This is a genomic window from Methanoculleus sp. UBA208, from assembly GCF_002498065.1.
Taxonomy (GTDB): Archaea; Halobacteriota; Methanomicrobia; order Methanomicrobiales; family Methanoculleaceae; genus Methanoculleus.
On the sequence record NZ_DAFZ01000058.1, the window covers coordinates 11,652 to 66,340 of the forward strand.

A 54,689-nucleotide genomic window follows, 5' to 3' on the forward strand; every position below is an offset into this window, starting at 1 on the left:
GTCGAGCGCCGGCAGAAGTGGTTCACGTCGAGCCCCGAGTAGAGGCTGGCGTACCCCGCCGTCGGGAGAACGTGGTTCGTCCCCGACGCGTAGTCGCCGCAGGCCACCGCCGCGTAGGGGCCGACGAATATCGACCCGGCGCTCCGGATGCGGTTGATGACGGCAAGCGGGTCGGCCACCTGGATCGAGAGGTGCTCGGGGGCGATTCCGTCGACCGTCGCCGCGGCCTCGTCGAGGTCGGCGGCGACGATGTAGCCGGAGTTTTCAAGGGCTTTTGCGATGATATCCCGGCGCTCTGCGCTCGCTGCCATCCGCTTCACCTCGGCCCCGACCGCATCCGCAATGGCCGCGTCGGTCGTCACCAGGACGCAGGCGGCGTTCGGGTCGTGCTCGGCCTGGGCGAGGATATCGGCCGCGATGAAGGTCGGGTTCGCCGTGCCGTCCGCGAGGATCGCGATCTCGCTCGGCCCCGCCGGGAAGTCGATCTCGGCCTCGTCACGGAGCAGCATCTTCGCCGCGGTGACGTAGACGTTGCCCGGGCCGACGATCTTCTCCACCCGCGGGACCGTCTCCGTCCCGAGCGCCATCGCCGCGATCGCCTGGGCGCCGCCGACCCGGTAGACCTCATCGACCCCGGCGATGTCGAGCGCGACGAGCGTGATCGGGCTCGTCGGCGGCGGGGTGCAGCAGCAGATCTCCGCGACGCCCGCGACCTTTGCCGGGACCGTACACATCAGCGCCGTCGAGGGGTAGGCCGCCCGCCCGCCGGGAACGTAGGCGCCGATACGGGAGAGCGGCGTCGTCCTGACGCCGAGGGTGATCCCGGGCTCCACCTCCTGCAGCCAGAGATCGCGCCCGCGCTGCAGCTCGTGGAACCGGCTGATCCGTGCCTCGGCCTCCACGAGGCTCTCGACCAGCTGCGCATCCACCTCGTCGTAGGCCGCCTCCCGCTCCTCGTCGGAGACGGCGATCTCCTCGAGATCGATGCCGTCGAACTTCATCGTCAGGTCGAGCAGTGCGGCGTCGCCCTCCGCCCGCACCCTTCCGACGATCTCAGAGACCGGTCCCTTCACCCGGTCGATGCCCGACCGCCGTCCGGCGATCCAGGTCTCGATATCCAGCGCCTGCCACATGAGGAAAAGAATCGGCGGGCGGGAGCGTTAAGGTTTCGACCACGCCGGCGACCGGGGCCCGGGAAGGAGCCCATTAACATTCCGCCCAGGATAGCTATATATCCGAGGATGCCCCCCCTAACGCGCTGCTATGAAGGTGAATACGACTCATCCGGCGGCAGGCATCATTGCGATCCTGCTCATTCTCGCCCTCTCCGCGGGATGCACGAGTCCGGCGCCGGGCGGAAACGAGACGCCGACCGGCACGGCGACGACCGCTCCCGCCGGCGGCGCGAACGTCCTGCGGATCGCCACCACGACAAGCCTCGAGAACGCCGGGCTGCTCGCGGAGCTCGAACGGGTCTACGAGAACGAGACCGGGGTTGACCTCCAGTTCATCGCCCAGGGCACGGGGCAGTCCATCGATTCCGCCAGGCGCGGCGATGTGGACATGGTGCTCGTCCACGCCCCGGCGCTTGAGCAGCAGTTCGTCGACGACGGTTATGGTATCAATCCGCGGTGCATCGCCTACAACTACTTCATCATCGTCGGGCCCGCGTCCGATCCGGCGGGGATCGCGAACATGAGCCCGGTGGAAGCCTTCCAGACGCTCTACGCGGCCGGGACGAACGAAACGGCGGGCGTCGCCTTCGTCTCCCGCGGCGACAACTCCGGGACCCATGCCCAGGAGAGGGCGCTCTGGGAGCAGGCCGGCTACAACTACACACAGGAGATCCGGGACTCCGGGGCCTGGTACGTCGAGGCCGGCAAGGGCATGGGCGACACCTTGATCCTTGCAAACGAGCAGCAGGCATACACGCTCTCCGATGAGGGAACTTATCTCTCGTTTGCCGACCGTCTCGATTTGGTGCCGGTCGTCGCCGAGGGCGCGGAACTCCTGAACCGCTACAGCGCGATTGCCGTCAACCCCGAGATGCACCCGGACGTGAACGCAGAGGGTGCCGCTGACTTCATCAACTGGCTCATCTCGGACGAGGCGAAGCAGATGATTGGCGAGTTCGGCACCGAGGAGTTCGGCAAACCGCTCTTTACACCGCTCTACGCACCCGAGTGCACCGAACCCCCGTTCAACTGCACCTGTGCGGAGCCGGTACCCGTGACGGCATAAAGCAGGTATCGAGGAAAGATAGGGGAGATGTGGGTGAGGTGATTGGCGGAGTGGCGGAAGGTGAGGGCGCGTGGTGAACGGGAACCCGATCATCGAGGGGTTCGTCGAGGCCATCGAGCTCATCGTCACCCTCGACCCGCAGGTGGTGGAGATCACCATCCGCTCGCTCTACATCTCCCTCACCGCCACCTTCTTCGCCTCCCTGATCGCCCTCCCAATCGGGGCGCTCATCTACTTCTACGAGTTCAGGGGAAAGCATGCGGTCGTCTCCACGTTGCAGACGCTCTACGCGCTCCCCACGGTCATCGTGGGCCTGATCGTGTTCCTGCTCCTCTCCAACATCGGCCCCTTCGGGTTCCTCCGTCTCCTCTACACGCCCGGCGGCATGGTCGTCGCCCAGACGATCCTCATCATCCCGCTCCTCATGGGGCTGACGGTCTCGGCGCTCTCCGGGATCGACCGGGACAAGCGCTACACGATCACCGCGCTCGGCGCGAACAGGCTCCAGACTGTCGTGACCATCATCGCGGAGGCCCGATTCGCGGTCATGGCCGGCGTCCTCCTGGGCTTCGGGCGGGCGATCGCCGAGGTGGGGACGGTGATGATCGTCGGCGGCAACATCCGGGGCGCCACCCGCGTCCTCACCACCGCTATCGCACTCAACACGTCGATGGCAGACTACTCCCTCTCGATTGCACTCGGGATCATTCTCCTCGGGGTGGCGCTCGGGGTGAATATCGCCCTATCTCTCGTGCAACGGCGGTGATACCATGGCGATCATCGAAGCACACGACATCAGAAAATCCTACGGCAATTTAGAAGTCCTGCACGACGTCGACCTCTCGGTCCGGGAAGGGGAGATCCTTGGGCTTATCGGGCCGAGCGGCTCCGGGAAGAGCACGCTCCTGCGGATCCTCGACCTGATCGAGCCGCCGAGCGGCGGGGAACTCTCGGTCTTCGGCATCGATGCGGTCGAGGAGCGCGGCCGCTGGCTCGACCTCCGCCGCCGGATGGGGATGCTCTTCCAGAGACCGATCGTCTTTAACGCATCCGTTTACGACAACGTCGCGATGGGGCTGCGCTACCGCCGTGCTCGCGGCGCCGATATCGACCGGAAGGTGAAGGAAGCCCTCGAAGCCGTCGGGCTCTCCCGCTACGTCAGGAGCCGGGCGACCGATCTCTCCGGCGGCGAGCAGCAGCGGGTGGCGTTATCAAGGGTGCTCGTGACCGAGCCCGAAATCCTCTTCCTGGACGAGCCGACGGCGAACCTGGACCCGGGCTCGACCGCCACCATCGAGGCGATCGTAACAAGCCTGAACCGCGAGGCCGGTATGACCGTTCTCATAAGCACCCACGACCTCATGCAGGGGCAGCGTCTCGCTCACCGGGTCGGGGTGATGATCGAGGGCACGATCGCCCAGACAGGGCCTTCACGCGAGATATTCCACGAGCCCACAGACCTGAGGATCGCCCGGTTCGTGGGCGTCCAGAACATCATCCCCGGCCGGGTCGTCTCCCGGAGAGAGGGGCTCACCGTGGCGGAGGCGAGAGGCAAACAGATCCTCTCGGCGACTCCCCCGCCGGGCGAGGAGGTCGAGATGGTCATCCGGGGCGAAGACGTCTCCCTGCACCGGCGAGAGCCCGGCTTCGAGGAGGCGGAGAACCTCTTCCCCGCCACGGTTACCGCCATCGAGCCCACGGCCCCGTTCGTGAACGTGACGGTGCACTGCGGGTGCGATCTCGTCGCACTGGTGACCGCGAGGAGGGCGGAGACCCTCGGCCTTCACGACGGCATGCAGGTCTGGGTCTCCATCCAGGCGAAGGCGGTCCACCTGATCCCCCGGAGCGGGGCGGGGTGAAGCGCTGAATCCCTTTCAGGGAGACATAGAAGTACCTGCCATTGACGATTCCCGCTATTTTATAGCCGCCGGGTCGGTTCGGGAGCGTCAGGAAAACCCGTTCATCGTCTTCAGCGAGAGGATCAGGCCGATGAGGGCGGCGGTGGCCGCGTTCGCCGCGACGATGGCAAGATCCGCTTTCACCAACCCGTAGGCGAGCCAGAGCAGGACGCCTGCGAGGAGGACGACGAGCATCGCAAGCGAGAGGTCGGCGGTCGACCGCGTGCGCCACGCCCGGATGACCTGCGGTGCAAACGAGAGCGTGGTGAGCGAGCCGGCGGCAAGACCGAGTGCGGTGACGGTATCCATGAGTCCGTCATCCATGTCCCGCCCGACCACATGAACCCTGGGGTTCCGGGTACCTTCAGGAGCCGGACTGTTGCCTGCTCCCCCACCGTTGCAGCACGTAGGCGAGGAGCATCCCGACGATGAACGCGACGGTGAGGCCGATCGCGAGAGTGAGGACGGCGATGGCTCCCGTGACCAGGTACGAATCCGTCTTCGCGCTGTGTTTCCCGAGCTCGAGCGCCACGAAGACCAGAAGCGCGCCGAAGACCCCGAGCGGGATGAGGGTCAGCACCTCCGGCGGGGCGAAGGCGACGGCGAATATGAGGATGAAGAAGCCGGCGACGATGTTCGCCCCGCCGGTCCTCGCGCCGAACCGGTACATGGCGGCAAGCCCCCCCGCGCCGTGGCACATGGGGAACCCCCCGAGCGGCGTCGAGACCAGGTTCATGGCGCCGATCGTCCGGGAGAGCCGATCGGGGTCCACGCCCTTCTTCGGGAAGAGGTCGTAGGTGAGGAGCGACGTGGCGAGGATGGCGTTTGCGAGGGTGAGCGGCACCTGCGGGAGGACGAGGTCCCAGGTGCCTGCGATGAAGTCCGCCGGTGTAGGGATGACAAGGGCGGGAAGAGGCATCAGGCGGAACGGCGGCATCCCCTGCACGGCGACACCGGCGGCAAGCCCGATGAGGAGGACCAGCAGGGCGGAGACGTCCGGGACCCGGGTCCGTTGCGATGCGATGAAGAAGAGAACGATGATCCCGATGGATATGGCTGCAACGAGGACGTCGGAGACGATGTAGCCGAGCGACGTCTTCAGGAGGAGAAGCGCAAGCCCTGCCTGGACGCCCCGGACGACGCTTTTCGGGATCCGGTCCCCGATCCAGGTCATGCCGCCGACGAGTCCGAGAAGGAGGAAGAGCGCACCGACGATGATCCCGGACGCCACGATCTCGCCGGCACAGAGCCCTTCGGCGATGACGATGGCGCCGATAGCCTTCATCGGCTCGATAGGGATCGGGAGGCGGTAGTAGAGTCCGGTGATGATGAACCAGGCGGCGAAGAAGAGGAAAAAGTGGCTGACGTTCACGTCCGGGCAGACGATGGCAACCCCGAGCAGGATGGGGAAGATGGTGCCGAAGTCGCCGACGGCTCCGGCGATCTCCTCGAGGGTGATCCGGATGCCGCCCTTCGCCGTTCCGGTGCTCTCCGCCATTGTCCAGTTCTCTTTATGTCTCGGTTCCCTTTTGGGGTTTTGGATGGGCGTTCCGGTATGTTCGGGCCCGGGACGTGAAATCCAATTACCATGCCCACTTAAATAACTGAGTTAAATTAAATGATTTAACCTGGTCCGACATGTAAACGTTTATTTTGCCCCCATGAGTGATTATTCTTATGAAAGCGCACCTGCTTCTCATTATTGCACTGCTTGTTGCGGCAACCGCCGCTTTCGCATGCGGATGTACCGGAACCACCGTAGATACGCCAGCGGATTCCGACACGACAAAGCCCGAACTGCTCGTCTACTGCGGCGCGGGCATGCGGGAACCGATGGACGAGATCGCGGCGGCCTTCACGAACGAGACCGGCATCCCGATCAACTACGTCTTCGGGGGTTCGAACACCCTGCTCACTCAGATGAACCTGACGAAGATGGGCGACGTCTACATGCCGGGAGCGACCGCCTACTTCGATTCGGCCCGCAACATGGGGCTGGTCGGGGACGAGTCCCTCGTCGTCTACCACGTCCCGGTCATCGCCGTCCCGAAGGGTAACCCGGCCGGGATCACGTCTCTTGAGGATCTGGCAAAACCCGGTGTCCGGGTGGTTCTCGGCGACAACCCCGCCACCGCCATCGGGAAGCTGACCGATAAACTCCTGGCGAAGAACAAACTGCTCGAGGATGTGGAGAAGAACGTCGTGGCCCGCGGCGGCACGGTGAACGAACTGCTGGTCTACATCTCCATGGGGCAGGCCGACGCCGGCATCATCTGGGAGGACCTCTACGTGCCGGAGAAGATGGACCTCATCGACATCCCGAACACGGAGAACCTGGTGAAGATCGTTCCCATCGGGGTGCTTACGTCTTCTGAGCACAGCATTGAAGCGGAACAGTTCACCGCGTTCGTCACCTCAAACGAAGGGAAGGCGATCTTTACCCGGCACGGTTTCGTCACCTACCCAAGCGACACCTACGCGGACGTCAAACCCTGATAGAACCGGAGAGGGAGAAGTCGTATGGAAGTCACCTGCCGGATCATCGGAACCATTCACTCGCCGTTTACCGATCAGGATACCACGCCAATCCAGAGCATCTTCTCTGAAGCAGAGGGGATGATCGAAGTCTTTCCCGAATACGCCGAAGGATTGCAGGGGGTCGAGGGATTCTCCCACATCATCCTCCTCTACCATTTCCACCGGGCCAACGGGTTCCGCCTGCGCGAGCGCCCGTTCGTCGACGGCAGCAAGGAGCGGGGGATCTTTGCCATACGCCACTTCAACCGCCCGAACCCGATCGGGATCTCCCTCGTCGAAGTCGCCTCCGTCGAGGGCAATATCGTCCGGGTCCGCGGAATCGACGTGCTGGACGGCACCCCGCTTCTCGACATCAAGCCCTACGTCCGCCAGTTCGATCACCGCGACGACGTCAGGAGCGGCTGGGTCGACGCGCGGCATATCGAGGAGGTGAAGGTCCGGAGTTTCTCCCCAAAAGACCTCCGGGAGCATGAGGAGACCTCATGAGTCGGCGTGATACTTCCCGTTTCCGGACGGCGACCGTCTTGGTCGCCCTTCTCATCGCCGCCTTCATCGTGCTGGTCCTCCTCGGGGTGGTCACCCACTCCCCGGCGAGCGTCCTTATCGAGTGCCTTCTCTCCGAGGAGATCCAGTTTGCCGTCAGGCTCTCGATCATCACTTCCGTCGTCTCCACGCTCCTCTGCATCCTGGTCGCCGTGCCGGTGGCCTATGCGCTCGCCCGCTACACGTTCCCGGGCAAATCCCTGATGAACATGGTGATGGACATCCCGATGGCACTCCCGCCGCTCGTGGCGGGCGTGGGGCTCCTGCTCTTCTTCGGTGTATCCCCGATAGGCAAATCGCTTGCTGCTGCGGGGCTCACCTTCGTCTTTACGCCGCTCGGGATCATCATGGCCCAGTTCTTCGTGAACCTGCCCTACATGCTCCGGGTGACCCGTTCGACATTCCAGGGCGTCAACCCCCGCTACGAGTACGTGGCAAAGACGCTCGGGTGCACCGACGCGCAGGCCTTCTGGCGGGTCACGCTCCCGATGTCCTCAAACGGCCTCCTTGCAGGGTCGGTGATCACCTGGTCGAAGGGGATCGGTGAGTTCGGCGCCGCGCTGATGCTTGCCGGCGCAACCCGGATGAAGACCGAGACGCTCCCGCTTTCGCTCTTCCTGAACATGTCCACCGGAAAACTCGAGTATGCTATCGCTGCGGCGACGATCCTCATCATGATCTCGGTCGTCTCGCTCTACGCCTTCGAGCGCTACGGCGGAGCCACGCACGTCTACTAGGAGGTTCAGCCATGCTTGTCATTGACTCCGTTTCTAAAAGCCTCGGGGAGTTTTCGCTCTCGAACGTCTCGCTCTCGGTCGAAGACGGGGAGTACTTCATCGTCCTCGGCCCCACGGGGGCGGGAAAGACGATCCTTCTTGAGACGATTGCCGGGATCTACAGCCCCGATGCGGGCAGGATCCTCTTGAACGGCCGGGACATAACGGACGTCCCCGCACGGGAGAGGAACATCGGCATGGTCTACCAGGACTACATGCTCTTCCCGCACCTGACCGTCGAAGCGAATATCGGTTTCGGGCTGAGATCCCGCCGCGCCGATCCCGCGTTCATCCGCGGGAAGGTCCAGGAGAGCGCGGATCTCTTAAACATCAGCCATCTGCTTCATCGCTACCCGGGAACACTCTCGGGCGGCGAGCAGCAGCGCGCGGCGATTGCCCGGGCGCTGGTGATGGAGCCGGAAGCATTGCTGCTGGACGAACCGCTCTCTGCGCTCGACGTGAAGACCCGCGAGAACCTGCGGGCGGAACTCGCCCGAATCCACGAGGCCACCGGGACGACGATCGTCCACATCACCCACAACTTCGAGGAGGTCTTCGAACTCGCCGACCGGGTGGCAATCATGCACGGCGGCAACGTGGTCCAGGTGGGGACGCCGGAGGAGATCTTCCGGAGGCCGAACTCCGACTTCGTCGCGGGATTTGTCGGGGTGGAGAACCTCCTCCGCGGAACAGGCTCGGTCGACGGAACGGTCGCGGTGGGGAATCTCCGGATACGTGCGGAGAACGGCATACCCGGTCCCGTCTCCGTTGCAATCCGGCCGGAGGAGATCCTGCTGTCGAAGGCGCCTCTGCCAGAGAACGGAAGAAACGTCGTCTTCGGCCGCGTGGATTCTGTGCGGCCGAACGGGGGGCTGGTCCGGGTCTTCGTCGACGCCGGAGTTCTGTTTAAGGTGACGCTGACCCGGCAGGGGTTCGAGGAGGCCGGCTTTGCCCCCGGCGACGCAGTCCACCTCGCCTTCCGGCCTTCGGCGGCCCACGTCTACCCTTCGGGAGAAGAAGAGGACTGAGCGGCGCGGATCTCGAGTGCCCTGAGAACCCCGGCACCCAGGACCTCTTTTGCGCGCTCGCCGTGCCGCTCCGCCATGACCGCGAGGAGACGTTCTGTCCCCGCGGCCGTGGTGGAGATGCCGACCCGCTCAGCCCGGCGGATCAGCCCGTCCCGCTCCATCTCCCCGAACCGGGGGAGGACATAGTAATGCGGGATCCCGAGATGCTCGGCAAGTTTCCGGGTCGTCGGGAACCGCAGCGAGATGCCGTCCGGAGAAAAGCCGACGGTCAGGCACCGGTCCTCTTCGAGGAGGATCCTGACGGCCGCATCGATTATTTCGTCGTGTTCGTGTGTGGACATCCGATCGTAGAAGTACTTGCGCCCGGCGCAAAAAAAGGAGGTCGGTCTGGTTATGCCGCTTCTGCCTTCATCTCGCCGCGTTCTTCTTCGGGCATCTCCTCGAGGTAGATAACCTCCGCTCCGATGTCCTTTGCAATCTGTTCGAGCTCGATCTTCCTGAAGTGAGTTCCCTCGACCTTCAGGTGCTTCGATTCCCCCTGCTCTTCAACGACGGCGACGACGCGGAACCGGGGCTGCTTCACGCCGGTGCCGACTTTCTGGCGTTCACGTACGTAAATTTTCATGTCTGTTTCCATCCCATACCAGTTGGTATACCAGCAGATATACAGCAAAGACACTTAACTTTTTCTATCATACAAGGAGTAGGGATTGTTACTATGGCAGAACGATTTGAGATGGACTCGAAATTGCGGGGCGAAAGCCTGGTCCGGCGGGGCCTGCTCCGCGAGACCAGAAGCGGCAAACAGGTCAGGGTCATGCCGGACCTGAACGTGATCAAGCTCGGCGGCTACGGCGTCATCGACTACGGGCGCGACGTGATCTATCCGCTGATCGAAGAGATCGGGGAACTCTCCAAAAACCACAAGGTGCTGGTCGCCACCGGCGGCGGCGCCCGGGTGCGGCACATCCTCGATGTCGGGATCGACCTCGGCATGCCGACGGGGGTGCTTGCGGAACTGGCAGGCAAGATCAGCGAGCAGAACGCGATCATGCTCTCGCTCCTCTTCTCGAAGTACAACGGTGTGAGGATCCATACCGCCGATTTGCTGAACCTTCCCTCGCTCATATCCCTCGGGATGCTGCCGGTCGTGCAGGGCACCCCGCCCTACGGGCTCTACGAGCACCCACCGAAACTCGGGAGCATCCCGCCGCACCGGACCGATACCGGCGCCTTCCTGATGGCGGAAGTGGTCGGCGCGAAGAACTGCATCCTCGGGAAGAACGTGAACGGCCTTTACACCGAAAACCCGTTCGTAAACCCCGACGCCGAGTTCATTGCCGATATCACGGCCGACGAACTCCTGGAGATGGATATGGAGGATATGGTGCTCGAACCGATGGCAGTCGAGTTGCTCCGGGATGCCTTCCATGTCAAGGAGATCAAGATCGTGAACGCCCACGTCCCCGGGAACATCACAAAAGCCATGAACGGGGAGCGGATCGGCACCATCATCCGGGCCTGACAGCCCCGGAATCAACCACTTTTCATTAACCGCTGAGAAGCCTTCATCTACCCGGGAAGCGGATATAGTACAGCAAACGAGCGATCCCATGACCATCTACCTTGGCATTGACGACACCGACACCCGCGAGTCCCGGGGAACCGGACGGCTCGCCCGCGCGATTGCAGCAGAACTCGCCCTGTCCTACACGGTGACGGGGGTGACCCGCCACCAGCTCTTTGTCCATCCCGCCGTCCCCTACACATCCCATAACAGTTCCGCGGTCATCCATATCCGGGATACCGGGAACGGGATCGCAGGCGAGGTATTCGCGGCGGCGAAGGAACTGATGCTCGCCGACTTCATCGACGGGAGCGACCCCGGGATCTGCGTCGCCGCCGACCGGGAGATCAAGAGCGACCTCTCTCTCTTCGGCTTCTCGGCAAAGACAAGCATCGTGACGCAGGATCAGGCACGAGGGCTCGCCCGGCAGGCGGGGGTCCTTCTCGAGGGGCTCGGCGGCACCGAAGACGGCATTATCGGCGCGCTCGCAGGCGTCGGGCTTGCGGCATCCGGCAACGACGGCCGGTTCATCCAGAAGGGAACGACCCGGGACCTTCGCGGTACCCAGACGGTCGCCGCAATCCTCGCCTCCGGCGTCGACCGGGTCATGACCCGGGACGGGACGGCGGTCGGGGAAGGCACTATCGCGCTCAGGAAATTCCCGAAGCCCGCCTGCGTCGAGGGAAAGGCGGTCCTTTTTGTCGAGGCGGACGGCGATGCCTACCGCGATATCGTGATGGGGTGACCCCGGAGCGGCCTGCCGGCCGCGGTCTCCCGATCATCCATAGAAAATCATTTACCTTTTTTAAAAACAACCAAGTTAACTTTATAAACCTAACTTAGAACCATAACCATTGCATTTAATTGTCCAAACCCCGACACTTGAATTGAGAGTTATGCAAAGAAGAACCCTTTTTGCCGTTGCGGCCGTAATGGTCGCCCTCCTGCTCATCTGCGGGTGTACCGGGACGACATCGGACCCGACTCCCGCAGAGAAACAGCAGCTTCGTATCGCCACGACGACGAGCCTCTATGACACCAAACTCCTCGAACGCCTCACCCCGATCTTCGAGGAGGAGTACAATGCTGAAGTGCTGATCGTCTCCGCCGGAACCGGCAAGGCGATCGAGTACGGGCAGCGGGGCGACGTGGACGTCCTGATGGTACACGACCGTGTGCGTGAAGACGCCTTCCTCGCCGACGGCTACGGTGTCAACCGGCGCGTGTTTGCCTACAACTACTTCGTCATCGTCGGGCCCGAGTCCGACCCGGCAGGAATCAAGGGCATGCAGCCTGAGGCGGCGTTCACCGCCATCCGGGAGAAGGGAATGGCCGGCACGCCGGGCGTGGTCTTTGTCTCGCGCGGCGACAACTCCGGCACGCACTCCAAGGAGAAGGCCATCTGGAAGGGAGCCGGATTCAATTACTCTGCAGACGTGCAGGGCTCCGGCGACTGGTACCAGGAAGCCGGGACGGGTATGGGCGCAACCCTTGAGATGGCAAACGAGAAGCAGGCCTACACCCTCTCCGACATCGGCACCTACCTTGCCTACAAGGGCGACCTCGATCTGGTGACGCTCGTGGACGAGGGCGACATCCTGCTCAACATCTACTGCGCGATGCAGATCAACCCGGCCAAGTACCCCGACATCAACAGCACCGTCGCGAAAGACTGGGTCAACTTCATGATCTCCGACGATGTCCAGAAGGAGATAGCATCCTTCGGTGTCGACCAGTACGGCCGGCCGCTCTTCTACGCCGCCCAGGACGACTGGGAGAAGATCGGCGTCCCCCAGGCTGAAGTGAAGGACCCGATCGCCTGATCGGGCTCGAAATCCCACCCTTTTTGCCTCCGGCGGCGTATAGGTGCAGAGCATGTACGAGATCATCGAGGGATTCGTAGAAGCAATCAGGCTCATCGTCACGCTCGATCCCGACGTGATGGCCATCGCCGCGAGGAGCGTCATCATCTCACTTACCGCAACGGTCCTTGCCACACTGTTTGCCGTACCGCTCGGCGCCGCGATCTACTTCGGCACGTTCCGCGGCAGGAAGGGTCTCATCAACCTGATCCAGACACTCTACGCCTTACCGACCGTCGTCGTCGGGCTGCTCATATTCCTGCTCATTTCCCGTGTCGGGCCGTTCGGATCTCTGCGGCTGCTCTTCACCCCGACCGCCATGGTCATCGCGCAGACGGTGCTCATCCTGCCGATCATGACCGGTCTCACCATCTCTGCGCTCTCCGGAGTCGACCCGGTCCTCAGGGACACCCTCCGCTCACTTGGAGCAACACGCCTCCAGTTTCTCGTAAACATCATGAAAGAAGCGCGGTTTGCGATCCTCGCGGCCGTCGCGATCGGGTTCGGGCGGGCGATATCCGAGGTCGGGGCAGCGATCCTCGTCGGCGGCAACATCATGGCGTCTTCGTTTGCGAGTTCGACACGGGTGCTGACGACCGCGATATCGCTCGAGACGTCGATGGGAAACATCTCCGAGTCCATCGCGCTCGGGATCGTCCTCCTCATAATAGCCCTCGGCGTCAACCTCGCCATAACAACAGTGCAGCACCGGTGACCTCATGATCGAATTTGAAGACGTCTCAAAACGGTTCGATGACAAGGCGGTACTTGCCGGCGTCACGGGACGGGTCGAGCAGGGAGAGATCTTTGCCGTCATCGGGCCGAGCGGGGCCGGGAAGTCGACCCTGCTACGCCTCGTCGACCTCCTCGATACCCCGACGGGAGGGGCGATCCGGATCGACGGCACCGACATCCACGCCGATAAGGGGCAGAGTCTCTCCATCCGACGGATGATGGGGATGGTCTTCCAGAAGCCCGCCGTCTTCAACACGACGGTCGCGGAGAACATCGCAGTCGGGCTCCGGTTCCGGGCTGCGGACGAGAGGGCGATCCGCGAGAAGGTCGAAGATGCCCTCGAGATTGTCGGCCTTGCCGGCTATGGAGAGCGGAGAGCGCGGACGCTCTCGGGCGGTGAGATGCAGCGGGTGGCTCTCGCCCGGGCGATGGTGATCGAGCCGGAAGTCCTTCTGATGGACGAGCCGACCGCGAACCTCGACCCGGTCTCGGTGGAGAAGATCGAGGATCTGGTCATCCGGATCAACCGCGACCTCGGCACGACGATCGTCTTCTCGACCCACGACATGTACCAGGGGCAGCGGCTCGCCCACCGGATAGGGGTGCTGATGGACGGGGCGTTTGCACAGGTGGGGACACCGAGAGAGGTCTTCACCCTCCCGGCAAGCCGGAACGTCGCCCGGTTCGTCGGCATCGAGAACGTCGTCGACGGGGTCGTCGTGGCCGCTGAAGACGGCATGTCTGCCGTCGACATCGGCAGCGCCCGGATCCGGACGAGATCGCCGTTTTCCCGGGGGGAGAGGGTCTCTCTCTGCATCCGGTCGGAGGATATCCGGATTGCCCCGGCGATCAGAGGGAGGAGGGTCTTTGACGGGAACATCCTCCCCGGCACGGTGACGTCCGTCGTCCCGCGCGGCCCGTTCAGCAGGGTGACGGTCGACTGCGGATTCCCTCTCTCGTCCGTCCTCTCCTGGAAGGCGGTGGAAGACCTGGACCTCAGGGAAGGCAGCCAGGTTACCGCCTCGTTTACGGCGGCGTCGGTCCACGTCGTTCGGGCGGGAGAGGACTGATCCTGCCCCTCTTCTCAGGAACTCCGGTCTTTCTCCGCAAGATGCTCCCGTACCTCTGCGAGGTGCCTATCCAGCCGCCGCCGAAACTCCCCGGGATCGAGCGCCTGCGCTTCGTGGCCGGCAAAAACCAGGATCCGGTCGGCCTGTGCGATCAGGATGTCGAGCGACGAGGCGGCGAAGTGCGACGTTCCGTCAGGAACGGAGCTCGAGCACCGTCAGGTGCGAGGGGAGCTGCACGCCCATCTGCCAAGCGCCTCGCGGCGAGTGGCAAGCAGGGCGGAGAGCGGCGTCACCTCAGCGCTCTGGAGGCAGCCCGGCACCAGCAGGTTTGTCGCGGCGCGGTCTTCGTCGAGGATGAGGAGCGGCACTGCGGCCCTGAGCGCGGCCTGGATCTTGTGCGCCATCACGAGCGACCCGCTCCCCCAGCCGTAGGCCGCCCGGGGTTCGCCCGATAGCCCGGGCGGGAGGCTCCTGAAGAAGAGGCTGACGTCCGCGCCGACGAGTCCCTGCTCGTTCGCTTCCGCCCGGGCAATCCCGTTGACGCTGACGAGAAGCTCCCGTCCGTCCCCCGCAACGTGGTCGTCCGCTCCCGCGACGACCGCGTGGAGGAAGGTGCTCTTCCCCTCGGCGTTCGAACCTGCGACCGCGAAGGCCTCCCGCCGCCGGAGACCAAGGCCGGTCACGACCCTGCCGCTCCCCGCAAGCTCCACCTCGACCGGGTCGAGTTCCACGGGACAGCGGAAGGAAACATGGACGCCCTCCTTTGGGCCCGCGATCCGGTGGTGGCACCGGAGCCGGGTGAACCGGCGGCCCGGGATACGGGAGAACCCCCCTGACGACGAGGCGCAGCCCACCGCCGTCGATCAGGTTATCGCGGTCCGGCCGCCAGAGGTCGGTCCCGATGGCGCTCCTCGACGCGATCAGCGTGACCGGCTCGACGTTCGGCAGGCAGTGGGAGGGGTGCTCCGTCCCGGCCCCTGCGATCGGCCCGAGATCCCGTTCGGCGGGGATCGCCGCCTTGATCGCCTCGATGATGACCCCGGCAGCCCCGTCGGCCCCCGGGCCGGACGCTCCCGCCGGCGCCGGAAGCAGGACGGGGAGGCTGAACCGGAGCGCCGTCGTATCGAGCGACCTGACAAGGTAGGTGTTGACCAGGTCCCTCACCCTCTGCCGGTCGATGCGTGCCCGGCCGTCTCCAAGACACAGGATGATCCGGTGAATCTCGCCCTGCCAGGAGCCCTCCGTCGTGCTCATGCGCTCTCATCAGGTAATGGTGCACCGGATCCCAAGGCTCTTTTTACACGGCCTCCTTCCCTGATCTTAAATAGCCGCACGGCCCACCATTTCTACAATGGAACTGACAGTCCTCGCCAGCGGGAGCAAGGGAAACTGCACCTACCTGCGAGGGGGACGGGGTGCGCTGCTCATCGACGCGGGGCTCTCCGCACGTGAGACCCTTCGCCGCCTCAGAGCCGCCGGTGGGGACGCAACGCTCGTCGAGGCGATTCTCGTCACACACGAGCATATCGACCACATCCGGGGCGTCGACGTCCTGGCAAGGAGGCTTGGCGTGCCCGTCTACGCGACCGGCGGCACGCTTGAGGCATACTCCAGGAAATGCGGGACGACGTCCGCAGAGGTCAGGGTGTGCCGCTACGGCGAGCAGTTCGTTGTGGGAGACTTCTCGATCGAGCCCTTCGCCACCTCCCACGACGCCCGGGAGCCCTGCGGGTTCTCTGTCGCCGAAGGCGACCTCCGCGTCGGGTGCTGCACCGACACCGGCACCGTCACCACGACCATCTTCGACCGGCTCGCGTCCTGCGACGCCGTTCTCCTCGAGAGCAACCACTGCCCCGACATGCTCGAGAACGGCCCGTACCCTGCATACTTAAAGAGCCGAATCCGATCGAAACGCGGGCATCTCTCGAACCCGGATGCCGCCCGCTGCCTGCAGAGGCTCGCCGATCACATCCATATGGCCATGCTTGCCCACGTAAGCGAGATCAACAACACGCCGGAGAAGGTGCTCCTCTCCGCGCTCGAAGGACTCGGATTCTACTCCGACCAGGTCGGGGTCACCGTGGCGCCCCAGGACCCCGGGGCGGTGCACCCGGAGTCCTACGGCTTCAGGCTCTGAGCGCTCACGCTCTCCGGATCGTACAGACCACGCCGATCACGACGCCTGCAGCATCGACGATCGGGTCGGCGGAGATGCGGACCGCCTGCTTTGAACCGTCGTTTTTCATGAGTGCCGTCCCTTCCGCACATTCCACGGGCCTGCCCCGCCCGAGCACCTCCCCGGTGAGAAGCTCACGGCCATCGCCCGAAAAGAGAGACCATATCGGTCTTCCGGCCAGTTCTTCTCCGGTGTAGCCGGTCAGGAGCTCGGCCTCCCGGCTGACGATGATGACCGTCCCGGCGGCGTCGGTGGTGATCCTTGCTTCCCCCGGTTCAGCCGCACCAAGGGTGCCCTGCTCGACCAATGAGTCCAGCCACTCCTCCGCGGTTTTTCGTTCGGTCGCCTCGATGCAGTAGAGAAGACGCTCGAGCTGCTGGTTCGCACGTTCGAGTTCGGCGGTTCGCTCGGCAACGAGTTCCTCCAGATGCTCGCGGTGCCGGTGCAGCTCTTCCTCCGCCTTCTTGCGCTCCGTGATCTCCCTGAGGATGACCATCAGGTGCATCTCGTACAGCGGTACGACGCGGGCTTCGTAGTACCGGGTCTCTTCATTCTCCGTGTGGCTGAACTCCAGGGGCGCGGCCGACGCATCCGTCCGGACGGCCTCCTGCAGTGCACCCAGGAGCGCCTCCCCTATCCCGGCGGGGAAGAGATCCTGTATCCGCCGCCCGAGCAGCGTCCGGGGCACAAGCGGCGTCTCCGCGAGCCTCCCCGCCCTGGAGTCGAGGATCGTGCCGTCGGCGTTCAGCCGGATGAAGAGATCGGGAAACGCTTCGATCACCGCGGTCAGTTCGGATGTGGCCTGCCTGAGGTGCTCTTCGGTCAGCACCTGCTCGGTGATGTCCCGGACGGTGAGCAGGACGCGGCCACCCTCGATCGACGCCCGCCGGAGCTCGACATCGCGCACTTTTCCGTCCCGGCAGACCACGCTGGCAACCATGGTATCCCGGTCGCCCCGGAGCAATTCCTGCCCCATATCCAGCACTTTCTCCCGGTATACCGGGTTCGGGTGGGCACGCTCGAACCATAGAGCGAGAGTCGGGACATCCTCCCGGGTATATCCGGTGATCCGGGTGAACGCCGGGTTCAGGTACCGGAATTCGCCCTCGCCATTCACCAGGACGAGTCCGTCCGGCGCTTCGTGGAGGATCGAGGTATAGACATCTTCTCCAAGGTGCGGTGATTCCCGGGCGTCGTCGGCCCCGGGCACCCCCCTCCCGGCATCGTGAGTAGTATTGTTTCCCGTCATGGCAACCGGTCCTCCCCGGTATAATTGTGTATTCGGGCCCGTAAGCGCTGTACGTAGGAGGTTTTACCTGTTGGGATAAATATACTCATCGTTATGCCTTTCCGTTCTATCTTCGGGATTAGTTTTTTTAACGGAGCATCCAGGGAGGTGCCGTGAATCCGGCACCGATCGGGGTTCCGGGCGACCCGTGGAAAAGACGGGGGGTAGTTGCAACATGAAGCCACTTCAGTCCCCCCTGATCTTCAGGATCTGCATGCAGTACTGGTCGATGCTCGTGAAGAGCGCGGACCTCGCCCGTTTCGCCCGCTCTTCGTCACCTTCGACGAAGTCCCGGAGGATGTGCTCCAGTGCGGTGACGTAGTACTCGCGCCCGCGGGAAGCCTTCTTCACCTCCTCAAAGCAGAGGTAACTCTCGTTCTTGTGGTTGCACATGACCTCGAGCACGGTATCGAGCATCAGGAGCAGGTGCCGGGGGAAGCCTTTCAGGATCGCCAGTTTCCTGAAATTCGCGTAGGATTTCGGCTGTCCACCGAGAATCGCAAGTTTCATACCGTAGTACAGCGGCTCGTGGTCGTCGGGATACTGCTGCATCATCTGTTTGACGATGGCAGCGGCGCCGCTCCCGTTGCGCAGCTCCACGCGGGTGTTGAACGCCTCCGTCAGGAAGAACCTGTTGTCCGAGAACCGCTCCGTAGCAAGGGTAAGGAGGTGCTGGCGGCGCTCGGCGTTCCCTTCGTGCTTTGTCCAGGAGATACCGATGCGGTAGAACTCCGGTTCGCTCGGGAACCAGGTGAACGCCAGGTCCAGCATGTACCAGAAGATCGAGTTCAGCATGGTGTCTTTGCGATCGAGGACGCCAAGACGGTTGATCGGGGCGCGGATCCGCGAGAGATTTAGCATCTCCTCGCGGGCATGCAATTCCAGATCGTCGGGACGGAGACCCTGCGCCCTGTTCTTCGCCAGGGACAGGGCGTAGTAGCAGTAGGCAATTGCGGCGGTGATACGGCCGTCGTGGGCCCTGTGAGGCGTAAGGTACTCGATGGCATGATAGTAGTTGCCGGAATCCATCAGTTTGAGGGCCACAATCACATCGAGGGTCACCCGCCCCTTTCTCCGCCGCTTGTTCCCCACGGCATGCCGCAACGTCTTTTCGAGGAATTCCGGTGTAGGGGCCTCGTTCGTGGCGTTAATGAGTGTAAAAGCGGTCGCATCGATGAAATCATCGTAGGTCCTGTCGTCGAGATCGGGGAAGGTCTTGTCGAGCGTGGCGGCAACGTGCCCGAAGAAGACCGGAAGATTCGCCTCTACGAGATCGGTGTTCTTTGCGATGTAATCGTCCATGGTAGCCCGGAGCTGCTCGAGCCTCCTGTTCCGGAGCGCTTCAGGCTGCCACGCATCTTCCATATCTCTACAGGTGGAAATCGAAAGAGATATTTGTTGTTATATGATCCTCGGGTTCAGTCCCGGGCAGAGAGCAATCGCTCCCCTATTCACCACGATCAGGAGAAGAAGCGCGCCGGAAGAGATTCTTTTCGAACAGACGGCCGGATGCCGTACAGGGGCGACACCGGCCTTCGACAGTTTAAATGGCCGATCACATGGATGGAATGCCTTATCAGCCACGGTATTCACAACGCTTATCCCGGCGGACCCCAAAACCTCTCGCACACGGGTGTGATCGCGTGGGTTACATTGAAGAATTAAAAAGGGTGGGACGGGATGCGAATCCCTTCTTTACGCTGATGGGGATAGAAGTCGACGAGTTCGGCGACGGGTGCGCCCGCCTCAGCATGGAGGTCCGGCCGGATATGCTGAACGGCGCCGGGTGGCTCCAGGGAGGGGTCTACGTGGCGCTCGCAGATGAGGCGATTGCGCTTGCGCTTTATACGCTCCTCGGTGAAGACGAGAGGATCGCCACGATCGACGAGCACACCAGTTTTATAAAAGGCGTCAACGCCGGGAGGATCACCGCTACCGGGCGGGTCGTCCGCAAAGGGCGCCGGGTGGCGTTCGCAGACGGAGAGGTCCGGAACGCGGCGGACGACGCGCTTCTTACCCGGACGTCGACATCGTTCGCGGTCATCGAGGGGTAGCGCTGCACCGGGCGCCCCGGCAAAACCCCCATGGTACAGGCAGGGATTTCCCGGGACTGCCGGAACAATACATTCTCAACATCCAAGATCACATACATAAGATAGAGCATCCGGAGCAACCGGAGGGGAACGAGAGTTTGAAGTACATCGTTGTAACCGGCGGCGTCATGAGTGGGCTCGGGAAGGGTATCACCACCGCATCCATCGGCCGCCTCCTAAAAAACCGCGGCTACCAGGTAACGGCGGTAAAGATCGACCCGTACCTGAACATCGATGCCGGTACCATGAACCCCGCCCAGCACGGTGAGGTCTTCGTCCTCTCCGACGGCGGGGAAGTCGACCTCGATCTCGGCAACTACGAACGGTTCTTAAACATCAACCTCAAGTCGATCCACAACATCACGACGGGCAAGGTTTACCGGAACGTCATCGAAAAGGAGCGGCGCGGGGACTTCCTCGGCGCGACCGTCCAGATCATCCCCCACATCACCGACGAGATCAGGCACTGCATCAGCCGTGCGGCAGAGGAGGAGATCAACAGCGGCAAGAGGGCCGAGATCTGCCTGGTGGAGGTCGGCGGCACGGTCGGCGACATCGAGAGCATGCCGTTTTTAGAGGCGGTCCGCCAGATGCACGGCGAACTTGCGCCGCAGGACATGATCCTGGTTCACGTCACCCTGGTTCCGGTCGACACCATGGGCGACCACAAGACCAAACCCACGCAGCACTCGGTCAAGGCGCTCCGGGAGCTCGGGCTGCAGCCCGACATCATCGTGGGCAGGAGCAGCGAGGTGATCAGCCCGCAGACGAAGAAGAAGATCTCCGCCTTCACCGACGTCCCCTTAAAGGCCGTCATCTCTGCAAAGGACGTTCCCGATATCTACCAGATCCCGATGGAACTGGAGAAGGAAGGGCTTGCGGACGTCGTCTGCAGTTACCTGGGCCTCGATAACAGGGAGCCGGACACCGCGTGGTACCGGGTCGTCTCGCAGGAGTACACGAACCGGGCGACGGTCGCCATCGTCAGCAAATACGGGATCGAGGACGTCTACATCTCCATCAAGGAGTCGCTCAAGCACGCAGGAAGGGCGCTCTCCACGGAGGTGAACATACGCTGGCTGGACGCGGAGACGTTCGATCTCCATGACCTCGCCGACGTCGACGGCATCCTGATCCCGGGAGGATTCGGGAAGCGCGGCATCGAGGGCAAGATCCGGGCGATACAGTATGCCCGCGAGAACAAAAAGCCCTACCTCGGCCTCTGCCTCGGCTTCCAGCTCGCGGTGATCGAGTACGCACGGCACGCCCTCGGCATCCCCGACGCCACCAGCGAAGAGATGGGTGAGGGGACGCACGTCATCGCCATCCTCCCCGAGCAGGAAGAGATCTGTGACCTCGGGGGCACGATGCGCCTCGGCGACTGCGACATCGTCCTGAAAGATGGGACGATGGTGGCCGGCCTCTACGGCAGGACCGCAATCGTGGAACGGCACCGCCACCGCTACGAGGTGAACCCGGCGTTCATCGCAGACCTCGAAGACGCCGGACTCGTCTTCTCGGGAACCTGCGGCGGGCGGATGGAGGTCTGCGAGCTCCCGGACCACCCCTTCTACCTCGCGACACAGTTCCACCCCGAGTTCAAATCAAGCCCGACAACCCCCTCCCCGCCCTATATCGGCTTCGTAGAGGCATGCAAAAAGAATAAATCAACTTCAGAGACCAGGTGAGATGAGAGAATGGTAAACGTTCTAAAGTTTATCGACCGGGCAGTCAGAGAGATACGCGATACTGCCGGTCAGGATAAGGTCGTGATGGCGCTCTCCGGCGGCGTGGACTCGTCGGTCTGCGCGGCACTCGCCACCCGCGCCATCGGCAGCCAGCTCGTCCCGATATACGTGGATACCGGCCTCATGCGAAAGGGAGAGACCGATCGCATTCGGTCCCTCTTTGCCGATGCAAACCTCCGCGTCGTGGATGCGGCGGATGAGTTCTTCGAGGCGCTCGCAGGCATCACCGACCCCGAAGAGAAGCGCAAGGCTATCGGCGAGAAGTTCATCAGGATCTTCGAGCGGGAAGCGAAGCGAACCGGAGCGACGATGCTCCTGCAGGGCACCATCTACCCCGACCGCATCGAGAGCGAGGGGGGCATCAAGAGCCACCACAACGTCGGGGGCATGCCCCTCGATATTGAATTCAAAGGCGTCATCGAGCCGCTTGCCGACCTCTACAAGGACGAGGTCCGCGATGTGGCCGGCGGGCTCGGCCTTCCCGTGGAGATCCAGCACCGGATGCCCTTCCCGGGCCCGGGGCTCGCCGTCCGGGTGCTCGGCGAGGTGACGAAGGAGAAGATCGCGATCGTCCGGGAGGCGAACGCCATCGTCGAGGAGTGCCTGGTGGAGGAGTACCAGCCCTGGCAGTGTTTCGCGGCGCTCATCGGCCTCGGGACCGGGGTCAAGGGAGACGTCCGGCTGCACGGCTGGATCGTCGCTGTCCGGGCCGTCGGGTCACGGGACGGGATGACCGCCGACCCCCTGCCCCTGCCCTACGACACCCTTGCCCGGATGGCGACCCGGATCACCGCCGAGATCCCCGGCGTCGCCCGGGTCGTCTACGACGTCACCCCCAAACCACCGGCGACGATCGAGTATGAGTGAGGAAGAAGATGAAACAGGATTCACGGGTGTCGAGCACCCGCGACTACATTATGGCAGAAGATTCACGCGTGCTTGATGCACGCTACTACATGCCCGCGTTCGGCCGGACGATGAAGATCGTCCGCGGCGCTGGGTCGCGTGTCTGGGACGACCGGGGACGGGAATACATCGACTGCGTGGCAGGTATTGCGGTCTGCAGCACCGGCCACTGCCACCCGAAGGTGATAGAGGCAATCTGCGGCCAGGCAAAAGAGTTGATCCACTGCTCGAACCTCTACTACGTCCCGAACCAGGCGGAACTTGCGGAGAAGCTCGTCGCGATCACAGGGCTTAGCAAGGCGTTCTTCTCGAACTCCGGCGCGGAGGCAAACGACGGCGCAATAAAACTCGCCCGCGTCCGGACAGGGAAGAAGAAGTTCGTCGCGTTCGCCCACGGGTTCCACGGCAGGACCTGCGGGTCGCTCGCCGTCACCCACAAGCCCGCGATCCGGGAGCCGTTCGAACCGCTCTCGACCCCCTGCACCTTCGTGGACTACGGCGACCTGGACGGCCTCGCGGAGGCCGTCGATAAGGATACCGCCGGGATCTTCGTCGAACCGATCCAGGGCGAAGCGGGCGTCATAATCCCGCCCGACAATTTCCTCCGGGGAATCCGGGATATCTGCGACGATACCGGCGCACTGATGATCGTCGACGAGGTGCAGACCGGCATGGGCCGGACCGGAAAATGGTTCGCCTTCCAGCACACCGGTGTTGCCCCCGACATCGTCACGATAGCAAAAGGGCTTGCGAGCGGGTTCCCCATCGGCGCGCTCGTCGCCCGCGAAGGGCTCGAGTTCAAGAAGGGCGAGCACGGCAGCACCTTTGCCGGAGGCCCGCTCGCCTGCGCGACGGCACTCGCGACGATCGACGTCATCGAGGAGATCCTTCCCGATGTCGCGCGGAAGGGCGAACGGTTCATGCAAGGGCTTGCCCCCTACAACCCGCGCGGCCGCGGCCTGATGATCGGCATCTCGGTCGGCGACCGGTGCCCGGAGGTGCAGCAGACCTGCGCCGAGAACGGGGTGCTCGTCAACTGCGCCGCCGACGGGAACCTCCGCATGATCCCGCCGCTGGTGATCACGGACGAGGAGATCGACACGGCTCTCGGTGTCATCAATGCGGCGCTTGGTTAGGGCGTGCTTCGCGGGCAGGACGGGATACTCCTACGCGAAGAAAGCCGAGGACATCGTGCGGGAGCCCGGCATCGACCGGGTAGCCCGGCTCGCGAGCAACGAGAACCCCCGACCGCCGTCGCCCGCCGCAATCGAAGCGGCGACGGAGGCCCTCCGGACAGCGAACCGCTACCCGGACGAACGGGCCTCGGTGCTCGTGGAGGCGCTCCGCCGCTACCACGGCGACTACCGGTTCGTCACGGGCGCCGGGATGGACGGCGTCATCGAGACGGTGATCCGGACAGTCGTCGAGCCTGGCGAGGCGGTGGCCGTCTCGGCCCCGACCTTCTCGTTCTACGGGATTGCGGCCGCGGCGCACGGCGCACGGGTCGTGAGCGTACCCCGGAGAGACGACTTCTCGGTCGACCCGGCGGCGTTCATCAGGGCATCCCGGGGGGCAAAACTCACCTTCCTCTGCTCCCCGAACAACCCTACGGGGAACTCCGTCCCGCCGGAGGATGTCGAAGAGATCCTCGAGGGAACGGAAGGGCTGCTCTTCCTCGACAACGCATACGTCGATTTCGCGGATATCGACTACCTGCCGCTGATGCGGCGGCACGAGAACCTGATCATCGGGCGGACGATGTCGAAGATCTTCGCCCTCGCCGGCCTGCGGGTCGGCTACGCCTTTGTCCCGGAGTGGCTGGAGCCGTTCTATCAGAAGGCGGCGACGCCGTTTGCGCTGAACTCGGTCTCTCTTGCGGCGGCCGCGGGAGCGCTTGCCGATACCGGCCGGGTGCGCGAGGCCCGCGACCACGTCCGGCGGTGGCGGCAACGGTTCCTCGAAGAGATCCCGTTTAAGGCGTATCCTTCGGACGCAAACTTTGTTATGATAGACGTCACTCCCTTAACGGGCGACGAGGCGACGGAACGCCTCGCGGCGAAGGGCGTCCTCGTCCGGTCCTGCACCAGCTTCCCGGGTCTCGGGAACACCTACATCAGGGTCAGCATCGGCGAGGACTGGGAAAACGTTCGATTTCTCGAGGCGATCAAAGACTTATGATGACGGGCATCACCGGCACGCCGGGAACAGGGAAGACATCCATCGCGGCCGAACTCGAGCAGCGGGGCTACCCGGTCGTCCGCCTGGCCGATACGGTGCGCCCTTACATTCTCGAAGAGGACTGCTCCCGCCAGACGCTGGTGGTGGACGTCGACCGGTGGGCGGAGGAGTTCGAACCCCTCGACGGGATTGTCGAGGGGCACCTCGCCCACCTCCTCCCCTGCGACCGGGTGGTGGTGCTCCGGTGCCGTCCCGACATCCTGCGAGAGCGCCTTCGTCCGAGGAACTACCCGGAGGGGAAGGTCGCGGAGAACGTCGAGGCGGAGGCGCTCGACGTCATCCTGATCGAGACGCTCGAAGAGCACCCGGACGGACACGTCTTTGAACTGGATACGACCGACCTCTCCGTCGGCGGGTGCGCGGACCGGATCGAGCGATTCATCCGGGGAGAACTCCCCCCGTCCTCGGGGTGCATCGACTGGACCGATTACCTGGAGCCCGGCAGATGACGCTCGACCAGTTCCGACCGCACGTGCAGGGCATCATTCAGCCCGTTGTGGACCTTATCCGGAAGATCGGGATAACCCCGAACGGGCTGACGATCGCATCGTTTCTCGTATCGGCACTCGCGGGCATCGCGTTCTACGCCGGGGGCGTCGTGCTCGGCACCGTCATGGTCGCGTTCAACGCCGTCTTCGACGCGCTCGACGGAGCGCTCGCCAGGGACATGGGGATCGCGGGCATCCGCGGGGATTTCCTGGACCACGTCATCGACCGCTACGCAGACATATTCATCATCACCGGCATATTTGCAGGCGGTGCCGCGCCCTGGCCGATCGGCGTCTTTGCGCTGACCGGGGTCCTGATGTCCTCGTACCTCGGCACCCAGGCCCAGGCTGTCGGGATCGGCAGGTTCTACGGGGGCATTCTCGGCCGGGCGGATCGCCTCGTGCTGATCATCATCGCCGGCGCACTCACGGTGCTGATCCCGGGAGAGATCTACGGCCTGAACTACCTCGGGTGGCTCCTCGTCATACTCGGCGTCTTCGGGCACTACACCGCTTTCCAGCGGTTCGCCCACGTCTGGCGGCAGATCGAGAAGCGCTGATACTCTTTTCGCCATGACCCGGGGGTGCAGTGCATCCCCGCAGGCCTCAGGCTCATCAACCCGCCTTTGCAGCCCGGAAAATGGGGGGGGCCAGTGGCCCTATGGGTTGAGGATGAGGATCCCGTAGTTGAGGTAGGCCGCGAAACTCACCCAGAGGAGGTAGGGGACGAGGAGCACCGCCGCAGGTACCGATACCCGGTAGAACGCGGCTATCGTCATGAGGATCGCAATCCAGAGGAGCACGATCTCGATGAAAGCGAAGTACGGCGCCTGTAATCCGAAGAAGAGGTACGACCAGAGGACGTTCAGGACCAGCTGAACGGCGAAGATCGCCGTGGCAATCTGCACGTTCTTACGCTCCCACCCCTTGCTCCAGACGAGATAGAGCGCAATGCCCATGAGGATGTAGAGCACCGTCCAGACCGGACCGAAGACCCATGACGGTGGATTCAACTCGGGCTTTACGAGACCTGCATACCAGGTAGGGATGGCCGGTGTCGTGAAGATCGACCCGATGAACCCCGCAAGCAGGCAGACCGCGATCGCCGCAAAGAACTGGGTAACCCGCACGTACACAGATGTCACGACGCTAAATAGTGACCTTGCGGCTTAAATCTTTTGATACGGGGGCGAAACGTCAGCCCCTGCCCCGACGTAAAGCCGACGATGCGCCCTGGTCCGGCCCTGAAAGGTAATATTGGACAGGGGGGCCCGGCGGCGTTCAATCGCACTCTTCTTCGTCCGGATACCCGTCGTCTTCGTCGTCCCCGGAAGAAAGGAACTCACGAAGGGTAAACCTGAACGCCGCACCGAGGTCCGGCCGGCCCTCTACCCGGTCTTCCACGCGGATGGTGCCGCCGTAGCGCTCGACGAGGGTGCGGACGATGAAGAGCCCGAGCCCGTCGCCGCATCCCCCGACCCATCCCCGCTCGAACCGGTGGAAGATCGACTCCTTCATGGGGTCGGGTATGCCCGGCCCGGTATCCTCGACGGAGACGAGAACGCTCTCGCCGTCGTAATCCTCCACCCGTATGGCGATCCTGACATCCGGGCCGCCGAACTCGACGGCGTTCCGGATCAGGTTCACAAAGACCTCGGAGAGGAGGTCGTCCGCCAGGACCCGGCGGTGGCTGGCCGAAAACTCAATCGCAACCTCCGGGAAGGCGCCGACCTCCTCCCTGACGGCGAGATCGAGGTCGACCGGCCCGGAATCGGGCGGATCGTGGTGAATGCGACGGATCGTGGTGACGTTGCCCAGGATATCCGCGCTCCTCTGGATGCTGCTCCGGATCTTTCTCGCATACAGCGCGGCCTCGCCCTCCAGCATCTCGGTGAGGAGATCGGCATAGAGGCCCGAGACGTTCTCGGTGTTCCTGATGTCGTGCGTCATGATGTCGAGATACAGGTTTGCCTCCCGGTTCGCCGCCTCCAGTTTCTTGTGCAGCATCCCTTTCAGGATACCCGACCCGATCTCTTTTCCCACCATCTCCAGAAGCGTCATCTCTTCGCGGGAGAAGGATTCTTTCGTCCTGCTGCCGACGTAAACCGCCCCGACAACGACCGATTCGGCGATGAGCGGAATGCAGGCGAGGGCCGAGACCTCGAGCTCCTCGAGTATGTCCGCCTCGATGGAGCTCAGGTCGGGCTGCAGTTCTATGTAGCGCGGCTGGCCGGCGATGAAGACGAAGTTGAACGGCCAGTGGTGGACCTTGATGATGCGGCTCCGGGACATGGCCGAGGAGGGCAGCCCCTTCTGGTGCTTCAGCAGCGCCCGCTTGCGCTCGGCATCGAGCATGTAAACGATGCCGACTTCGAACCCCATCATCTCGAGCGTCTTCTCGAGCGACTCTTCCAGGAGTTCGGCAAGAGAGAGTGAGGCTGCCGAGACGCCGACCACCTGGTTGAGCACCATGAGCTGCTCGTTCCAGATGCGGATCTCCTCTTCGGCACGTTTGCGCTCGGTGATATCCATCACGCCGGCAATCGAGCCCCGGAACTCGCCGGACTCATCGGTGAACGGGGACGCGATCATCAGCGCGGTGATGCGGCCGCCGTCTTTGCGGACGAACTCGCACTCGTACTGCTCGCGGGCGCCGTCACCCCGGCGACTCAGGCGCTCCTGCATCGCGGCGCGGCAGGAAGAGGAGAGGAACGAGTAGAGGGACTTTCCAGTCATCTCTTCCGGGGCGTAGCCGAGCATCTCCGCCATCCGTGGGTTGACAAACGACGTGCAGGCGTCACGGTCGATCACCCATATTCCTTCGCTGAGGCTTTCCACGACGAGCCGGTACTTCTGTTCGCTCTGCTTGAGCGCCTCCTCCGCCCTTTTGCGGTCGGTGATGTCGAGCACCCCGGCAAGGCATCCCGAAAAGGCGCCGGAGGCGTCGACGATCGGCGACGTGACCACGAGCGCGTGGACTCGCCTGCCGCTGCTGTGGCGGAGGCCCAGTTCGAACTCCTGCCTCCGGTCGGTCCGCCAGCAGAACGGGCTTTCCGGGGCCGAAACGGCGGCGCCGGAGGTATCGAAGAACCCGGCGACCGGCGAGCCTACCAGGCGCTCCGCGGGGCAGCCGAGGATCTCCTCCATCGCCAGGTTTGCGAAGGTGATGAGGCCGGCCTCGTCCACAGCGAGGACGCCTTCGTTGAGGTTCTCGACCAGCCTCCGGTACATCGCCTCCGAGTGCCGGAGCGCGACCTCCACCCGCGTCCGCTCGAGCGCGTACCGGATCGCCCGGCAGAGCAGTTCGGCGTCGATCTTCCCCTTGACCAGGTAGTCCTGCGCGCCGTTCTGCATCGCGCGGAGCGCGGCTGGGTCTTCTCCCGCGGCGGTGAGCACGATGATCGGGATGTCGGGCGCCGTCCGGCGCAGGCGGTCGAAGGCCGCCGCTCCCCGGCCGCCCGCGAGGTCGAGGTCGAGGAGCACCACGTCGATTCCGCCTCTCGATACCAGAGCAAGCCCGTCTTCGGGGTGCTCGCAGTGGATCAACTCAACGTCGCGCCCGCACTCGCGAAGCATCTCCCCGAGATTGCCGGGACTCTTCCCGATCAACAACACGCGTAAGGGTTCGCTCATGGTCTCACTCGCATCCAGGGCCCGGTACCCGCCCGTATCGGCTGCAACACAGATTTCGAGTAGCCGTTTTGGAGCCGGTCGCCGCAGGTGCCCGCGATCGCTTTCAATAGAGTACGTACCGCCCTCGCGGAATTTATACCCCTTCTTTTACAGCGCGTCGGGTGGACCGATCCGATGCCGGTTGCCACGCTCCAGGCGAGAATAATCCATGAGAATAGGCGATAACGTGGATAAGCATCCCGGCGGAGAAGATCGGGATCGGTCCGGCGCCGGTTGGGACCGGGTTCGCGGTCCACTGCGGGTGGCGGCACAGGCAGAACCCGGCGCTCTTGATACGATCAGGCCGGAAAAGATAGACCTCCCTTTTTTACGGCGCAAAGCATGCTGCTACAGACCAGGAGTGCGCACCGGATCGGCCGGGAACGCCGGGGGGCCTTTTTGAAACGACCGGTCTCCCCCTCCACCGCTTCTCCTGAAAAGGGCAACATCGCCCCCGGCATCATATGACAGCGAGAACAGACAGGAAGGGTCAAAAAAAGAGTTACTTCCCCTTCCTCGCCCGCAGCCGTGCAATATCCTCGCTGCCGGGGACCTTCACCACGAACGTCCCGTGGCAGGGCTTGGTGTAGGGGAAGATCAGGTGCTCGCCCTCGACGCCGACATAGAGCGGCGGGACGCCGATGATGTGGACGTCGAATATCCTGTAGCCCGGCTCGACCTCATGATACTCCCGGACGTTCTTCCTGATATACTCCCGCGCCTCCTTAAAAGATGCCTGCGAGAGAATGATCTCGGGTTTCATCGCTTCGAGACAGCCCATTGCATCACCTCGTCGAGTTTCCGCTTCAGCGGCATGGGGTTGTGCACGGCTTTGGCCGCGACGACCTCGCAGGGGAACTCTATCTCGCCGGCAAGGTCCCGCGCGTGCTCCCCAAAGAGGAGCGCATACAGCCGTGCCTTCGAGATATAGGCCATCGTCCCGGCATACGCGATCCCGGAATCGTTGTGGATGAAGACGAAGCAGAGGTCGAAGTCCCGCTGCTTCCCCGTGATCTCGTCGATTGCGGCGTCGAGATCGGTCATCTCCTCAAGGTAATACCGGTCCGGGTCGGCCACCTCCATCAGTTTCCGTGCCGCCGCTGTTCCGGCAATCACCGGCCGGATGCCATGCTCCTTCAGGCCGTACACCAGGTAGAGCGCCATGCTCGTCTGGACGGGCACCTGCGGGCATCCGAGCAGGATCAGCGCGGTCTTCTCGTTGTTCTCAGTCATCGTTTTGTCTTCTCCAGTGTTTCAAAAACCTCGGGCACCCTCTCAGGGTGCGTGTAGATGGTGAACCGCTCGCCCCGCGAGAAGCCGACCAGGGTGAGCCCCCCCCGCTCCGCCGTGAGGATACCCCGGTCGGTCGTGGCGGCGCGGGAGACGACGATCGGGATACCCGCGTTCGCCGCCTTCGCCACCATCCCCGCCGGCTGCCTCCCGGTGCACCCGAGGATGCACCTCGACCGGTCGAGCCCCTTCAGGGCCGCATGGCCCACGACCTTGTCGACGGTGTTGTGCCTCCCGACGTCGCAGGCCCGGGTGACGAGTTCGCCGTCGCAGAAGAGGACCGAACAGTGGACGCCGCCGGTCCTCCGCCAGGTATCGGACTCGATCGCCGCCGTGACCGCACGGATGCCGTCCGCCGTGACCGTGATCGACGAGGCGACCGCACCAGGCTCGCCGAGCACGCGGTAACCGCCGGACGACTCCACCTCGAGCCGGATGTCCTTTTTGACCGGGGCGGCGATGTGCACATCCCTCCCCGAGACCTCCACCGAGTCGATCCTGTCCGCCAGCCCCTCGCAGACGATAAAACCGGCCCCGAGATCGTCCAGGCGGTCGGGGCTCGCCACCAGGGTCGTGAGGTACTCGCCGTTCAAAAAGAGCCGGACGTGGTCCTCGACGATGATGTCGTCGTGGACTTCGCGCGCGCCGTCGCCCGTCACCTGGATCCCGGCACGGCAGACAATCTCCATCAGGCCGTCTCCTCCCGGACCCAGTCAAGATACGGAGCGTAGCCCCCGACGATGGGAATGGCGATGATCTCGGGGACTTCGTAACTGTGGAGTTCCCTGATCCGCTCGACGAGCGGATCGAGCAGGCGGTGCTGCGTCTTCGCGACCAGGAGCCGCTCGGGCTCGCTCTCGACCGTGCCCTCCCACCAGAAGCAGGACCGTACATCGGCAACGTTCACGCAGGCAGCGAGGCGCGCATCGACGAGCGCTTTTGCGAGTTCCTCCGCCTCGCCGGCAGGGGCCGTGCAGAAGACCACAACAAACTCCGGGAGAGCCATGGTGATACCTTCGCTCCGTCCATATTTAACCGTTTTCGGGGCAGGAACCGCACCCGGTCCCTCCGCCGCACCGCGAGGATCCCGTTTCCCGGGGCTCGAGGCCCCGGCGGGTCCGGCAGTCGTTGATCGCAGCCCTGATGGCGTCGCGGGCGAGGACCGAGCAGTGCACCTTCGCTTCCGGAAGGCCGCCGAGGGCGTCCACCACGTCGGCGTTCGAGAGTTCCCACGCATCGGACAGCGTCATCCCCCGGATCATCCGGGTGGCCATGGAACTCGAGGCGATCGCCGCTGCGCAACCGAAGGTCCGGAACCGGGCGTCAATGATCCGGTCTTCCTCGACTTTCAGATAGATCTTCATGATATCCCCGCAGGTCGGGCTCCCGACCTCACCGACGCCGTCGGCGTCCGCTATCTCACCCACGTTCTCGGGGTTCGTGAACTCTGCAATAACTTTTTCCGTATACATCAGTCGACCTCCGGTATCCGGGCGCGGACAGGCGTCAGCGGCGATATCTCCCGCAGCCGCCCGATCACGTCCGGGAGGACTTCAAGGACAGAATCGACATCCTCCTCCGTATTGGCGTCGCCGAGCGTCAGCCGGAGCGAACCGTGCGCCTCCTCGTGGGAAAGCCCGGTCGCGAGCAGCACGTGCGAGGGTTCCGACGAACCCGAGGAGCAGGCGCTCCCCGTGGAGGCGCAGATCCCGCGGGCGTCGAGCAGCAGGAGGATCGATTCGCCCTCGACGTAGCGGAAACTGAAGTTCGCGTTGTTCGGGAGGCGCTCCGTCGGGTGGCCGTTCAACCGGGTATCCGGGATCGACCCGAGTACACTCCGGACCAGCCGGTCCCGCATCGCGGCAATCCGGCGGTTGTGCCCCTCGATATCGGCGGTCGCAAGTTCGATCGCCCTCCCGAGCCCGACGATGCCGGGGACGTTCTCGGTCCCGGCCCGCCGTCCCCGTTCCTGTCCGCCGCCGTGGATGAGGTTCTCTATCCGGGTTCCCCGCCGGATATAGAGCGCCCCGACCCCCTTGGGTCCGTAGAACTTGTGCCCGGAGAGCGAAAGGAGATCGATCCCCATTCGCTCCACGTCGATCGGCACCGCCCCGACCGCCTGGACCGCATCGGTATGGAAGAGGGCGCCGTGATCGTGCGCGACCCGGCCGATCTCCGCAACCGACTGGATCGTCCCGATCTCGTTGTTCGCCGTCATCACCGAGACGAGGATCGTCGCATCGGTGATCGCCTCCTCGACGTCGCCCGGGTCCACCCGGCCGAACTCGTCGACAGGGAGGTAGGTGACGGAGAACCCCTGCTTCTCGAGCCACCCGCATGTATGGAGGACGGCATGGTGCTCGATTGCGGAGGTGACGATATGGTCGCCGCGCTCCCGGTTCGCGAGAGCCGCCCCCTTGACCGCCCAGTTGTCGGCCTCGCTGCCGCCGGCGGTAAAGAAGACCTCCTCGGGGTTTGCGCCGATCGCCGCCGCCACCTGTCGGCGCGCCCCATCGACGCCGTTGCGGGACTCGCGGGCAAACCGGTAGAGGGACGAGGGGTTACCGAAATATCGGGAGAAGTACGGGGCCATCGCCGCCATGATCTCGGGTTTCATGAATGTCGTCGCCGCATGGTCCATATATACGGGATGCCGGTCCAGGTCGTTCATGTCCGGTACACCGTTGGGCGCAAGACCGTATCAGCATTATCGGTCCGGGATCGGTCGGGAGCCATTCCACGTGAGTAAGAAATTAAATAGGGTTCCATGCGCAATATCTGATGATGTACTCGAGACGCATGGATAACCTTCCCCCCTACCTTTTTGCACGCATCGACGAGATGAAAGAGGAGAAACTCCGCCAGGGTGTCGACGTCATCGATCTCGGGGTCGGCGACCCCGACCTCCCCACTCCCCCGCATATCGTGGAGGCTCTCTGCGCCGCGGCCCGCGACGAAAAGAACCACCACTACCCCTCCTACACCGGCATGCTCGCCTACCGTGAGGCGGTGGCAGAGTGGTACCGGGGCCGGTTCGGGGTCGACCTCGAGCCGAAGAAGGAGACGCTCGCGCTCATCGGGTCGAAGGAAGGCATCGCCCACATCGCCGAGGCATTCGTCAACCCCGGCGAGGTCGTCCTCGCTGCCGACCCCGGCTATCCGGTCTACAAGACCTCCACGCTCTTCGCCGAGGGGAAAGTCCACGAACTGCCCATCCGCGCGGAGAACGACTTCCTCCCGGTGCTCGAGGATATCCCCGCCGACGTCGTGAAGCAGGCGAAACTGATCTTCATTAACTACCCGAACAACCCCACCGCGGCAATAGCGCCCCTCTCGTTCTTCGAAGAGGTCGTCGAGTTCGCGCGGGAGCACAACATCGTCGTCGTCCACGACAACGCATACTCCGAGATCACCTTCGACGGCTACCGGGCGCCCTCGTTCCTCGAGGCCGACGGCGCGATGGAGGTCGGGATCGAGATGCACTCGCTCTCGAAGACCTATAATATGACCGGATGGCGGATCGGGATGGCCTGCGGCAACCCGGAGATCGTCGCAGGGCTCGGCCGGGTCAAGACCAACGTCGACTCGGGCGCGTTCAACGCCATCCAGCACGCCGCGATCACCGCGCTCACCGGCCCGCAGGACTGCATCACAGAGGCCTGCTCGATCTATCAGGAACGCCGGGACGTGCTCGTTAAGGGGCTCTCCGAGATCGGGCTTGACGTCAAGGCGCCGAAGGCCACCTTCTATGTCTGGGCGCCGGTCGACGACAGCATGGCGTTTTCCGCACAACTCCTCGATAAAGCCGGGATCGTCGCGACCCCCGGAGTCGGGTTCGGCAGGAACGGCGAGGGGTTCATCCGGTTCGCCATCACCCGGTCGATCGAGCGGATCAACGAGGCGGTAGAGCGGATGCGGGGGATAGACCTGTGATCCTCCCCTCGCACCTCACGGTCGGGGACGGCCGTCTCCGGATCGGCGAGCACGACACGGTGGACCTTGCCGAACGGTTCGGCACCCCGCTCTACGTCACCGACGAGGAGCGGATCCGCGAGAACTTCCGGAGGCTCTCGGGCGCTCTCACCGCCCACTACCCCGGGATCCGCATCCTCTACGCTGCAAAGGCGAACGGCAACCTGGCGATCTTTAAGACGCTCGCATCACAGGGCGCCGGAGCCGACGTCTTCTCCGCCGGAGAGGTCGCGCTCGCCCTCGCCGCCGGGATGCGTCCGGAATCGCTCCTCTTCAACGGGAGCTCAAAGACTCCCGCCGACCTCGCCCTCGCGGTCGAGAAGGGCATCCGGGTCTCGGTGGACTCGCCCGACGAACTCCGGCAGCTCGACCGCGCGGCGGGAGAGGCGGGAACAACCGTCGATATCGCCTTCAGGGTCAACCCGGCGATCGACGCCCCCACCCACCCGAAGATCGCGACGGGGCTTGCCACAAGCAAGTTCGGTATTCCCGCGGGAGAGATCCTCAATGCCTACCGCGAGGCGGTCGCCGCCGAGCATATCAACCCGGTCGGGATCCACTGTCACATCGGTTCGCAGATCCTCGCCGTGGAGCCCTTCGCCCGCGAAGTAGAGGTGCTGATCGATCTCGCCCGCGATCTGCTCGATATCGGCGTTGAGCCCTCGTTCATCGATATCGGGGGCGGCCTCGGCATCCCCTACCGTCGGGAGACCGATCGCGCCCCGACACCGGAGGAGTACGCGGAAGCGGTCATGCCGGTCTTCCTGAAGGGCATCCGTGATCTCGGGATCGAGCCGGAACTCTGGGTCGAGCCGGGCCGGTGGCTCATCGGCGACTCGACGATCCTCCTCACAAGGGTCAACTCGGTCAAGACCGCCCATAAGACCTTCGCGAACGTCGACGCCGGGTTCAATCTCCTCGTCCGGCCGACGATGTACGACTCCTACCACGAGGTCGTGGCGGCGAACAAGGCGGACGCTCCTGCCATGCGCGAGTACTCGGTCACGGGGCCGATATGCGAGACGGGTGACATCCTCGCGAAAGACCGGATGCTCCCCGATCTCGAGGCAGGCGATCTCATCGCGGTGCTGGACGCCGGGGCCTACGGGTTTGCGATGTCGTCGCAGTACAACAGCCGGCCCCGCTGCGCCGAGGTGCTCCTCGCGGGCGAGAAGGCGGCGCTGATGCGCCGGGCCGAGACAATCGACGACCTGACCGCCCCCATGGTGACGGTGCCCTGGCAGGAGTAAGAGCGGAGCCGGAGCCGTGAAGTTCCACTACCTCCTGGTCGACGACCTCCTCCCGAAAGAAGAGTTCGAGCGCCGGGTGGAGGAGAAGGTGGCGGAGTCGGGAGACCTCCTCGACGATCGAACAGCGGCGATGCTGGTCGTCAAAGACCTGGGGCGCTCGCACATCCGGATACGCGACCTTGCGGCCGCCCCGAGCCTCGCGTGCTTCTTTGCGAAGGTGCTCTCCGTCGGGGAGCCCCGGGAGTTCGAGCGGCCCGACGGCACGCCCGGCATCGTCGCGAACGTGACGGTGGGTGACGAGACCGGCAGGGCCCGGCTGACACTCTGGGACGAGAAGGCCGCGGGCGTCTCCGAGATCGAGGCCGGGGACGTGCTCGAGATCCTCGGCCGGCCGAAGGGCAGGGGAAAGGTCCCCGACGTCACCGCCGTCGCCGTCCAGGAGGCGGCATGCGAGATTACCTGCGAAGAGACCGCAGACGCCCCGGTTCCCGGGCCGGCGAGCGACCTCGAGGTCCGGGTGATCTCGGTCGAGAACCCGCGGACGTTCAAGAGGCGCGACGGAACCCCGGGGGAGATGGTCGAAGCGGTGGTCGGCAACGAAAACGGCGTATTCCGGCTTGTCGCCTGGGCTCCGGCCGTCCTCCTCGGGGTGGAACCGGGAGAGAACGTCGTCATCCGCGACGCCGTCGCACGGGATAGCGACCGGGGGATCGAGTACAGCCTCGGCGAAGCCGCATCCATCATGCGATCCGACCGTGAGATCGTCCTCCCTATGAATACCGTTGCCGACGTGGAGGAGGGGGGATCGTATTCGCTCACCGGAACGGTTCTCTCTGTGCAGCCCCCTCACTCGTTTACTACGCGGAACGGGCGGCAGTCCTCGGTCCGGAACCTTGTCGTCGCCGACAGTACCGGAGAGATCCCGGCCGTCATCTGGGGCGAGAAGGCGGACGAGCACCTGGTGCCCGGCGACCGGATCGAGATCTACAACACGACCGCACGGCGGGGCCGGTACGGTGACCTCGAGGTGCACCTCTCGTGGGGGAGCGCTCTCGCCATCCTCGGCGAGGAGGAGAAGGAGGTGGAGGTCGAGGGGACGATCGTCGCCACCCGGCAGGGGACCTCTCTCGATACGGGCGATGCCTGCTACCTCCTCGCCGAGCCGCTGCCCGTCGGATACGTCGTGCGCGCCAGGGGTACGGTGCATAGGGGCGTGATCAGTCTAAGCAGTCTGGAGGCTGTAACACCCGATCAAGAAGGTCTGCACCGCCGCCTGGATCGGATCTCAAGAGACCCCTGATCCCGAACTTCACTTTCACCCCGCACGGCAAGCGACCTTTATGTCTCTCGATATAGACTCTTAGTGTAGCGTAACGGAACACACCATAGAGATCAAGTGAGGAATGAGATGTCAGAGATTGATCTTGAAGATTTACCCGGCGTAGGGGCAACCACTGCCGATAAACTCCGCGAGGCAGGATACGGGACCGTCGAGAGCGTTGCGACGGCCACCACGTCGGATCTCGCCGAGGCGGCGGAGATCGGCGAGGCGACCGCAAAGAAAGTGATTCTCGCCGCCCGGAAGATGGCGGATATCGGAGGCTTCAAGACGGGCCGGGATATCCTCGATAAGAGGAAGGATATCAAGAAACTCAGGACGCTGGTCCCCGAATTCGACGAACTGGTCGGCGGCGGCCTCGAGACGCAGGCAATAACGGAGGTTTACGGTGAGTTCGGGTCCGGGAAAAGCCAGATCGTCCACCAGATGGCCGTCAACGCCCAGCTCCCCGAAGAGCTCGGCGGTCTCGCCGGCGGGGTCATCTACGTCGATACCGAGAACACGTTCCGCCCGGAGCGTATCGAGCAGATGTTGAACGGACTCCCCGAAGAGGCGGACCTCGGCTCTATCGAGGACGTCCTCGAACGGATCCACGTCGCGCGGGCGCACAGCTCCGATCATCAGATGCTGCTCCTCGAGACCGCACGGGAACTCGCAAACGACCTGCGGAACTCCGATTACCCGGTCAGGCTCTTCGTCATCGACTCGTTGACGTCCCTCTTCCGTTCGGAGTACGCGGGACGGGGCACCCTTGCTCCCCGGCAGCAGAAGCTGAACCGGCACATGCACGATCTCCTGAAACTGATCGACGACCACAACGCCGTCGGCCTCGTGACAAACCAGGTGATGTCGAATCCCGGCGTCCTCTTCGGCGACCCCACGAAACCGATCGGCGGCAACATCGTCGGGCACACCGCAACCTTCCGGCTCTACCTCAGAAAGAGCAAGGGAGGTAAAAGGGTCGCCCGCCTGGTAGACAGTCCCAACCTCCCCGAGGGCGAGGCGGCATTCATGGTCGAACAGGCAGGGCTCAAACCGTGCTGAAGGCGCTTGTAACGGACGTCGACGGCACCATCACCGACCGGCGGAGGCGGATCAGCACCGCGGCCGTCGAGGCCGTCCGCACCCTCGTCGACGCCGGCATCGAGGTGGTGCTCGCAAGCGGCAACACCGTCTGCTTCATGGACGGTCTCTGCAAGATGGTCGGGACGGACGGAACGATCATCGGCGAGAACGGCGGAGTCTACCGGAGGGGGTTTTCAGGCACCCTCCGCATCCCCGGCGACCAGGAGGTCTGCCTGGAGGCCTTCGAGGAGCTCAACGACTATTTTGCCAAAAAAGGCGTCCGGCTCGAACTCTTCGGCGCGCAGTACCGGTTCGCCGACGTGGCCTTCGCCCGGAACATCGACCCGGATGAGGCAAGAGCAGTCATCCGCGACCGCCGCCTCCCCGTCCGGCTGCTGGACACCGGGTTTGCTATCCACCTCCAGCCCCCCGGCGTGAGCAAGGGGACGGCGCTCACGGAACTTGCCAGAGAGATGGGGCTTTCCCCCGCAGAGATGATGGCTATCGGAGACTCCGAAAACGATATCGAGATGCTTGAAGCCGCCGGCGTCGGCGTCGCTGTTGCAAATGCTCCTGCCGCGACCCGCACGGCAGCGGACTGGGTCTCCGAAGGGACGTACGGGGACGGATTTGTAGAAGCGGTAAAAAAGTATTATCCCGATCTCTTCAGCAGGTAGCGATCGACCACGACATAATCTTTTATATCCTTTACCGCCTCGAACGGGACGAGCATCTTGTCTCCATCCGTCCTGTAGCCGTCGGTCTTGAACGTCTCGTCCGGTTTGACGAGCAGATCGGCAACCTGCCCCGTGGTGAGGTCGACTATGATATTCTTGATGGTCCCGATGAGCATCCCATCGTTACTCATCACTTTCTTCCTGGCAAGCGCACGGCAGAACGTTTTGCTCATACAAAACCGTGGGGCGTTTGTACTATTAAAATCTTCTAAAGTCCATAAAATCACAGAAAAATTGCTTTCTAGATTCGCTATCGGGAAGGTAGACTTTTCTTGAAGGGGACTGCATAAAGGACTGCCGACATTGAAAAAACCATCCTTCCGGCCTTCCCGGAACCTCCGGTTCGTATCGGGAGAACAGGTATCTTCAGGCAAAAAAGAGAGATTCCGGGTAAGTTTACTTCACGGTTTCGGCCGCCATCCGGACATCGGTTGCCTTGACCGTCTTCCTGCCTGCGTGACCCGCCAGTTTGATCGCTTCTTTCGCGATCCTTGAGGCGTACTGTTCCATCAATTTTGCGAGTTCTTCATTGGCATCGGAACTCACCCGCTCCGCGCCGGACTTCTTTACGATTCTGCCAACAGGTGCCAGAGGTATATCTGTCATGATCTCATTTCCCCCTTTTCATTGAGTTCTGTGAAATGCACTCACACACAGAACTCGTTTTACAGAAGCACCATAGGTATTCTCATATAAATACTTATCCGTCCCCAGAGGGGTTGAAGCGCCAAATTCAGAACGGGGAGGGTATCAAAGTGAGGGAAAGACCCAAATAATATCGGTCTGGGTAACGATCCCGACGGGCTTACCGTCCTCGACCACAATCAACCTCCCAATCGCCCGTTCCTTGAACCGCCCCACGAGCTCGTAGAGCCGGATCGACGACGGCGCCTCCACCACATCGGCGGTCATGACCTTTGCAACAGGCGTATCCAGCGTCAGGCCCTCGTCCAGTCCGCGGGCAAGATCGCTCAACGTCACGATGCCCGCGAGGGCACCGCCGTCCTGCAGCACCGGCGCCCCGTGGATGTGATGCGTATTGAAGAGGTGGATGGCATCACGGAGGGTTGCCGTGAGCGGCAGGGTCAGGAGCGGGGTGCTCATATAATGCTTGATCGACTGTTTCGGCAGGGATATCATCTCTGAAACGCTGATCAGGAGCGCCTGCAGGTTTTCATCCATACCGAAGACCTCACCGCGGACGAGGAGTTTATTCACCGGCGTGGGCCCGATCGTGACCATATCCCCTACGCGGAAGAGTTTCACGCTCCCGATGATCCTGGCCATCGCCTGACAGAGGTCCGGATGGCAGAGGGTGGTGAAACCGAGCTCCGCCACCCGGACGCCCTTCACCTTCTTCCCGTCGCGGAGGATCGGCACCTCGGACTGGTGCTCGAGGTCTCCGAGATTCAGTTCCTTGTACGCGTTTGCGGTCGGGCTGTAGCCCCCTTTCGGCCCGGGAACGCCGTCGACAAGCCCCAGTGCTTTCAATGCCTGCATCTGGTTGCGGACGGTGCCGGGGTTGCGCTTCAGCACATCCGCGATCTCCTCACCTTTTATAGAGTGAGAAGACTGATGGTATAGAGTAATCAGAGTTATCAGGATGTCCTTCTGAATCGGGGAAAGATCCATAATTATCACTCATAATATGTTGTTTAAATAGATTAGGTTGTGCGTACAGTGGAGTTTGAAACTATCCCGACCGTTCCGACGGCGGACGAGGTGCTCGACCGCAGTCTTCGCAGGGCGGCAGCCAAGAAGAAGCTGAAGACCAACGTCGATAGTGCAAACGAGGAGTTCGTGAGAGCGGTCGCAAAAGCCATCCACGACAAGTTGAAGAGCGTGGTCAGCTCGTTTCCGAGCTTCGAGCGCCTCTCCCCCTTTTACCGGGAGGCGACCGACATCCTGGTCTCGCTCGACCGGCTGAAACGATCCCTCGGCGCCGTCACCTGGGCGGCCGACCAGGTCTGGGTCATCGGCTCCGGTTACGCCCGCAACATGCGATCCGGAGTAGACACACCCTCAAAACGGCGGCAGGCCGTAGCCCGCATAGCCTCCATCGTCCACCAGGTGGAAGACGATCTCGTATACTTAAACGAGGCCCGGAACATCCTGCGGAAACTCCCGCACGTGAACGACGACGACTTCACCGTGGTGGTTGCGGGATTCCCCAACGTCGGGAAATCCTCGTTTATCAGGCTTGTCTCCACGGCGGAACCCGAGATCGCCGCCTACCCGTTCACCACCAAGGGGATCATCGTCGGCCACCGCGAGATCGGCAAGCGCGATCGGATCCAGTTCATCGATACGCCCGGGGTTCTCGAGCGCCCGGCGGACGAGAGGAACCCCATCGAGCGGCAGGCGGTCAGCGCCATCATCAATACGGCAGACGTCGTCCTCTTCGTCCTGGACGCAAGCGAACACTGCGGCTACTCGCTCGACGACCAGACCCGGCTCCTCGAGGAGCTGTGCCGGCTCGTCGACGTGCCGGTGGTGACGGTCGTAAACAAGGCGGATATCCGGGGGATCGAGGGCTACCCGGCGATGTCCACCCTCACCGGCGAAGGGGTGGAGGCGGTGCTAGACCTCCTGCTCGCGTTCAGAAAGGAAGCCACGAAAACGAGCCTGCGAGAGCCGCCCCAACCAGAAAACCAGCAATAGCCCCGCCGTTAAGGGGCGGAAGGCCTGCCTGGGGGTTTCCCTTGTTGACGAAGTAGAGGAGGACGGCGAGGCCGGCAAGCGCTCCCGCCATCGCGCCGAGCGTCGGGGCGGAGAGAACCCAGAAGACGGCGGGCGCGTCCACAAAGGCGTGCGACGATGCCACGAGTATGGAGGGCATGATCAGATCGCCCATACCCATGACGAATGCGCCGCGCTCCTCCCCCTCTGCGATATTGAGCCCCTCCCTCCGGAACGAGTAGTCCATTCTCTTCGGGACCACGACCATGATGGGGGACTTTGTCTCGAGGACGCCTTCGGCGAGCGTGATCATGTGTTTTGTCCGGTAGACCGATATGGCGTCGTAGACCGCGAGCAGCACGAGCAGCACGAGCACCGGCAGGACGGCGAGGGATATCCCGAAGATGGACGCGACACCCGCGGATATCAGCACGCCGAGGGTATCGATGACGTACCATTCCGGGTAGAGGTAGAGGAGCGCAGTCACCGCAACGGCGCCGATGAGCGTCCCGGCCGCGGCGGCGGTGGTGGGCCCGAGCGCGAGGAGGGAGAGCGCCGAGAAGATGTAGACGAACGTCAGGAATATCGAGATGCCGATGAAGACCGAGATGAAGCGCCGCCCTCCCATCCGGATCAGGAGGAGCAGGACCAGCGTGAAGACGAGCAGCATCCCTATAAATATCAGGGGATTTGCCACCGATTCGGGATCTTCGAACGCCACAAGCCCCGCCGCCTGCATGGGGATGACGAGGAGGACGGCAATCAGCTGGACGAACAGGAGCATGAGGGGCATTCCGAGAAGTGGCAGCCAGTCGCGTATCTGCATTACAAAACTCCATTCACTATAGGTAGGTTAATTAATGCATCCTCATCACTTTAAAATATGGAGATTCGCGAACTCATCGGCGACATCGTTCTCACCATCGTGATGGTGGTCTCCACCGTCGTGCTGGTGATGCGGTTCTGGCAGGACCTGATCATAGCGGTTGCTGCGACGTTCATGATGCTCTCCCTCGGGGGACTGCTCATCTCTCTCGGCATGAAGATCGTGAGCCTTGAGAACAGCGTCGTACAGCGGGAGCGCACCATGCGCGTGAACATGGAGGAGATGGGAAGGACGATGAGCGCCAAATACGACAACACGGTCAGCCACATCGAGCAGATCGTCGACGGGCTCTCCCGGCGGATGTACCGGTAAACCGGACCGTCATCTTAATGGCCTCTCCCCCTCTCATGATCTGGTAGCATGGGCGTTGCTATCCGAGATATCCTGGCAGATTGCAAAGAAACGTTGACATGGGACGATCTTTCCGGGATCGCCGCAGTGGATGCCCATAACGCGCTCTACCAGTTTCTCTCCATCATCCGGCAGCCCGACGGCACCCCGCTGATGAACGGTGCAGGAAGGATCACCTCCCACCTCTCCGGCATCCTCTTCCGGACGGCAAACTTCCTCGAGAGAGGCATCAAGCCGGTCTTCGTCTTCGACGGGAAGCCGCCGGAGTTCAAGCAGGAGACGATCGACGAACGGCGGGAGGTTCGCGCCAGGGCCGACGATGCCTGGAAGGCGGCGCTCAGGGAAGGGGATATGGAGGAGGCGTACAAGCAGGCGAGCGCATCCGCCCGTATCGACAGCCACACCATCGAGTCGTCCCGTGAACTCCTCGGCCTGCTCGGCATTCCCTGGATACAGGCACCGAGCGAAGGCGAAGCCCAGGCGGCACACATGGCACGGCGGGGAATGGTCACCTACGCGGTCTCGCAGGACTACGACTCGCTCCTCTTCGGCTCCCCGGTGCTGGTGCGCAACCTCACCGTCAGCGGCCGGCGAAAGACCAGGGGCCGGACGATCACCGTGAACCCCGAGAGGATCGTCCTCTCCTCTCTCCTCGACCGTCTCGGCGTGACAAGAGAGCAGCTCGTCGAGATCGGCATTCTGGTGGGCACGGACTTCAACCCGGGAGTCCGGGGCATCGGCGGCAAGACGGCCTTAAAAGTCGTGCGAAACGGCGATTTTGAGTCCGTGATCGCGGAGAAATCGCCCGAGTTCGACCCCGGACCGATCCGGGACTTCTTCCTCGACCCCCCGGTCACCGACGACTACGCCCTCGAGTGGGGGGCGCCGGACGTCGAAGGGGTCGTGGAGATGCTCTGCGGCCGCTACGACTTCTCCGAAGAGCGGGTCAGGAGCGCTCTTTCCCGGGTCTCGGTGAAAGCGGCGCAGAAGACACTGGATGCCTGGTTCTGAGCTCCGGAACGGCAACTCGCTGCAGGATGGACCGCTAAGGGTCTCCGACAACCTGAAACCCGCTTCTTTTTCCCCGGATACAGGCTCCGCCGGACGACATAACAGATATATGCGAGGACGACCCATTACGCCAATTGACGAACCTCTACCAGGCTTTCAAGGCAAGATGGAGGGTGCAGGGACCGACAGCGAATCAGCCTATCCCCGACCGCCGTTCAAGCGCCACCGCCCGTTATCGACCACCGTTCTCCCGGCTCGTCCGGCCCCTTTCCGCGACCGCGCCACCATCCGCGTTCTCCGTCGCTCAGAGTCGTTCTGCCAGACCCGGCAGGTCCTGCACGGACCGCCGTAAGGACTGCTACCCCGAACATGCTGTCCGCAAGATCGGGCAGCAGGACACTACCAGGTGATCCGACATGAGAGAACTCTACGAAAAGATGATAAACGAGGCCATGGCCGCCCAGCGGGCGGATGTGGATACGGTAAAGGCAAAACGCGGCCAGAAGTTCACAATCGAGGACACGAAGCCCTACGTCGATGCTGTCCGGAAGATGACGGCGATCGGCGACCAGAGCCAGGCGGTCATCGACCTTCACAAGAACTCGGTGATCTCGCACTCCGAGATCCTCCAGAGTCTCGCGACGACCGTCCGCCCCGAGGACGACCCGTTCGTCGAGCACTACCAGACACCCGTTGTGCTCGAGATCCTGAAAAGCCAGGACGAGGCGTTCGCAAAAAGCGTCGATGCCTTCACTGAGGCGGTCGCGGATGCGGAGGCCAGGATCGGGCTTGAGGCGGTGCGGCGCTACGGCGGGTTCTACGGCCCCACCTGCGTCGTCGACTTCGCGCTGATCCCGGGAAGCACGAGCAACGTGGTGAACCGGGTCCTGAAGAAGGCCGACATCCCGGTCGAGCACAAGCGGGCGATCCTCGCCGCCAAATCATGGGGAATGAACACCTCCTACGGGTTCGGGGACACCTTCGCCCACGCCCTCGAGGCAGGAGCCACCCCCGCCGAGGCGACGGCGAAAGAGATCGAGATCATGCAAAAGATCTACCGCGAACCGATCGAGGCCCAGGCGGAGCTGATGGATGCCGCAGGGGTGACATCCTTTGACCCGCGGAAGTACATGAACGAGTACCGGCGGCGGATGGAAGGGACCGTCAAGGCCGCCGTCGACGACGGCGTCCACTACGGCAACATCCTCACGGTCCCCGCCTACAGCGTCGGCGACGTCGCGCACCACATCGCGCAATCGACCTTCAACATGTGCAAGGACGACGTCGTCATGGCGGTGATCGAGGCGGTTACGGAGGTGATGGAGTCGTCGCTACGGAACTCGCTCGACTCCTATAAGAGTTACTGGGACGTCCTCTCCGTCGCGACCGGCGCTTCGGCCGCCGCGACCGAGTACATCCTCGAACTCGACGCGCTCAACGCCCCCATGGTCGTCGACCTGCTCACGAAGAGGTTCCACAACTACGTCCTCGCCTACCCGGCCCGGGGAGCCGCTGCGGAACTCCACAACTGCGACTTCATGGACATGATCTACCGCGGGTGGAGACTCATCGATAAGGCGCGGAAGAACCGGAACGGCGCCGACGAGGGCCTGACCCCCATGGTCGGCAAATACCCGGTCAATCTTGCGCCCATTCACGAGAACGAGGTGTTGATGAACCCGCAGTGGTACGCTTACCCGGCCTGCGCCATAACGGTCCGGTTCTCCGCCCTGATGCGCCTTGCCGACTACCCGTGCCTCCTCACGAGCGAACCGGTGACCGCGACGATGATGACGAACGTCATCGCTCTCGAGAAGGCTACCGCCGCCGCTCCGGTGCGGGCCTGCAAAAACTGTGCTACGACGAGCCTTGTCGACAGCCGGCAGCACTACTGCCAGTGGAAAGAGGCGATCTAAAGGAGAGATCTATCATGAAGTGCTACATCTGCGCCCTTGAGGGGGGAGAGAGCGAAGCGGTGGCGGTCTGCATCGTCTGCGGGATGGGACTCTGCATGGAGCACGCCATCAGGAAGGATGTCGATGTCTGGGAAGGCGGATACCCGCTCCCCAGCAAGCGCGTGAAGGCTCCGCTGCCGAGGATTCTCTGCCCCGAGTGCTATGCTGCCCTGTACGGGAAGTAAGGCACTTAAAATGCCCTTTTTGGGCTACTCATCATCTAAAATATAGTATCCGTATCTGGTGAAACCATGACCGTATCTCTTGGAAAACGATTCATCGCCGAAGCCGTCGGGACATTCATCCTGGTCTTCTTCGGGGCCGGCGCCGCAGCCGTCACGCTGATGCTCGCCGCGGGGACCACCCCGTCGACGCCTTTCAACATCGGAATAGGAGCGCTCGGGGGCCTCGGCGACTGGCTCGCCATAGGGCTCGCCTTCGGCATCGCCATCGCCGGGTCCATCTACGCCCTCGGGAGGATCTCGGGGTGCCACATCAATCCGGCGGTGACGATAGCCCTCTTTGCGACCCGGCGGTTCGCCGGCCGCGATGTTGTCCCGTACATCGTCGCACAGCTGATCGGCGCGGCGGCCGCGAGCCTGCTCTTTGCCTGGGCCGTCGGTTCGGACGCCGTCCTCGTCGGGGGGCTCGGGGCAACGGCACCCTTCCCCGGCATCGGCTACCTGCAGGCCATCGTCATCGAGGCCGTTGGCACGTTCCTTTTAATGCTCGTCATCATGGGCTCCGCCGTCGACGAGCGGGCCACTCCGGGCTTCGCCGGTCTTGCGGTGGGTCTCGCGGTCGCTGGCATCATCACGACGATCGGGAACCTGACCGGCTCATCGCTAAACCCCGCCCGCACGTTCGGGCCGTACCTCGGCGACTGGCTGCTTGGAGGGCAGAACCTCTGGGAGTTCTTCCCCATCTACATCGTCGGCCCCATCGTCGGCGCGGTGCTCGCTGCGTTCCTCTACGACTACCTCGCCGGCGAATGATCCAACCCAACCACTCTTTTCGTAACAACCGCAGCCAAACTAAAAACCTCGCCGCTGTGCGACCGGAAGAAGAGCGGTGAACCGGAGCGGATCCGGTTCGCCGCAAGTTCTCCCCGGACGCCCGTGAAGTTTCACGGGTACCCGGGAACCCTTAGCGTGGAGCAGACAACGGGATTCCGATGCTCCCACCCGGATCGACATCCGGAGATCCGCGTACCCAGCACAGGCGTCATCGGTTGCGTTCCCGTGGCCGGGACGTTCACATATACCCTCGGAGCCTCATTCCCGTCGAGGGTACTTATAGATTTCGGATGGGCGGCGTACCGCACCCCACCGGTGCCTGCCGGGGACCCGCAGGCCGAGCCCTCACTTAAAGCGCTCCGGATCGGTCTCGATATCGATGACGACGGGTTTGTTCATCTTCACCGCCCGGGAAACGGCCTCAGGGAGGTCCTGCGGCCGGGCCACCCGTATCCCGGCGCCGCCGCAGGTCTCTGCATAGGCGGCGAAGTCGGGGTTCACAAGCTCGGTGCCGTACGGCGGATAACCCGCCTCCCGCTGCTCCTCCCGGATCATGGCAAGTTCGTGGTTGTTCAAGACCACGACGACGATGGGAAGATCGTACTTGACGGCCGTGACGAAGTCGGCCATGACCATGGAGAACCCGCCGTCCCCGGTGATGCAGACGACGGTCGCATCAGGATAGGCCAGTTTCACCGCAATCGCCCCGGGGAGGCCGAACCCCATCGTCCCGAGGTAGCCCGACATAGCGAACCGTTGCCGCTTCATCCGGAAGTTCCTCCCGAACCACCACTGGTTCTCTCCGACATCGAGAGAGATGACCGCATCCTCCGGCAGGGTCTCGGAGAGGACCTTCATGACGTAGGGCGGGCGGATGGGGACGGCGTCCGGATCGGCTTCCCGATCGAGTTCGTCGAACCACTCCCGCTTTTGCTCCGCAAGCCACGCCCTGGCCCCCGTATCCTCCCGCGGCCGGACACGCTCCCGGATCCGGGGTATGGCAACGGCACAGTCGCCCCAGACCGCCACGACAAACGGGTGCTTGCCGAGCTGGAGCGGGTCGATATCGATATGGACGGCCTGTTTGTCCCCCGGGATCCCGGTGAAGTCGGAGAAACTCGCCCCGCAGGCGATCACGAGGTCCGACTCCGCGATGAGCGTGCGGGCATGCGGCGTCCCCAGCGGCCCGTGTACCCCGGCAACCCACTCGTTGTCGTCGGGGAGGATGCCCTTCGCGCGGAAGGTGGTGACGATGGGTGCCCGGATCGTCTCTGCAAGATCGAGAACCGCTCCCGCGGCAGCCATGGCCCCGAAGCCCGCGAGGATGACCGGGCGTGCGGCGCCGTCGATCGCCTCGGCCGCCGCCCGGACGGCCTCGTCGGTCGGGGCCACCGTAACCGCGGGAAGACAGGTCTCGCGCTCGCAGAAACTCGGCTCAAGCGGTTCCCTCTGGATATCGTTCGGGAGCGAGAGCTGGGCGACGCCGCGGGCGATGACGGCGTAGCGCAACGCCCGGGTGAGGAGTTTGACCGCCGTCGCCGGGTCGGCGACGGTGTTGTTGAAGACCGCGATGGGACGGAAGAACGCATCCTGATCGATCTCCTGGATGCCGCCGGGGCCGGCATACTGCGCCTTCACCTGCCCGTTCAGCGCAAGCACGCTCGCACGGTCCTCTTTCGCGTCGTAGAGCCCGGTGGCGAGGTTCGTCGCTCCCGGCCCGGCGATGGTCAGGCAGACCGCGATCTTTCCCGTGAACTTGTTGTAGGCGGACGCGGCGAGGGCAGCAGTCTGCTCGTGCCGGACGACGATGTACCGGGCATCCGGGTTTCTTCTGACCGCGTCAACGAGCGGGAGCGACGATGAACCGGGGATACCGAAGTACAGGGTGATCCCCCACGCCGCGAGTTCCGAGACCAGCACATCGGCCACCGTCACGGCGGCTCCTTCAGAGATAGTCTTCTTCATCCGTCTTCACCTCTTCCTCCTCTTCGCTCGCTCGCACAAACGCTTCCTTCCCCACGCTGCATCCGGGACACCGCCAGTCGTCGGGGAGTTCCTCAAACAGCGTCCCCGGCGGAATACTGGCTGCCGGGTCTCCCGCCTCCTCGACGTACTCGTAATCACAGACACTGCACACCCATCGTGCCATACCGTCCACGCTCCGAAGGTGAGTCTCCGGGCCGTAACTCATCTTCACGTATAAAAATGCCTCGCCCCCCCCGGTGATGGCGTCAGAGAGACCCGGGTTCTCCCGTCGCGGGGTGACTGCGCTTCTCGTCGCCAGCGGCGGCTCCACGGCTGTCCCCGTTGTCCTCCGCCACGTTCTTTGCCAGCGCCGAGAGGCCGAGGGTGGTCCCGAGGTTCATCGTGTCGAGCACCGATGCCGGAACGAGGACGAGCGTCGCCTTCTCCTTGAGGCCTTCGTAGAGCATGTTCATCGCCCGGAGGTGGAGGGCGGTCGGGTTGTCCTGGTAAGTCTTCGCGGCCTCCTCGAACTTCTTGGCCACCTGCAGCTCGGAGTCGCCGAGGATCACCCGCGCCTGCCGCTCCCGCTCCGCCTGGGCCTGCATGGACATCGCGTCCTGCAGCTCGCGGGGGATCAGGATATCACGGATCTCAACGGAACTGACGTGGATCCCCCACTGTTCGGTCCGGACGTCGATGATCCGCTGCAGTTCCGCGTCGAGCCTCTCCCGGCCCTCGATCATATTTGCGAGGTCGGACTTCCCGATGACCTCCCGGAGCGCCGTCTGCGCCGCCCAGCTGATGGCGGAACGGTAGTCCTCGACCTCCAGCGCCGCTTTCTCCGGGTCCCTCACGCGCCAGAAGAGGACCGCCTCGACGTCGACAGGGACCGTATCGCGGGTGAGGGTCTTTTCCGCCTTAAACGACGTCGTGATCGTGCGGAGATCGATCCAGTAGGCAATCGTGTCGATGAGCGGCACGATGATAAAGACGCCCGGACCCCTGAGGGCCGAGAACCGGCCCAGGCGCAGCACGATCGCTTTCTCCCACTGGTCGGCAATCTGCGTCGCAGCGGCGGCGAACATCCCCGCGAGGACGATGACGGCGGCAACCCACACGAAGAGGGAGAGGCCGGGGGTCGTGAAGGCAGCATACGCGACCGCCACTCCGAGGAGGGCTATCAGGAAGGCAACGGCATATCGCAACGGGTTCTGGCGGCTCATAGTTTTTACCTGCGGAGTGCTGTAGCCCCAGATATATAATAATACATATATAGTCCATTTTGAACCAGTATCTGCCGCCGTGCGGCGGGAGACGACCATGGAGATCCATGATATTCACTCATTCGACCTGACACCGGCCGAAGCGATCCGCCTCCAGGAGGCGCTCCGGGCCGGGGTCCGCCTCTCCAACGGCATCGGTGAGATCTCCCTCGTGGCCGGCGCCGACGCCTCCTACGCGAAGGGCTCGAACGAGATCCACGCGGTCGTCGTCGCCCTCAGCTACCCCGATCTTGCCGTCGTCGAGCGGGTTTCTGCCAACGCGGAAACGTCGTTTCCCTATATACCCGGCCTCCTGACATTCCGGGAAGGCCCCGCCCTCATCGAGGCGTTCCAAATGCTGCGATCAGAGCCGGAGGTCGTCTTCTTCGACGGGCAGGGGATCGCCCACCCCCGGGGGCTCGGCATCGCGAGCCATATGGGCGTCCTCCTGGACCGGCCCGCCGTCGGGGTCGCAAAGAGCCTTCTCGTGGGAACGGCGGCGGAGCCCGGGACCGGCAGGGGATCGACCGCGCCCATACTCCGCGACGGCGAGACGATCGGGATGGCAGTGCGAACGAAAGAGAGGGTGAAACCGGTCTATGTCTCGGTGGGCCACCGGATCGACCTTTCGCAGGCGGTCGACCTCGTCCTCGCGACCGCCCGGGGGTACCGGCTCCCGGAACCGACCCGGCAGGCCCACCTCTTTGCAAACGAGGTCAGGAGAGGAGACGAGCAGACCACCCTCCCTTCCTCCACGGAATAGAGCGAAACCGTTATCTGCGTTCGGGCCGGAGAAGCATTCGCCGGCCGGCGTGGCAGGGCCCGCCGGGACGGTTAAGAGTTTACGGAGCATGAAGCATGTTGAATACCCGTACATACTGCTTACCGACGGAGGCGGCGGGACATGGCAGCCCGTGAGATTGTGCCGGGCGTCTTTTCGGTCGGCGCCATCGACTGGGACCGCCGGCTCTTCGACGAACTGATCCCGCTCCCCGACGGCACCACCTACAACAGTTACCTGGTGCGGGGCAGCGAGAAGACGGCACTGATCGACACCGTCGACCCGACGAAGACCGCAGAACTCATGGGGAACCTGGATCGGCTCGGGATCGAAACGATCGACTACATCGTCTCCAGCCACGCCGAGCAGGACCATTCAGGGTCGATACCGGCAATGCTCGAGCGATTCGGCGACGCGAAGGTGGTGACGAACCAGAAGTGCCGCGACTTCCTGGTCGACCTCCTCCACGTCCCGGACGAGCAGTTCATCGTCATCGGCGACGGCGATACGCTCGACCTCGGGGGAAGAACGTTCGAGTTCATCATCGCCCCCTGGGTCCACTGGCCGGAGACGATGCTGACCTACCTCCGGGAAGACCGGGTGCTCTTCCCCTGCGACCTTTTCGGCTCGCACTACGCGACGAGTTCCCTCTACGTCCCCGACGAAGGCGTGGTTTACGAGTCCGCGAAACGCTACTACGCCGAGATCATGATGCCGTTCCGGTCGAGCATCAAGGCGCACCTCGAAAAGCTCGCGACGCGGCAGATCGACGTGATCGCCCCGAGCCACGGTCCGGTCTACAACAGGCCGGCGTTCATCGTCGACGCTTACCGGGACTGGACGGGCGATGCCGTGAAAAACACGGTGGTGCTTCCTTTCGTCTCCATGCACGGGAGCACGCAGGCGATGGTCGACCACTTCGTCGACGCCCTGATGCAGCGGGGTATCCCGGTCCAGCCGTTCAACCTCACTAAGACCGATATCGGCGACCTTGCAAAAGCTCTCGTGGATGCTGCGACGGTCGTGATCGGGTCGCCGACGGTCATCTTCGGCCCCCACCCGCAGGCGGTCTACGCCGCATACCTCGCAAACCTCCTCCGCCCGAAGACGCGGTACGCGACGGTTATCGGGTCATACGGCTGGGGCGGGAAGACGGTCGATACCGTGAAGGATATGCTCGGCCGGCTCAAGGTCGAGTTCCTCGAGCCGGTCTACGTCAGGGGTCTCCCAAAGGAGGAAGACTTCGCGGCGCTGGACCGGCTCGCCGACGAGATCAAAAAGAAACACGAAGAAGCGGGGATTCTCCCGTCCTGATATCCCCCCCTTCTTTTTTCGCGTTTTGCCGCCGGGTTCCGGAACCGCACGCCCGGCACCGAAATCTTAACAGTGTAGGATACCGACCAATCCTCGAGCTGACTTATGCCCCCGTCCGACTTCAAGAGAGTCATTGCCGAGTCGCCCTACGTCTTCGTCATCGGCGTGGCGGGAGACAGCGGATCCGGGAAGACCACGTTCACCCGGGCGATCCGGGAGATCTTCGGCAAGGACCTCGTCTCCACCATCACCATCGACGACTACCACAAATACGACCGCCGGGAGCGTAAAGAGTTCGGGATCACGCCGCTCGTCCCCGAGGCGAACCGGTTCGACCTGTTAGAAGAGCACCTCGCGGACCTCAAAGCGGGAAAGACGATAGTAAAACCGGTCTACAACCACAACAACGGGCAGTTCGACCCCCCGGTGCGCTTCAGCCCCACGAAGATCCTGATCCTCGAGGGGCTGCACCCGTTCATCACCCCGACGCTCCGGGACCTGATCGACTTCAAGCTCTACGTGGACCCGGACCCCGACGTAAAACGTGCCTGGAAGATCAAGCGCGACGTGGAACGGCGGGGATACTCCCCGGACGCGGTCGAGAGAGAGATGGAGGAGCGTAAGCCCGACTTCGAGCGGTACGTCGCGCCGCAGTGCCTGTTCGCGGACGCGGTCATTAGGATTGCCTTCTCGAAGTACGGCCGGGACGTAAGCGAGAAGCGCAACGTCTACCACGTCACCCTCTGCCAGAGCAAACTTAATCGAAGCATCGGGGACGTCGACCTCTCCATCGACCTCTTCGGGCTCCTTTCGCTCTCCGAGCGCGACTTCATGGTCGAATTCACGACTGAAGACGTCGGCGGGAGGACGATGGGGGCGCTCACGTTCGACGGGGAGTTAAACGATGCCGTCGCAAGAAAACTGGAGAGGAACATCGAGCTTCAGACGCAGGTGGAACCCATCGACCTCAGTCAGGACAGCGATTACCTGACGGCCGGGGATATAGCCCAGCTCATTCTCACCTGGCGGATCATCAACCGGCGCATCTTTATCGAGAGCGCTCCCGAATCGGCCGGCACCGGACAGAAGGCGTCTGTGGATAAAAGCGGGTGCGGATGCGGCCGCCGGTGATTCGGAGACCTCCGGGGCCGCTGGAGTTCGAACGGCGATGCAAGAGAAAGTAGATAAGAGCGCCCGGAGAACGTGTACCGATGGATAAGATCGAGCAGTTCTCGATCATCGCACCCGACATCGGCAACATCTTCAGGTTCATGAGCGCCGCAACGGCGGTGCCGCTCGTCGTGGCGGTGATCTACCGGGAGTGGGAGATGATCCTGCCCATGGTCTCCGTCCCGGTCGTCCTTTTCCTCCTCGGGACGCTTCTTGTCCGGGTCCCCCGGGAGGAGCGCGAGGCGCCCCTATCCGCCGCCCTCATGGCCGTCGCCCTGATCTGGCTGATCATCGCGATGGTGAGCGCCCTGCCGTTCTGCCTCGGGCTCGGTATCCCATACCTCGATGCCGTCTTCGAGGCGATGTCGGGGTGGACCGCTACGGGCCTGACCATGATGCGGTCGGTTGATGACCTGCCCCGGACGATCCTCTTCTGGCGGTCGCTGATGCAGTGGCTCGGCGGCATCGGGATCGTCGCCTTCACCGTCGCGATGGCTTCGAGGACCGGGCTGACCCAGTTCCGCCTCTACCGGTCGGAAGGACGCTCGGAGGCGCTGATGCCGAGCGTCGTCGCAACGGGCTTCGAGATGTGGAAGATCTACCTGGCGCTGACCGCCGCCGCGATCGGCCTCGTCCTCGTATCCGGGGTGCCCCTCTGGGACGCGGTGAATATTGCCCTTGTTGCGATCGCAACCGGCGGGTTCTCCGTCCACTCGGAAGGGATCCCCTTCTACAACAACCCGCTGCTTGAGGTTCTCATCGTCCCGGTCATGATCGCCGGCGCCCTGCCGTTCAAACTCTACTACCTCCTCTATCGCCAGAGAGGCGTGCGGTTCTTCGAAGACCAGCAGGCACGCCTCCTCTTCATCCTCGTCGCGCTCGGGATCGTCGTGATAGCGTGGGACCTCGTCACGCTCACGGCAACCGATCTCCCCACGGCCGTCCGCCAGGCGCTCTTCATGTCGGCCGCGGCGGCCACCAGCACAGGGTTCCAGGTCGCCTCCCCGAACGAGTGGGCGAGCGTGACCGTCCTCTTCCTCGCGATGCTGATGGTGATCGGCGGGTCGTCGGGGAGCACCGCCGGCGGTATCAAACTCTCCCGGGTGGTCCTCGGCTTTCAGAGCCTGATCTGGTGGTTCCGGCGGATGTTCGTCTCCGGGAAGGTGCTCGTGCCCTTCAAGTACGACGGCAAGGTGATCCCGAAAAACATAGCCGACCTCGAGGTCTCCCGGAACATGCTGACGATCATGCTCTACTTCCTGATCATCTTCGTCGCCACGATACTGGTAATGCACCTGCAGCCGACGTCCTTCGACTCGAGCAACGTGATCTTCGAGGTCGTCTCCGCGATGTGCAACAACGGCATATCCACGGGGTTCGTCTCGCCCGACATGGCCGATCCGGCGAAAGCCCTCTTCATCCTGGTCATGTGGATAGGGCGTCTGGAGGTCATTCCGGTGATCATGCTCGTTATGGGCGTCCTCAAGCGGTTCGATTGAGGGGGGTTGATTGAGCGGCTCGTTGCGGCGGCGAGGCAGTCCCGGAGGGCTCTTTTGTGAGGGGCTGGAGCGTGGGTATCCGAAGGAACGACGTTCTTCGAAGAACTTTGTTCTTCTCATGCTCACTGCGTTCGCACCTCACACATTGCAAGTTTTCGCGCTTCCTTCAGTCACGCCTCAGAGCATGCGGCATCCAGGGCCTGCATGTTCAACGTATCACCGTTCAGGGCATGGTGGACCCGTGCACGGCTTTCGAGGGGATATCGCGTCTGGGGGAGGG

General features: G+C 63.3%; 59 protein-coding genes. 36 read left to right on the top strand and 23 right to left on the bottom strand.

The genetic code is table 11. The features are described 5' to 3' along the window. On the bottom strand, positions 1 to 1,133 hold a 1,133-nt coding region (hisD, locus tag BRA62_RS06095; protein ID WP_292365684.1), incomplete at its 3' end, for a histidinol dehydrogenase. Positions 1,134 to 1,263: 130 nt separating this feature from the next. Here hisD and BRA62_RS06100 point away from each other — a divergent pair. The 3 genes from BRA62_RS06100 (at position 1,264) to BRA62_RS06110 (ending at position 4,100) form a co-directional block, all read left to right on the top strand. Next, positions 1,264 to 2,241 (top strand): substrate-binding domain-containing protein, encoded by a 978-nt coding sequence (locus tag BRA62_RS06100; protein ID WP_292365685.1) that lies wholly within the window; start codon positions 1,264 to 1,266, stop codon positions 2,239 to 2,241. Positions 2,242 to 2,311: 70 nt separating this feature from the next. Further along, complete coding sequence (locus BRA62_RS06105) at positions 2,312 to 3,007, top strand: ABC transporter permease (protein ID WP_292365686.1); 696 nt, start codon at positions 2,312 to 2,314, stop codon at positions 3,005 to 3,007. Between the two features lie 4 nt (positions 3,008 to 3,011). Continuing rightward, positions 3,012 to 4,100 (top strand): ABC transporter ATP-binding protein, encoded by a 1,089-nt coding sequence (locus BRA62_RS06110; RefSeq protein WP_292365687.1) that lies wholly within the window; start codon positions 3,012 to 3,014, stop codon positions 4,098 to 4,100. An 87-nt stretch (positions 4,101 to 4,187) separates the two neighbouring features. On the opposite strand, the gene BRA62_RS06115 is transcribed toward BRA62_RS06110, so the two are convergent. After that, the gene (locus BRA62_RS06115; RefSeq protein ID WP_292365688.1) at positions 4,188 to 4,463 is read right to left on the bottom strand and encodes a SemiSWEET family sugar transporter; all 276 of its coding nucleotides are present in this window, start codon (positions 4,461 to 4,463) and stop codon (positions 4,188 to 4,190) included. A gap of 40 nt (positions 4,464 to 4,503) precedes the next feature. Beyond that, positions 4,504 to 5,637 carry a putative sulfate/molybdate transporter gene (locus BRA62_RS06120; RefSeq protein ID WP_292365689.1) on the bottom strand — a complete coding sequence of 378 codons (1,134 nt, stop codon included), beginning with the start codon at positions 5,635 to 5,637 and terminating at the stop codon, positions 4,504 to 4,506. Positions 5,638 to 5,816: 179 nt separating this feature from the next. Between BRA62_RS06120 and modA the strand changes: the two genes are divergently transcribed. Genes modA through BRA62_RS06140 form a run of 4 tightly spaced genes read left to right on the top strand, consistent with a single transcriptional unit; the run spans position 5,817 to position 9,024 of the window. After that, entirely contained in the window at positions 5,817 to 6,635 is an 819-nt protein-coding gene (gene modA / locus BRA62_RS06125) for a molybdate ABC transporter substrate-binding protein (protein ID WP_292365690.1), read from the top strand. Between the two features lie 24 nt (positions 6,636 to 6,659). Further along, complete coding sequence (tsaA, locus tag BRA62_RS06130) at positions 6,660 to 7,163, top strand: tRNA (N6-threonylcarbamoyladenosine(37)-N6)-methyltransferase TrmO (protein ID WP_292365691.1); 504 nt, start codon at positions 6,660 to 6,662, stop codon at positions 7,161 to 7,163. After that, positions 7,160 to 7,957 (top strand): ABC transporter permease, encoded by a 798-nt coding sequence (locus BRA62_RS06135; protein WP_292365692.1) that lies wholly within the window; start codon positions 7,160 to 7,162, stop codon positions 7,955 to 7,957. The genes tsaA and BRA62_RS06135 overlap by 4 nt, the downstream gene beginning before the upstream one ends. 11 nt (positions 7,958 to 7,968) lie before the next feature. Further along, positions 7,969 to 9,024 carry an ATP-binding cassette domain-containing protein gene (locus BRA62_RS06140; RefSeq protein WP_292365693.1) on the top strand — a complete coding sequence of 352 codons (1,056 nt, stop codon included), beginning with the start codon at positions 7,969 to 7,971 and terminating at the stop codon, positions 9,022 to 9,024. On the opposite strand, the gene BRA62_RS06145 is transcribed toward BRA62_RS06140, so the two are convergent. Both BRA62_RS06145 and BRA62_RS06150 read right to left on the bottom strand, forming a co-directional pair. Further along, positions 8,997 to 9,365, bottom strand: a complete 369-nt coding sequence (locus tag BRA62_RS06145) for a hypothetical protein (protein ID WP_292365694.1) — start codon at positions 9,363 to 9,365, stop codon at positions 8,997 to 8,999. The two genes, BRA62_RS06140 and BRA62_RS06145, sit on opposite strands and share 28 nt — an antisense overlap. Before the next feature lie 50 nt (positions 9,366 to 9,415). Beyond that, positions 9,416 to 9,649: a hypothetical protein gene (locus BRA62_RS06150; protein ID WP_292365695.1), complete on the bottom strand. Its 234-nt coding sequence runs from the start codon at positions 9,647 to 9,649 to the stop codon at positions 9,416 to 9,418. A 93-nt stretch (positions 9,650 to 9,742) separates the two neighbouring features. Between BRA62_RS06150 and BRA62_RS06155 the strand changes: the two genes are divergently transcribed. The 5 genes from BRA62_RS06155 to BRA62_RS06175 all read left to right on the top strand — a co-directional run bounded on the left by BRA62_RS06155 (position 9,743) and on the right by BRA62_RS06175 (position 14,258). After that, positions 9,743 to 10,549 (top strand): uridylate kinase, encoded by an 807-nt coding sequence (locus BRA62_RS06155; RefSeq protein WP_292365696.1) that lies wholly within the window; start codon positions 9,743 to 9,745, stop codon positions 10,547 to 10,549. Between the two features lie 88 nt (positions 10,550 to 10,637). Next, positions 10,638 to 11,336, top strand: a complete 699-nt coding sequence (locus BRA62_RS06160) for an ABC transporter substrate-binding protein (RefSeq protein ID WP_292365697.1) — start codon at positions 10,638 to 10,640, stop codon at positions 11,334 to 11,336. Between the two features lie 151 nt (positions 11,337 to 11,487). Then, positions 11,488 to 12,414 carry a substrate-binding domain-containing protein gene (locus tag BRA62_RS06165; RefSeq protein ID WP_292365698.1) on the top strand — a complete coding sequence of 309 codons (927 nt, stop codon included), beginning with the start codon at positions 11,488 to 11,490 and terminating at the stop codon, positions 12,412 to 12,414. Positions 12,415 to 12,466: 52 nt separating this feature from the next. Then, complete coding sequence (locus tag BRA62_RS06170; RefSeq protein ID WP_292365699.1) at positions 12,467 to 13,168, top strand: ABC transporter permease; 702 nt, start codon at positions 12,467 to 12,469, stop codon at positions 13,166 to 13,168. Positions 13,169 to 13,172: 4 nt separating this feature from the next. Further along, on the top strand, positions 13,173 to 14,258 hold the full coding sequence (locus BRA62_RS06175) for an ABC transporter ATP-binding protein (RefSeq protein WP_292365700.1): 1,086 nt from the start codon (positions 13,173 to 13,175) through the stop codon (positions 14,256 to 14,258). A 215-nt stretch (positions 14,259 to 14,473) separates the two neighbouring features. On the opposite strand, the gene BRA62_RS06180 is transcribed toward BRA62_RS06175, so the two are convergent. Further along, entirely contained in the window at positions 14,474 to 15,112 is a 639-nt protein-coding gene (locus BRA62_RS06180) for a P-loop domain-containing protein (RefSeq protein ID WP_292365701.1), read from the bottom strand. 47 nt (positions 15,113 to 15,159) lie between these two features. Between BRA62_RS06180 and BRA62_RS06185 the strand changes: the two genes are divergently transcribed. Both BRA62_RS06185 and BRA62_RS06190 read left to right on the top strand, forming a co-directional pair. Then, complete coding sequence (locus tag BRA62_RS06185) at positions 15,160 to 15,402, top strand: hypothetical protein (protein ID WP_292365702.1); 243 nt, start codon at positions 15,160 to 15,162, stop codon at positions 15,400 to 15,402. Positions 15,403 to 15,609: 207 nt separating this feature from the next. After that, positions 15,610 to 16,395, top strand: coding sequence for an MBL fold metallo-hydrolase (locus tag BRA62_RS06190; protein ID WP_292365703.1), 786 nt, complete (start codon positions 15,610 to 15,612; stop codon positions 16,393 to 16,395). 4 nt (positions 16,396 to 16,399) lie between these two features. Here BRA62_RS06190 and BRA62_RS06195 read toward each other — a convergent pair whose 3' ends face one another. Next, complete coding sequence (locus BRA62_RS06195) at positions 16,400 to 17,683, bottom strand: PAS domain S-box protein (protein ID WP_292365704.1); 1,284 nt, start codon at positions 17,681 to 17,683, stop codon at positions 16,400 to 16,402. 225 nt (positions 17,684 to 17,908) lie between these two features. After that, a complete protein-coding gene (locus tag BRA62_RS06200) occupies positions 17,909 to 19,087 on the bottom strand; it encodes a hypothetical protein (protein WP_292365705.1) in 1,179 nt (392 codons plus the stop codon). 278 nt (positions 19,088 to 19,365) lie between these two features. On the opposite strand from BRA62_RS06200, the gene BRA62_RS06205 reads away from it, so the two are divergent. From BRA62_RS06205 to BRA62_RS06235, 7 genes are all read left to right on the top strand, one after another. Then, entirely contained in the window at positions 19,366 to 19,776 is a 411-nt protein-coding gene (locus BRA62_RS06205; RefSeq protein ID WP_292365706.1) for a PaaI family thioesterase, read from the top strand. A 137-nt stretch (positions 19,777 to 19,913) separates the two neighbouring features. Next, complete coding sequence (locus BRA62_RS06210; RefSeq protein ID WP_292365707.1) at positions 19,914 to 21,503, top strand: CTP synthase; 1,590 nt, start codon at positions 19,914 to 19,916, stop codon at positions 21,501 to 21,503. 9 nt (positions 21,504 to 21,512) lie between these two features. Beyond that, positions 21,513 to 22,430 (top strand): glutamine-hydrolyzing GMP synthase, encoded by a 918-nt coding sequence (guaA, locus tag BRA62_RS06215; RefSeq protein WP_292365708.1) that lies wholly within the window; start codon positions 21,513 to 21,515, stop codon positions 22,428 to 22,430. Positions 22,431 to 22,480: 50 nt separating this feature from the next. Beyond that, entirely contained in the window at positions 22,481 to 23,605 is a 1,125-nt protein-coding gene (locus tag BRA62_RS06220; RefSeq protein ID WP_292365744.1) for an acetylornithine transaminase, read from the top strand. Further along, positions 23,589 to 24,647, top strand: a complete 1,059-nt coding sequence (gene hisC / locus BRA62_RS06225; protein ID WP_292365709.1) for a histidinol-phosphate transaminase — start codon at positions 23,589 to 23,591, stop codon at positions 24,645 to 24,647. The genes BRA62_RS06220 and hisC overlap by 17 nt, the downstream gene beginning before the upstream one ends. Further along, on the top strand, positions 24,644 to 25,156 hold the full coding sequence (locus BRA62_RS06230; RefSeq protein WP_292365710.1) for an adenylate kinase family protein: 513 nt from the start codon (positions 24,644 to 24,646) through the stop codon (positions 25,154 to 25,156). Before hisC ends, BRA62_RS06230 begins: the two co-directional genes overlap by 4 nt. Further along, the gene (locus BRA62_RS06235) at positions 25,153 to 25,755 is read left to right on the top strand and encodes a CDP-alcohol phosphatidyltransferase family protein (RefSeq protein ID WP_292365711.1); all 603 of its coding nucleotides are present in this window, start codon (positions 25,153 to 25,155) and stop codon (positions 25,753 to 25,755) included. The genes BRA62_RS06230 and BRA62_RS06235 overlap by 4 nt, the downstream gene beginning before the upstream one ends. 99 nt (positions 25,756 to 25,854) lie before the next feature. Here the strand turns inward: BRA62_RS06235 and BRA62_RS06240 are convergent, their stop codons facing one another. The 8 genes from BRA62_RS06240 to nifS form a co-directional block, all read right to left on the bottom strand. After that, positions 25,855 to 26,340 carry a TspO/MBR family protein gene (locus tag BRA62_RS06240; RefSeq protein WP_292365712.1) on the bottom strand — a complete coding sequence of 162 codons (486 nt, stop codon included), beginning with the start codon at positions 26,338 to 26,340 and terminating at the stop codon, positions 25,855 to 25,857. A 136-nt stretch (positions 26,341 to 26,476) separates the two neighbouring features. Next, positions 26,477 to 28,828 carry a PAS domain S-box protein gene (locus tag BRA62_RS06245; protein ID WP_292365713.1) on the bottom strand — a complete coding sequence of 784 codons (2,352 nt, stop codon included), beginning with the start codon at positions 28,826 to 28,828 and terminating at the stop codon, positions 26,477 to 26,479. Positions 28,829 to 29,369: 541 nt separating this feature from the next. Continuing rightward, on the bottom strand, positions 29,370 to 29,648 hold the full coding sequence (locus BRA62_RS06250; RefSeq protein WP_292365714.1) for a DUF1894 domain-containing protein: 279 nt from the start codon (positions 29,646 to 29,648) through the stop codon (positions 29,370 to 29,372). Beyond that, positions 29,627 to 30,100 carry a DUF1890 domain-containing protein gene (locus BRA62_RS06255; protein ID WP_292365715.1) on the bottom strand — a complete coding sequence of 158 codons (474 nt, stop codon included), beginning with the start codon at positions 30,098 to 30,100 and terminating at the stop codon, positions 29,627 to 29,629. Before BRA62_RS06255 ends, BRA62_RS06250 begins: the two co-directional genes overlap by 22 nt. Beyond that, positions 30,097 to 30,846, bottom strand: coding sequence for a formate dehydrogenase accessory sulfurtransferase FdhD (fdhD, locus tag BRA62_RS06260; protein WP_292365716.1), 750 nt, complete (start codon positions 30,844 to 30,846; stop codon positions 30,097 to 30,099). The genes BRA62_RS06255 and fdhD overlap by 4 nt, the downstream gene beginning before the upstream one ends. Beyond that, complete coding sequence (cutA, locus tag BRA62_RS06265) at positions 30,846 to 31,163, bottom strand: divalent-cation tolerance protein CutA (protein WP_292365717.1); 318 nt, start codon at positions 31,161 to 31,163, stop codon at positions 30,846 to 30,848. Before cutA ends, fdhD begins: the two co-directional genes overlap by 1 nt. A 25-nt stretch (positions 31,164 to 31,188) precedes the next feature. Next, a complete protein-coding gene (gene nifU, locus BRA62_RS06270; RefSeq protein ID WP_292365718.1) occupies positions 31,189 to 31,629 on the bottom strand; it encodes a Fe-S cluster assembly scaffold protein NifU in 441 nt (146 codons plus the stop codon). Next, complete coding sequence (nifS, locus tag BRA62_RS06275; protein ID WP_292365719.1) at positions 31,629 to 32,828, bottom strand: cysteine desulfurase NifS; 1,200 nt, start codon at positions 32,826 to 32,828, stop codon at positions 31,629 to 31,631. The genes nifU and nifS overlap by 1 nt, the downstream gene beginning before the upstream one ends. Positions 32,829 to 32,941: 113 nt before the next feature. On the opposite strand from nifS, the gene BRA62_RS06280 reads away from it, so the two are divergent. The 5 genes from BRA62_RS06280 (at position 32,942) to BRA62_RS06300 (ending at position 38,460) form a co-directional block, all read left to right on the top strand. Continuing rightward, complete coding sequence (locus BRA62_RS06280) at positions 32,942 to 34,090, top strand: LL-diaminopimelate aminotransferase (RefSeq protein ID WP_292365720.1); 1,149 nt, start codon at positions 32,942 to 32,944, stop codon at positions 34,088 to 34,090. Beyond that, positions 34,087 to 35,379, top strand: coding sequence for a diaminopimelate decarboxylase (gene lysA, locus BRA62_RS06285; RefSeq protein WP_292365721.1), 1,293 nt, complete (start codon positions 34,087 to 34,089; stop codon positions 35,377 to 35,379). Before BRA62_RS06280 ends, lysA begins: the two co-directional genes overlap by 4 nt. 16 nt (positions 35,380 to 35,395) lie before the next feature. Continuing rightward, positions 35,396 to 36,679, top strand: coding sequence for an OB-fold nucleic acid binding domain-containing protein (locus BRA62_RS06290; protein ID WP_292365722.1), 1,284 nt, complete (start codon positions 35,396 to 35,398; stop codon positions 36,677 to 36,679). Between the two features lie 108 nt (positions 36,680 to 36,787). Further along, positions 36,788 to 37,762, top strand: a complete 975-nt coding sequence (gene radA, locus BRA62_RS06295; RefSeq protein ID WP_292365723.1) for a DNA repair and recombination protein RadA — start codon at positions 36,788 to 36,790, stop codon at positions 37,760 to 37,762. Continuing rightward, the gene (locus BRA62_RS06300) at positions 37,756 to 38,460 is read left to right on the top strand and encodes a phosphoglycolate phosphatase (protein ID WP_292365724.1); all 705 of its coding nucleotides are present in this window, start codon (positions 37,756 to 37,758) and stop codon (positions 38,458 to 38,460) included. The genes radA and BRA62_RS06300 overlap by 7 nt, the downstream gene beginning before the upstream one ends. Here BRA62_RS06300 and BRA62_RS06305 read toward each other — a convergent pair. From BRA62_RS06305 to BRA62_RS06315, 3 genes are all read right to left on the bottom strand, one after another. Next, on the bottom strand, positions 38,436 to 38,693 hold the full coding sequence (locus tag BRA62_RS06305; RefSeq protein WP_292365725.1) for a PRC-barrel domain-containing protein: 258 nt from the start codon (positions 38,691 to 38,693) through the stop codon (positions 38,436 to 38,438). The genes BRA62_RS06300 and BRA62_RS06305 overlap by 25 nt on opposite strands. A 223-nt stretch (positions 38,694 to 38,916) precedes the next feature. Then, entirely contained in the window at positions 38,917 to 39,126 is a 210-nt protein-coding gene (locus BRA62_RS06310; RefSeq protein ID WP_011844756.1) for a histone family protein, read from the bottom strand. Positions 39,127 to 39,270: 144 nt separating this feature from the next. Next, positions 39,271 to 40,152 carry a CBS domain-containing protein gene (locus tag BRA62_RS06315; protein ID WP_292365726.1) on the bottom strand — a complete coding sequence of 294 codons (882 nt, stop codon included), beginning with the start codon at positions 40,150 to 40,152 and terminating at the stop codon, positions 39,271 to 39,273. Positions 40,153 to 40,200: 48 nt separating this feature from the next. Here BRA62_RS06315 and BRA62_RS06320 point away from each other — a divergent pair, with 48 nt between their 5' ends. After that, complete coding sequence (locus BRA62_RS06320; protein WP_292365727.1) at positions 40,201 to 41,181, top strand: NOG1 family protein; 981 nt, start codon at positions 40,201 to 40,203, stop codon at positions 41,179 to 41,181. Here the strand turns inward: BRA62_RS06320 and BRA62_RS06325 are convergent. Beyond that, positions 41,120 to 42,025, bottom strand: coding sequence for a presenilin family intramembrane aspartyl protease PSH (locus tag BRA62_RS06325; protein ID WP_292365728.1), 906 nt, complete (start codon positions 42,023 to 42,025; stop codon positions 41,120 to 41,122). The genes BRA62_RS06320 and BRA62_RS06325 overlap by 62 nt on opposite strands. 57 nt (positions 42,026 to 42,082) lie before the next feature. Between BRA62_RS06325 and BRA62_RS06330 the strand changes: the two genes are divergently transcribed. The 5 genes from BRA62_RS06330 to BRA62_RS06350 all read left to right on the top strand — a co-directional run bounded on the left by BRA62_RS06330 (position 42,083) and on the right by BRA62_RS06350 (position 46,397). Then, a complete protein-coding gene (locus BRA62_RS06330) occupies positions 42,083 to 42,397 on the top strand; it encodes a hypothetical protein (RefSeq protein ID WP_292365729.1) in 315 nt (104 codons plus the stop codon). 48 nt (positions 42,398 to 42,445) lie between these two features. Further along, the gene (gene fen, locus BRA62_RS06335) at positions 42,446 to 43,447 is read left to right on the top strand and encodes a flap endonuclease-1 (protein ID WP_292365730.1); all 1,002 of its coding nucleotides are present in this window, start codon (positions 42,446 to 42,448) and stop codon (positions 43,445 to 43,447) included. Between the two features lie 416 nt (positions 43,448 to 43,863). After that, on the top strand, positions 43,864 to 45,363 hold the full coding sequence (locus BRA62_RS06340) for a DUF2193 domain-containing protein (protein ID WP_292365731.1): 1,500 nt from the start codon (positions 43,864 to 43,866) through the stop codon (positions 45,361 to 45,363). Between the two features lie 14 nt (positions 45,364 to 45,377). Beyond that, complete coding sequence (locus BRA62_RS06345) at positions 45,378 to 45,587, top strand: DUF2180 family protein (RefSeq protein WP_292365732.1); 210 nt, start codon at positions 45,378 to 45,380, stop codon at positions 45,585 to 45,587. A gap of 66 nt (positions 45,588 to 45,653) precedes the next feature. Then, positions 45,654 to 46,397: an MIP/aquaporin family protein gene (locus tag BRA62_RS06350; RefSeq protein ID WP_292365733.1), complete on the top strand. Its 744-nt coding sequence runs from the start codon at positions 45,654 to 45,656 to the stop codon at positions 46,395 to 46,397. A gap of 366 nt (positions 46,398 to 46,763) precedes the next feature. On the opposite strand, the gene BRA62_RS06355 is transcribed toward BRA62_RS06350, so the two are convergent. Genes BRA62_RS06355 through BRA62_RS06365 form a run of 3 tightly spaced genes read right to left on the bottom strand, consistent with a single transcriptional unit; the run spans position 46,764 to position 49,606 of the window. Then, positions 46,764 to 48,383 carry a thiamine pyrophosphate-binding protein gene (locus BRA62_RS06355; RefSeq protein WP_292365734.1) on the bottom strand — a complete coding sequence of 540 codons (1,620 nt, stop codon included), beginning with the start codon at positions 48,381 to 48,383 and terminating at the stop codon, positions 46,764 to 46,766. Next, positions 48,364 to 48,609: a rubredoxin gene (locus BRA62_RS06360; protein WP_292365735.1), complete on the bottom strand. Its 246-nt coding sequence runs from the start codon at positions 48,607 to 48,609 to the stop codon at positions 48,364 to 48,366. Before BRA62_RS06360 ends, BRA62_RS06355 begins: the two co-directional genes overlap by 20 nt. Positions 48,610 to 48,649: 40 nt before the next feature. After that, positions 48,650 to 49,606, bottom strand: coding sequence for a slipin family protein (locus BRA62_RS06365; protein WP_292365736.1), 957 nt, complete (start codon positions 49,604 to 49,606; stop codon positions 48,650 to 48,652). 97 nt (positions 49,607 to 49,703) lie between these two features. Between BRA62_RS06365 and nfi the strand changes: the two genes are divergently transcribed. The 4 genes from nfi (at position 49,704) to BRA62_RS06385 (ending at position 54,409) form a co-directional block, all read left to right on the top strand. Continuing rightward, positions 49,704 to 50,408 carry a deoxyribonuclease V gene (gene nfi / locus BRA62_RS06370; protein WP_292365737.1) on the top strand — a complete coding sequence of 235 codons (705 nt, stop codon included), beginning with the start codon at positions 49,704 to 49,706 and terminating at the stop codon, positions 50,406 to 50,408. A gap of 141 nt (positions 50,409 to 50,549) precedes the next feature. Then, positions 50,550 to 51,740 carry an FprA family A-type flavoprotein gene (locus tag BRA62_RS06375; protein WP_292365738.1) on the top strand — a complete coding sequence of 397 codons (1,191 nt, stop codon included), beginning with the start codon at positions 50,550 to 50,552 and terminating at the stop codon, positions 51,738 to 51,740. Between the two features lie 105 nt (positions 51,741 to 51,845). Next, on the top strand, positions 51,846 to 52,871 hold the full coding sequence (locus tag BRA62_RS06380) for a phosphoribulokinase (RefSeq protein ID WP_292365739.1): 1,026 nt from the start codon (positions 51,846 to 51,848) through the stop codon (positions 52,869 to 52,871). Positions 52,872 to 52,951: 80 nt separating this feature from the next. After that, positions 52,952 to 54,409, top strand: a complete 1,458-nt coding sequence (locus tag BRA62_RS06385) for a TrkH family potassium uptake protein (protein WP_292365740.1) — start codon at positions 52,952 to 52,954, stop codon at positions 54,407 to 54,409. The last annotated feature ends 280 nt before the right edge of the window (positions 54,410 to 54,689 follow it).

Coding starts and splice junctions, on each gene's coding strand:
- BRA62_RS06280 (WP_292365720.1), top strand. CDS start 32,942: ATGTACTCGAGACGCATGGATAACCTTCCCCCCTACCTTTTTGCACGC.
- BRA62_RS06355 (WP_292365734.1), bottom strand. CDS start 48,383: ATGAAGAAGACTATCTCTGAAGGAGCCGCCGTGACGGTGGCCGATGTG.
- BRA62_RS06135 (WP_292365692.1), top strand. CDS start 7,160: ATGAGTCGGCGTGATACTTCCCGTTTCCGGACGGCGACCGTCTTGGTC.
- BRA62_RS06140 (WP_292365693.1), top strand. CDS start 7,969: ATGCTTGTCATTGACTCCGTTTCTAAAAGCCTCGGGGAGTTTTCGCTC.
- BRA62_RS06325 (WP_292365728.1), bottom strand. CDS start 42,025: ATGCAGATACGCGACTGGCTGCCACTTCTCGGAATGCCCCTCATGCTC.
- BRA62_RS06200 (WP_292365705.1), bottom strand. CDS start 19,087: ATGGAAGATGCGTGGCAGCCTGAAGCGCTCCGGAACAGGAGGCTCGAG.
- BRA62_RS06160 (WP_292365697.1), top strand. CDS start 10,638: ATGACCATCTACCTTGGCATTGACGACACCGACACCCGCGAGTCCCGG.
- BRA62_RS06175 (WP_292365700.1), top strand. CDS start 13,173: ATGATCGAATTTGAAGACGTCTCAAAACGGTTCGATGACAAGGCGGTA.
- BRA62_RS06345 (WP_292365732.1), top strand. CDS start 45,378: ATGAAGTGCTACATCTGCGCCCTTGAGGGGGGAGAGAGCGAAGCGGTG.
- BRA62_RS06365 (WP_292365736.1), bottom strand. CDS start 49,606: ATGAGCCGCCAGAACCCGTTGCGATATGCCGTTGCCTTCCTGATAGCC.
- BRA62_RS06115 (WP_292365688.1), bottom strand. CDS start 4,463: ATGGATGACGGACTCATGGATACCGTCACCGCACTCGGTCTTGCCGCC.
- BRA62_RS06190 (WP_292365703.1), top strand. CDS start 15,610: ATGGAACTGACAGTCCTCGCCAGCGGGAGCAAGGGAAACTGCACCTAC.
- tsaA (WP_292365691.1), top strand. CDS start 6,660: ATGGAAGTCACCTGCCGGATCATCGGAACCATTCACTCGCCGTTTACC.
- BRA62_RS06220 (WP_292365744.1), top strand. CDS start 22,481: ATGGCAGAAGATTCACGCGTGCTTGATGCACGCTACTACATGCCCGCG.
- BRA62_RS06110 (WP_292365687.1), top strand. CDS start 3,012: ATGGCGATCATCGAAGCACACGACATCAGAAAATCCTACGGCAATTTA.
- BRA62_RS06310 (WP_011844756.1), bottom strand. CDS start 39,126: ATGACAGATATACCTCTGGCACCTGTTGGCAGAATCGTAAAGAAGTCC.
- BRA62_RS06315 (WP_292365726.1), bottom strand. CDS start 40,152: ATGGATCTTTCCCCGATTCAGAAGGACATCCTGATAACTCTGATTACT.
- BRA62_RS06385 (WP_292365740.1), top strand. CDS start 52,952: ATGGATAAGATCGAGCAGTTCTCGATCATCGCACCCGACATCGGCAAC.
- BRA62_RS06350 (WP_292365733.1), top strand. CDS start 45,654: ATGACCGTATCTCTTGGAAAACGATTCATCGCCGAAGCCGTCGGGACA.
- BRA62_RS06235 (WP_292365711.1), top strand. CDS start 25,153: ATGACGCTCGACCAGTTCCGACCGCACGTGCAGGGCATCATTCAGCCC.
- guaA (WP_292365708.1), top strand. CDS start 21,513: ATGGTAAACGTTCTAAAGTTTATCGACCGGGCAGTCAGAGAGATACGC.
- hisC (WP_292365709.1), top strand. CDS start 23,589: ATGCGGCGCTTGGTTAGGGCGTGCTTCGCGGGCAGGACGGGATACTCC.
- BRA62_RS06195 (WP_292365704.1), bottom strand. CDS start 17,683: ATGACGGGAAACAATACTACTCACGATGCCGGGAGGGGGGTGCCCGGG.
- fen (WP_292365730.1), top strand. CDS start 42,446: ATGGGCGTTGCTATCCGAGATATCCTGGCAGATTGCAAAGAAACGTTG.
- BRA62_RS06380 (WP_292365739.1), top strand. CDS start 51,846: ATGCCCCCGTCCGACTTCAAGAGAGTCATTGCCGAGTCGCCCTACGTC.
- BRA62_RS06330 (WP_292365729.1), top strand. CDS start 42,083: ATGGAGATTCGCGAACTCATCGGCGACATCGTTCTCACCATCGTGATG.
- BRA62_RS06100 (WP_292365685.1), top strand. CDS start 1,264: ATGAAGGTGAATACGACTCATCCGGCGGCAGGCATCATTGCGATCCTG.
- BRA62_RS06185 (WP_292365702.1), top strand. CDS start 15,160: ATGGCGCTCCTCGACGCGATCAGCGTGACCGGCTCGACGTTCGGCAGG.
- BRA62_RS06360 (WP_292365735.1), bottom strand. CDS start 48,609: ATGAGTTACGGCCCGGAGACTCACCTTCGGAGCGTGGACGGTATGGCA.
- nifU (WP_292365718.1), bottom strand. CDS start 31,629: ATGTATACGGAAAAAGTTATTGCAGAGTTCACGAACCCCGAGAACGTG.
- nifS (WP_292365719.1), bottom strand. CDS start 32,828: ATGAACGACCTGGACCGGCATCCCGTATATATGGACCATGCGGCGACG.
- BRA62_RS06155 (WP_292365696.1), top strand. CDS start 9,743: ATGGCAGAACGATTTGAGATGGACTCGAAATTGCGGGGCGAAAGCCTG.
- BRA62_RS06230 (WP_292365710.1), top strand. CDS start 24,644: ATGATGACGGGCATCACCGGCACGCCGGGAACAGGGAAGACATCCATC.
- fdhD (WP_292365716.1), bottom strand. CDS start 30,846: ATGGAGATTGTCTGCCGTGCCGGGATCCAGGTGACGGGCGACGGCGCG.
- BRA62_RS06120 (WP_292365689.1), bottom strand. CDS start 5,637: ATGGCGGAGAGCACCGGAACGGCGAAGGGCGGCATCCGGATCACCCTC.
- BRA62_RS06165 (WP_292365698.1), top strand. CDS start 11,488: ATGCAAAGAAGAACCCTTTTTGCCGTTGCGGCCGTAATGGTCGCCCTC.
- BRA62_RS06250 (WP_292365714.1), bottom strand. CDS start 29,648: ATGGGCTGTCTCGAAGCGATGAAACCCGAGATCATTCTCTCGCAGGCA.
- BRA62_RS06245 (WP_292365713.1), bottom strand. CDS start 28,828: ATGAGCGAACCCTTACGCGTGTTGTTGATCGGGAAGAGTCCCGGCAAT.
- nfi (WP_292365737.1), top strand. CDS start 49,704: ATGGAGATCCATGATATTCACTCATTCGACCTGACACCGGCCGAAGCG.
- modA (WP_292365690.1), top strand. CDS start 5,817: ATGAAAGCGCACCTGCTTCTCATTATTGCACTGCTTGTTGCGGCAACC.
- BRA62_RS06170 (WP_292365699.1), top strand. CDS start 12,467: ATGTACGAGATCATCGAGGGATTCGTAGAAGCAATCAGGCTCATCGTC.
- BRA62_RS06150 (WP_292365695.1), bottom strand. CDS start 9,649: ATGAAAATTTACGTACGTGAACGCCAGAAAGTCGGCACCGGCGTGAAG.
- radA (WP_292365723.1), top strand. CDS start 36,788: ATGTCAGAGATTGATCTTGAAGATTTACCCGGCGTAGGGGCAACCACT.
- BRA62_RS06340 (WP_292365731.1), top strand. CDS start 43,864: ATGAGAGAACTCTACGAAAAGATGATAAACGAGGCCATGGCCGCCCAG.
- BRA62_RS06375 (WP_292365738.1), top strand. CDS start 50,550: ATGGCAGCCCGTGAGATTGTGCCGGGCGTCTTTTCGGTCGGCGCCATC.
- cutA (WP_292365717.1), bottom strand. CDS start 31,163: ATGGCTCTCCCGGAGTTTGTTGTGGTCTTCTGCACGGCCCCTGCCGGC.
- BRA62_RS06145 (WP_292365694.1), bottom strand. CDS start 9,365: ATGTCCACACACGAACACGACGAAATAATCGATGCGGCCGTCAGGATC.
- BRA62_RS06305 (WP_292365725.1), bottom strand. CDS start 38,693: ATGAGCAAAACGTTCTGCCGTGCGCTTGCCAGGAAGAAAGTGATGAGT.
- BRA62_RS06255 (WP_292365715.1), bottom strand. CDS start 30,100: ATGACTGAGAACAACGAGAAGACCGCGCTGATCCTGCTCGGATGCCCG.